The 57,488-nt window shown below is 49.3% G+C and carries 54 protein-coding genes and 2 tRNA genes (1 of these 56 running past the window's edge); 38 read left to right on the plus strand and 18 right to left on the minus strand.

What is annotated here, in order from left to right; translation table 11 throughout:
• Positions 1-111: 111 nt before the first annotated feature.
• Positions 112-2,142 carry a thioredoxin domain-containing protein gene (locus K384_RS05610; RefSeq protein ID WP_038030306.1) on the plus strand — a complete coding sequence of 677 codons (2,031 nt, stop codon included), beginning with the start codon at positions 112-114 and terminating at the stop codon, positions 2,140-2,142.
• 348 nt (positions 2,143-2,490) lie between these two features.
• Here the strand turns inward: K384_RS05610 and K384_RS05615 are convergent, their stop codons facing one another.
• Both K384_RS05615 and K384_RS05620 read right to left on the minus strand, forming a co-directional pair.
• Complete coding sequence (locus tag K384_RS05615; RefSeq protein WP_038030534.1) at positions 2,491-3,522, minus strand: potassium channel family protein; 1,032 nt, start codon at positions 3,520-3,522, stop codon at positions 2,491-2,493.
• A 95-nt stretch (positions 3,523-3,617) separates the two neighbouring features.
• Positions 3,618-5,327 carry an ABC transporter substrate-binding protein gene (locus tag K384_RS05620; protein WP_038030308.1) on the minus strand — a complete coding sequence of 570 codons (1,710 nt, stop codon included), beginning with the start codon at positions 5,325-5,327 and terminating at the stop codon, positions 3,618-3,620.
• 174 nt (positions 5,328-5,501) lie between these two features.
• Here K384_RS05620 and K384_RS05625 point away from each other — a divergent pair, with 174 nt between their 5' ends.
• From K384_RS05625 to K384_RS05670, 10 genes are all read left to right on the plus strand, one after another.
• Positions 5,502-6,296 carry a ParA family protein gene (locus K384_RS05625; RefSeq protein ID WP_038030535.1) on the plus strand — a complete coding sequence of 265 codons (795 nt, stop codon included), beginning with the start codon at positions 5,502-5,504 and terminating at the stop codon, positions 6,294-6,296.
• 9 nt (positions 6,297-6,305) lie between these two features.
• Positions 6,306-7,205 (plus strand): ParB/RepB/Spo0J family partition protein, encoded by a 900-nt coding sequence (locus K384_RS05630; RefSeq protein WP_038030310.1) that lies wholly within the window; start codon positions 6,306-6,308, stop codon positions 7,203-7,205.
• Between the two features lie 5 nt (positions 7,206-7,210).
• Entirely contained in the window at positions 7,211-7,801 is a 591-nt protein-coding gene (locus tag K384_RS05635) for a DUF5683 domain-containing protein (RefSeq protein ID WP_157630072.1), read from the plus strand.
• 27 nt (positions 7,802-7,828) lie between these two features.
• Positions 7,829-8,581, plus strand: coding sequence for a 4-hydroxy-tetrahydrodipicolinate reductase (dapB, locus tag K384_RS05640; protein ID WP_316928913.1), 753 nt, complete (start codon positions 7,829-7,831; stop codon positions 8,579-8,581).
• Positions 8,582-8,617: 36 nt separating this feature from the next.
• Positions 8,618-9,754: a signal peptidase I gene (gene lepB, locus K384_RS05645; RefSeq protein ID WP_051633159.1), complete on the plus strand. Its 1,137-nt coding sequence runs from the start codon at positions 8,618-8,620 to the stop codon at positions 9,752-9,754.
• A gap of 74 nt (positions 9,755-9,828) precedes the next feature.
• Positions 9,829-10,452, plus strand: a complete 624-nt coding sequence (locus K384_RS05650; protein ID WP_051633160.1) for a cytochrome c oxidase subunit 3 — start codon at positions 9,829-9,831, stop codon at positions 10,450-10,452.
• A 74-nt stretch (positions 10,453-10,526) separates the two neighbouring features.
• Entirely contained in the window at positions 10,527-11,282 is a 756-nt protein-coding gene (locus K384_RS05655; RefSeq protein WP_038030312.1) for a cytochrome c oxidase subunit 3, read from the plus strand.
• A gap of 40 nt (positions 11,283-11,322) precedes the next feature.
• The gene (locus K384_RS05660) at positions 11,323-11,613 is read left to right on the plus strand and encodes a cytochrome C oxidase subunit IV family protein (RefSeq protein WP_038030314.1); all 291 of its coding nucleotides are present in this window, start codon (positions 11,323-11,325) and stop codon (positions 11,611-11,613) included.
• A gap of 12 nt (positions 11,614-11,625) precedes the next feature.
• Positions 11,626-12,105 carry a hypothetical protein gene (locus K384_RS05665; RefSeq protein WP_038030315.1) on the plus strand — a complete coding sequence of 160 codons (480 nt, stop codon included), beginning with the start codon at positions 11,626-11,628 and terminating at the stop codon, positions 12,103-12,105.
• A gap of 50 nt (positions 12,106-12,155) precedes the next feature.
• Positions 12,156-12,704 carry a DUF420 domain-containing protein gene (locus K384_RS05670; RefSeq protein WP_038030317.1) on the plus strand — a complete coding sequence of 183 codons (549 nt, stop codon included), beginning with the start codon at positions 12,156-12,158 and terminating at the stop codon, positions 12,702-12,704.
• Between the two features lie 124 nt (positions 12,705-12,828).
• Here K384_RS05670 and K384_RS05675 read toward each other — a convergent pair whose 3' ends face one another.
• Complete coding sequence (locus K384_RS05675) at positions 12,829-13,416, minus strand: hypothetical protein (RefSeq protein ID WP_038030320.1); 588 nt, start codon at positions 13,414-13,416, stop codon at positions 12,829-12,831.
• 88 nt (positions 13,417-13,504) lie between these two features.
• Positions 13,505-14,779 carry an ABC transporter permease gene (locus tag K384_RS05680; protein ID WP_051633161.1) on the minus strand — a complete coding sequence of 425 codons (1,275 nt, stop codon included), beginning with the start codon at positions 14,777-14,779 and terminating at the stop codon, positions 13,505-13,507.
• Positions 14,780-14,979: 200 nt separating this feature from the next.
• Here K384_RS05680 and queA point away from each other — a divergent pair, with 200 nt between their 5' ends.
• The 4 genes from queA to K384_RS05700 all read left to right on the plus strand — a co-directional run bounded on the left by queA (position 14,980) and on the right by K384_RS05700 (position 18,454).
• Positions 14,980-16,032, plus strand: coding sequence for a tRNA preQ1(34) S-adenosylmethionine ribosyltransferase-isomerase QueA (queA, locus tag K384_RS05685; RefSeq protein WP_038030322.1), 1,053 nt, complete (start codon positions 14,980-14,982; stop codon positions 16,030-16,032).
• Positions 16,033-16,038: 6 nt separating this feature from the next.
• Positions 16,039-17,199, plus strand: a complete 1,161-nt coding sequence (locus tag K384_RS05690) for a glycerate kinase (RefSeq protein ID WP_051633162.1) — start codon at positions 16,039-16,041, stop codon at positions 17,197-17,199.
• 48 nt (positions 17,200-17,247) lie between these two features.
• Positions 17,248-17,907 carry a phosphatidylserine decarboxylase family protein gene (locus K384_RS05695; RefSeq protein ID WP_038030324.1) on the plus strand — a complete coding sequence of 220 codons (660 nt, stop codon included), beginning with the start codon at positions 17,248-17,250 and terminating at the stop codon, positions 17,905-17,907.
• A 307-nt stretch (positions 17,908-18,214) separates the two neighbouring features.
• A complete protein-coding gene (locus K384_RS05700) occupies positions 18,215-18,454 on the plus strand; it encodes a CDGSH iron-sulfur domain-containing protein (RefSeq protein ID WP_211245223.1) in 240 nt (79 codons plus the stop codon).
• A 484-nt stretch (positions 18,455-18,938) separates the two neighbouring features.
• Here the strand turns inward: K384_RS05700 and hutI are convergent, their stop codons facing one another.
• Complete coding sequence (gene hutI / locus K384_RS05705; RefSeq protein ID WP_038030327.1) at positions 18,939-20,165, minus strand: imidazolonepropionase; 1,227 nt, start codon at positions 20,163-20,165, stop codon at positions 18,939-18,941.
• Between the two features lie 129 nt (positions 20,166-20,294).
• Here hutI and K384_RS05710 point away from each other — a divergent pair, with 129 nt between their 5' ends.
• The 6 genes from K384_RS05710 to K384_RS05735 all read left to right on the plus strand — a co-directional run bounded on the left by K384_RS05710 (position 20,295) and on the right by K384_RS05735 (position 29,187).
• Complete coding sequence (locus tag K384_RS05710) at positions 20,295-20,909, plus strand: hypothetical protein (RefSeq protein ID WP_038030328.1); 615 nt, start codon at positions 20,295-20,297, stop codon at positions 20,907-20,909.
• Between the two features lie 101 nt (positions 20,910-21,010).
• Positions 21,011-21,826 carry a 4-(cytidine 5'-diphospho)-2-C-methyl-D-erythritol kinase gene (gene ispE, locus K384_RS05715; protein WP_038030329.1) on the plus strand — a complete coding sequence of 272 codons (816 nt, stop codon included), beginning with the start codon at positions 21,011-21,013 and terminating at the stop codon, positions 21,824-21,826.
• Between the two features lie 38 nt (positions 21,827-21,864).
• Positions 21,865-23,952: a carboxy terminal-processing peptidase gene (locus K384_RS05720; RefSeq protein ID WP_211245224.1), complete on the plus strand. Its 2,088-nt coding sequence runs from the start codon at positions 21,865-21,867 to the stop codon at positions 23,950-23,952.
• 130 nt (positions 23,953-24,082) lie between these two features.
• Positions 24,083-26,341, plus strand: a complete 2,259-nt coding sequence (locus K384_RS13305) for a TonB-dependent receptor (RefSeq protein ID WP_051633163.1) — start codon at positions 24,083-24,085, stop codon at positions 26,339-26,341.
• A gap of 120 nt (positions 26,342-26,461) precedes the next feature.
• Complete coding sequence (asnB, locus tag K384_RS05730; protein WP_038030331.1) at positions 26,462-28,360, plus strand: asparagine synthase (glutamine-hydrolyzing); 1,899 nt, start codon at positions 26,462-26,464, stop codon at positions 28,358-28,360.
• Positions 28,333-29,187 (plus strand): geranylgeranylglycerol-phosphate geranylgeranyltransferase, encoded by an 855-nt coding sequence (locus tag K384_RS05735; RefSeq protein ID WP_038030547.1) that lies wholly within the window; start codon positions 28,333-28,335, stop codon positions 29,185-29,187. The genes asnB and K384_RS05735 overlap by 28 nt, the downstream gene beginning before the upstream one ends.
• On the opposite strand, the gene K384_RS05740 is transcribed toward K384_RS05735, so the two are convergent.
• A complete protein-coding gene (locus K384_RS05740) occupies positions 29,173-29,862 on the minus strand; it encodes a hypothetical protein (RefSeq protein ID WP_038030332.1) in 690 nt (229 codons plus the stop codon). The genes K384_RS05735 and K384_RS05740 overlap by 15 nt on opposite strands.
• 315 nt (positions 29,863-30,177) lie before the next feature.
• Between K384_RS05740 and K384_RS05745 the strand changes: the two genes are divergently transcribed.
• Positions 30,178-31,914, plus strand: a complete 1,737-nt coding sequence (locus tag K384_RS05745; RefSeq protein WP_038030333.1) for a phospho-sugar mutase — start codon at positions 30,178-30,180, stop codon at positions 31,912-31,914.
• 118 nt (positions 31,915-32,032) lie between these two features.
• Here the strand turns inward: K384_RS05745 and K384_RS05750 are convergent, their stop codons facing one another.
• The 5 genes from K384_RS05750 to K384_RS05770 form a co-directional block, all read right to left on the minus strand.
• Positions 32,033-33,466 (minus strand): SusD/RagB family nutrient-binding outer membrane lipoprotein, encoded by a 1,434-nt coding sequence (locus tag K384_RS05750; protein ID WP_038030334.1) that lies wholly within the window; start codon positions 33,464-33,466, stop codon positions 32,033-32,035.
• A 78-nt stretch (positions 33,467-33,544) separates the two neighbouring features.
• Complete coding sequence (locus tag K384_RS05755) at positions 33,545-36,775, minus strand: SusC/RagA family TonB-linked outer membrane protein (RefSeq protein WP_038030335.1); 3,231 nt, start codon at positions 36,773-36,775, stop codon at positions 33,545-33,547.
• Positions 36,776-37,023: 248 nt separating this feature from the next.
• Complete coding sequence (locus K384_RS05760) at positions 37,024-37,959, minus strand: helix-turn-helix transcriptional regulator (protein WP_038030336.1); 936 nt, start codon at positions 37,957-37,959, stop codon at positions 37,024-37,026.
• Positions 37,960-38,094: 135 nt separating this feature from the next.
• Positions 38,095-39,258, minus strand: a complete 1,164-nt coding sequence (locus tag K384_RS05765; protein ID WP_051633165.1) for an acyl-CoA dehydrogenase — start codon at positions 39,256-39,258, stop codon at positions 38,095-38,097.
• A gap of 52 nt (positions 39,259-39,310) precedes the next feature.
• Complete coding sequence (locus K384_RS05770; protein WP_038030341.1) at positions 39,311-40,954, minus strand: pyruvate dehydrogenase complex dihydrolipoamide acetyltransferase; 1,644 nt, start codon at positions 40,952-40,954, stop codon at positions 39,311-39,313.
• A 164-nt stretch (positions 40,955-41,118) separates the two neighbouring features.
• Here K384_RS05770 and K384_RS05775 point away from each other — a divergent pair, with 164 nt between their 5' ends.
• Together K384_RS05775 and K384_RS05780 are read left to right on the plus strand one after the other, a co-directional pair.
• Complete coding sequence (locus K384_RS05775; RefSeq protein ID WP_157630073.1) at positions 41,119-42,177, plus strand: type I restriction enzyme HsdR N-terminal domain-containing protein; 1,059 nt, start codon at positions 41,119-41,121, stop codon at positions 42,175-42,177.
• Between the two features lie 35 nt (positions 42,178-42,212).
• Positions 42,213-42,755: an acyl-CoA thioesterase gene (locus K384_RS05780; RefSeq protein ID WP_038030549.1), complete on the plus strand. Its 543-nt coding sequence runs from the start codon at positions 42,213-42,215 to the stop codon at positions 42,753-42,755.
• On the opposite strand, the gene K384_RS05785 is transcribed toward K384_RS05780, so the two are convergent.
• The 3 genes from K384_RS05785 to K384_RS05795 are packed head-to-tail and all read right to left on the minus strand — an operon-like array spanning position 42,735 to position 45,977.
• Entirely contained in the window at positions 42,735-43,961 is a 1,227-nt protein-coding gene (locus K384_RS05785) for an alanine dehydrogenase (RefSeq protein WP_038030345.1), read from the minus strand. The two genes, K384_RS05780 and K384_RS05785, sit on opposite strands and share 21 nt — an antisense overlap.
• Complete coding sequence (gene tsaE / locus K384_RS05790; protein WP_245605284.1) at positions 43,954-44,403, minus strand: tRNA (adenosine(37)-N6)-threonylcarbamoyltransferase complex ATPase subunit type 1 TsaE; 450 nt, start codon at positions 44,401-44,403, stop codon at positions 43,954-43,956. Before tsaE ends, K384_RS05785 begins: the two co-directional genes overlap by 8 nt.
• 47 nt (positions 44,404-44,450) lie before the next feature.
• Entirely contained in the window at positions 44,451-45,977 is a 1,527-nt protein-coding gene (locus K384_RS05795; protein ID WP_038030347.1) for a P-loop NTPase family protein, read from the minus strand.
• A gap of 184 nt (positions 45,978-46,161) precedes the next feature.
• Between K384_RS05795 and K384_RS05800 the strand changes: the two genes are divergently transcribed.
• From K384_RS05800 to K384_RS05815, 4 genes are all read left to right on the plus strand, one after another.
• The gene (locus tag K384_RS05800) at positions 46,162-46,344 is read left to right on the plus strand and encodes a hypothetical protein (protein ID WP_038030349.1); all 183 of its coding nucleotides are present in this window, start codon (positions 46,162-46,164) and stop codon (positions 46,342-46,344) included.
• 66 nt (positions 46,345-46,410) lie between these two features.
• A complete protein-coding gene (rpsT, locus tag K384_RS05805; RefSeq protein WP_038030350.1) occupies positions 46,411-46,665 on the plus strand; it encodes a 30S ribosomal protein S20 in 255 nt (84 codons plus the stop codon).
• A gap of 155 nt (positions 46,666-46,820) precedes the next feature.
• Complete coding sequence (gene radC, locus K384_RS05810; protein WP_071837457.1) at positions 46,821-47,522, plus strand: RadC family protein; 702 nt, start codon at positions 46,821-46,823, stop codon at positions 47,520-47,522.
• A 121-nt stretch (positions 47,523-47,643) separates the two neighbouring features.
• The gene (locus tag K384_RS05815) at positions 47,644-48,054 is read left to right on the plus strand and encodes a CBS domain-containing protein (protein WP_038030554.1); all 411 of its coding nucleotides are present in this window, start codon (positions 47,644-47,646) and stop codon (positions 48,052-48,054) included.
• Here K384_RS05815 and K384_RS13310 read toward each other — a convergent pair.
• Together K384_RS13310 and K384_RS05825 are read right to left on the minus strand one after the other, a co-directional pair.
• A complete protein-coding gene (locus tag K384_RS13310; protein ID WP_051633167.1) occupies positions 48,051-48,773 on the minus strand; it encodes a VOC family protein in 723 nt (240 codons plus the stop codon). The two genes, K384_RS05815 and K384_RS13310, sit on opposite strands and share 4 nt — an antisense overlap.
• Before the next feature lie 111 nt (positions 48,774-48,884).
• Positions 48,885-50,105 (minus strand): MFS transporter, encoded by a 1,221-nt coding sequence (locus K384_RS05825; RefSeq protein WP_038030352.1) that lies wholly within the window; start codon positions 50,103-50,105, stop codon positions 48,885-48,887.
• A gap of 164 nt (positions 50,106-50,269) precedes the next feature.
• On the opposite strand from K384_RS05825, the gene K384_RS05830 reads away from it, so the two are divergent.
• The 6 genes from K384_RS05830 to gmk all read left to right on the plus strand — a co-directional run bounded on the left by K384_RS05830 (position 50,270) and on the right by gmk (position 52,826).
• A complete protein-coding gene (locus K384_RS05830; protein WP_038030353.1) occupies positions 50,270-50,776 on the plus strand; it encodes a hypothetical protein in 507 nt (168 codons plus the stop codon).
• Between the two features lie 85 nt (positions 50,777-50,861).
• Positions 50,862-50,934: transfer RNA gene (locus K384_RS05835), tRNA-Gly, on the plus strand.
• A gap of 13 nt (positions 50,935-50,947) precedes the next feature.
• Positions 50,948-51,034 (plus strand) — tRNA-Leu (locus K384_RS05840).
• 243 nt (positions 51,035-51,277) lie between these two features.
• Entirely contained in the window at positions 51,278-51,856 is a 579-nt protein-coding gene (locus K384_RS05845; protein WP_211245225.1) for a sigma-70 family RNA polymerase sigma factor, read from the plus strand.
• A 4-nt stretch (positions 51,857-51,860) separates the two neighbouring features.
• Positions 51,861-52,154 (plus strand): zf-HC2 domain-containing protein, encoded by a 294-nt coding sequence (locus K384_RS05850; protein ID WP_169737620.1) that lies wholly within the window; start codon positions 51,861-51,863, stop codon positions 52,152-52,154.
• Positions 52,155-52,205: 51 nt separating this feature from the next.
• Positions 52,206-52,826 carry a guanylate kinase gene (gene gmk, locus K384_RS05855; RefSeq protein ID WP_038030358.1) on the plus strand — a complete coding sequence of 207 codons (621 nt, stop codon included), beginning with the start codon at positions 52,206-52,208 and terminating at the stop codon, positions 52,824-52,826.
• Between the two features lie 81 nt (positions 52,827-52,907).
• Here gmk and K384_RS05860 read toward each other — a convergent pair whose 3' ends face one another.
• Positions 52,908-53,558 carry an NAD(P)H-dependent oxidoreductase gene (locus K384_RS05860; RefSeq protein ID WP_038030361.1) on the minus strand — a complete coding sequence of 217 codons (651 nt, stop codon included), beginning with the start codon at positions 53,556-53,558 and terminating at the stop codon, positions 52,908-52,910.
• 89 nt (positions 53,559-53,647) lie between these two features.
• Here K384_RS05860 and K384_RS05865 point away from each other — a divergent pair, with 89 nt between their 5' ends.
• Genes K384_RS05865 through K384_RS05875 form a run of 3 tightly spaced genes read left to right on the plus strand, consistent with a single transcriptional unit; the run spans position 53,648 to position 55,883 of the window.
• On the plus strand, positions 53,648-54,037 hold the full coding sequence (locus tag K384_RS05865; RefSeq protein ID WP_316928914.1) for a winged helix-turn-helix transcriptional regulator: 390 nt from the start codon (positions 53,648-53,650) through the stop codon (positions 54,035-54,037).
• 29 nt (positions 54,038-54,066) lie between these two features.
• Positions 54,067-54,639: a nicotinate (nicotinamide) nucleotide adenylyltransferase gene (gene nadD, locus K384_RS05870; protein ID WP_038030364.1), complete on the plus strand. Its 573-nt coding sequence runs from the start codon at positions 54,067-54,069 to the stop codon at positions 54,637-54,639.
• Between the two features lie 26 nt (positions 54,640-54,665).
• Positions 54,666-55,883 carry a hypothetical protein gene (locus tag K384_RS05875; RefSeq protein ID WP_038030365.1) on the plus strand — a complete coding sequence of 406 codons (1,218 nt, stop codon included), beginning with the start codon at positions 54,666-54,668 and terminating at the stop codon, positions 55,881-55,883.
• Positions 55,884-55,964: 81 nt separating this feature from the next.
• On the opposite strand, the gene K384_RS05880 is transcribed toward K384_RS05875, so the two are convergent.
• Positions 55,965-57,044, minus strand: coding sequence for a saccharopine dehydrogenase family protein (locus K384_RS05880; RefSeq protein WP_038030366.1), 1,080 nt, complete (start codon positions 57,042-57,044; stop codon positions 55,965-55,967).
• Positions 57,045-57,089: 45 nt separating this feature from the next.
• Here K384_RS05880 and K384_RS05885 point away from each other — a divergent pair, with 45 nt between their 5' ends.
• On the plus strand, positions 57,090-57,488 hold the 5' portion of the coding sequence (locus K384_RS05885) for a COG3650 family protein (protein ID WP_038030368.1). 27 nt of this gene lie beyond the right edge of the window; 399 of the gene's 426 nt are visible here — the first part of the coding sequence; it begins with the start codon at positions 57,090-57,092; its stop codon lies off the right edge, out of view.

A 57,488-nucleotide genomic window follows, 5' to 3' on the forward strand; every position in this document is an offset into this window, starting at 1 on the left:
AGAGAGCTCTTCACGCCAAACCACAAGAAGGCAAAAGAAGCAAACGAAAACCAAGACTGATGCACCATTTGGCTTGTCCATACGTTTTTTTAAAAACCATTTTCCATTCTTATGACTTCACACCCTACCCGCACACCCAATGCGCTGATACACGAAAGCAGCCCTTATTTGCGCCAACATGCCTACAACCCCGTGCAATGGATGCCTTGGGGCAAGGAAGCCCTCGAGCTGGCAGAGAAACTGCAAAAACCCATCATACTGAGCATCGGCTACTCTACCTGCCATTGGTGCCATGTGATGGAACGCGAATGCTTCGAAAACGAAGAGATCGCCGACCTGATGAACGCCCATTTTATCAATATCAAAGTGGACAGGGAAGAACGCCCCGACCTCGATGCCATCTACATGGATGCCGTGCAGGCGATGGGCTTGCCCGGCGGCTGGCCGCTCAATGTGTTTCTGCTGCCTGACCGCCGCCCCTTTTATGGCGGCACCTATTTCCCGCCCGAAGCATGGAAGCAGCTGCTGCGCAATGTAGTGAAGGCATTCAAGACCGAACGCCAAGCCTTGGAAGAAGCCGCTGCCAAGCTGAGCAGTGCCCTGCAGCAAAGTCTATCGCAGCGTTTCGGCTTGCGAAACAACGAACAGCTGCCCACCGAAGCAAGCATGCGCACAAGCCTGCACCGCCTCGAAGAAGCCTTCGATAACCTGCACGGCGGCTTTTCCGGCGCACCCAAGTTTCCCACGCCCTGCGTGTATGCATTCATGCTTTATGCCGGCGTGGCACTCAAACAAAATACCTTGCTCGAGCAGGTTGAGCGCAGCCTGCAAGGCATGTACCGGGGCGGTCTCTATGACCACGTGGGCGGTGGTTTTGCCCGTTATTCGGTCGATAGTGCGTGGCATGTGCCCCACTTCGAAAAAATGCTGTACGACAACGCCCAACTGTTGGGCTTGTATGCTCAAAGCTACCGCCACCGGGCTGCCACCTATAAGCAAGAAGTCGTATTCCGCACCTTCGATTTCTTGAACCGCGAACTGCTCAGCCCCGAAGGCGCCTACTACGCCGCCCTGGATGCCGACTCCGAAGGCGAAGAGGGGAAATACTATGTCTGGCACTACGAAGAAGTAAAAGACATTCTGCAGCAAGACTTCGACACCTTCACCACCCTATTTGACCTGCGCCCCGAGGGCAACTGGGAAGAAGGGAAAAACGTGCTGCGGCGCCTGCGCTTGCCCACCGATGAAACAGAAGAGCAGGCCATCCGGCACATGCTCGAACGTTTGTTGCATAAGCGCGCTTTGCGCACGCCACCCGCCCGCGACACCAAAATACTGACGGCATGGAATGCGCTCCTCATCAAGGGGCTGTGCGAAGCATACCACGCTTTTGGCAGGGAAGAATTCAAAACGGCCGCCCTGCGCATCATGCAGTTTATAGAAGAAAGGCTCATGGTGCGGCATACCCTTTACCATAGCTACCAGGAAGGCAAACCCAAGGGCGAAGGCTTGGCCGAAGACTATGCTCACACCATTGCTGCCTACATAGCCCTTTATCAAGTCACCTTCGACGAGCGCCACATACGGCAAGCCCGCCAACTGCTTGAACAAGCGCAATCGCTTTTCCTGAACGACGAAGGGCTCTACAGCATGGCTCCACTCAACAGCAAAGACCTCATTGCCAACAAAAGCAATATATTCGACAGCGTGATGCCCTCTGAAAATGCCGTCATGGCACACAACCTCTTTTATTTGGGGCTGCTGCTCGAAAACAAAGCATGGCAACACCAAGCCCGGGGCATGCTGGCATATGTAGGTCCTATGTTGCAAACAGAAGTGCGTTATCTGGCTCACTGGGGGCACCTGTGGCTGCACCACATCCGCCCTACAGCCGAAGTGGCCATTGTAGGGGCACAAGCGCTGCAAGCACGCGCCCGGCTGGCCAAGCACTATCTGCCCCATGTGGTGTGGATGGGCACCAATCAAGAAAAAGGCACGGACAGCCTGTTGCCCAACCTGAAAGAAAGGGAAGCCATAGACGGGAAAACCACTTTTTATGTGTGTGTAAACAAGAGTTGCCTGCTGCCTGTACACGAGGCCGATGCCGCCTACCGGCAGCTGCAGCAGTTGTTGGAAAGGTAAAACAAGCGAAACCGGGCGCCACTCAAAGCGTTTTGCCTGCTTTGTTCTGTGGGCTTGGTTTCGCTTTTCTTGCTTCTTTTCTGTTTTTGTGCTTTTTGTGCTTTCCGCTCCTCCCCGTCTTTTTGTGCATCTTCTCCCCCTCCCTCTCGAGCACTTTGCCCCGCTCTTTTCGAGCATCCTCCTGTGTCATTCGAGCGTAAGCGAGAAATCTCTTTTGCCTTCTTATGGTTTGGCGTGAAGAGATCTCTCACTCGCTTCGCTCGTTCGAGATGACAAGAGATAAGCTTGGTTTGATGAGATTTCTCACTTCACTGCGTTCCGTTCGATATGACAAACCCGGGCTCGTGTTTACAGTGCAAAATGCTTCTCCTGCATATACAACTCTTCGAATTTGCGCAGGTGTTCGGGCAAGCCCAGCACTATGAATACATCTTCTTTCTGAATGGGACGGTGAGGATCTACGTTGAATATGAACTGCCCGCCTTCGCGCAGCGCCAATACCACAGCACCGCCGGTGGCATTTCGTATGTTTAGTTCTGCCAAAGATTTGCCTATCACGTCGGGGCGCAGCCAGTAGCCGCGCACTTCTTCCAAATCAAGATGAATGTCGCCAATGCCCGAAAGCAAATCCAAGAACTCTATCACATAAGGCTTGGTAATAATTTGCGCCATATGGATGCCCCCGATATAGTCGGGCATGACCACCCGGTTAGCACCGGCACGGTACAGCTTGCGTTCGGAGGTCTCCTCCGATGCCCGTGCCACAATAAAAATACCAGGATTCAGCTCTCTGGCGGTCAAGGTAATAAATACATTTTCTGCATCTTTGGGCAAGGTGGTCACAATGGCAGAGGCCTGCTCGATGCGTGCCTCTTTCAAGGTTTCGTCGAGGGTGGCATCGCCTACAATGTACCCGAAGCGCACATCCTTGGCAAAGACCGGGCGGCTCACTTTGGGGTCATGCTCTATAATCACAAAATCACGCTTGGCTTTCACCAACTCTTCACATACTTTGATGCCATTGCGCCCATAACCGCACACTATCACATGATTTTTCATCTTACGTACATTTCTGCTAATGCCGAAGTTATACAATAGTTTTTGGATTTCACCCTCAAAGAAAAACGAAGTAAGGGTCGATACGGCAAAACCGGCAACCAAAAGGTTAAAAACAATAAAGAAGGAAGTGAATAAACGCCCCTCTTCCGACAGGGGATGCACCTCCGTATAGCCTACCGTAGAAAAAGTAATCACCGTCATGTAGAAGGCTTCCAAGGGGGTATAGCCCTCTATGAGCTGATAAGCAATGGTGCCTACAATAAAGCTCAACAAGATGAGAACAAAAGCAATCAGCAGGCGCTTGAGACCTATTTGAAGCATGTTTGTTGGCAATTCGTAAAAATAAGGCTTGAATATAAACAAGATGCCGGGCGTTTGCAACCCGGCACCTCGTGTGTCATGCAAGTAAAAATCACTTATTCCGTGCCGGCAGTTTCTGCGGCAGCTTGATTCGGGTCCACAAAATCAACCTCTTCCAGGCTGAGTATGTTCATGGGGTTCACCCGCAAGCCGGTCACATTCTTTTGTGACATACGCAAAACATCGTCGTAATAGAGAATGATGACGGGGCATTCTTCCAAAATAAGTTTTTCCATTTCGTGATAAATGGCATAACGCTTGAAATAATCTTCTGCGTTTTCTTTTACATGCATGGCTTCCACATACAGGCTGTCATATGTGGGATTGATGAAATGTGTTTTGTTGGGACCGGCAGGTGACAAATACTTGCTGTAGAACATAGCAAGGTAGTTTTCGGCATCGGGGTAGTCGGCAAGCCACGACCCACGGAACAGGTTCACCTTGCCATTGTCCACACGTTCTTGGTGGGTAGAAAACTGTGCTGTTTCTATTTCCACTTTTACGCCTATCGACTCCCATTGCTTTTGTATGAACTCTGCAATATTGCGGTCGGTAGAATACGTAGAGAGCTTCAATTCGTATTTCTCTAAGCCCTGCCCGTTCGGGTAACCGGCTTGCTTGAGCAGCTCGCGCGCCTTGGCCGGGTCGTAGCGATAACCCTTCACCACCGAAGAGTCAAACGAAGGCATGCCCATAGGCACAATGCCTGCCACACCCGGTTTACCCAAGCCATTGCGCAGCGAATAAACCAGCTCGTCACGGTCGATGGCGTAGGCCAATGCCTGGCGAAACTCTTTTTTGAGGAAGGGGTGTTTGTCCGGGTCCACATAGTTTTCCGGATTCATTTGGAAACCTATGTACTCGGTATTCAGGTAGTCAGCTTTTTCGATATTGAACTTCTGTGCAAACTCGGGTTTTATGTTGCCTTGCCCGTCCAGTATTTCCTTCGCATTTTCGGGCAGGCCGGTGATGAAGTCCAGATTGCCTGCTTGGAATTCACGAAATGCCTGGTTGGGGTCTTCTATGAAGCGCACCTGTACGGCATCGACATAAGGAATGTCTTTGCCCAACTCTTTGGCTTTCCAGTAATTGGGGTTTTTCTCAAATACCAAGCTCTCGCCTTCCTTCCACTCTTTAAACTTGAAAGGACCGGTTCCTACCGGATGGCTGCGGAAATCGTCTTTGTAATACTCTACCGCTTCACGTGGTACTACAAAAGTATAAGGCACCGTCAATAGGTCAATAAAAGGCGGGAAGGGCTCTTTCAAGCGGATTTGCAAGGTGTAGTCATCAAGGGCAACAAAGGCAGAGTCAGAAAGTGTGCCGTTGGGGTTGGTGAGCACCTTGCCCTCAAACACCCAACGCCCGGTGCTGGCAGTGGCCGGCGACATGATTCTTTTGAACGAATACACAAAATCCGATGCTTTCACCTCACGCCCTTTCCCATCGGGGAAGCAAGGGTCGTCGTGAAAGTAAACCCCTTTCTTGATGGTAAAGGTGTAGGTTTTGCCGTCTTCGGAAATACTCCACGTATTGGCCAAAGCCGGCATGGGATGCAAGCTTTCGTCCATTTCAAAGAGGCCGTTGTAGAGCTGCGTGGTTGCCCACACGGTCGCCCGGTTGTTGGCAAAGGCGGGGTCAAGCGACTTTAAACCACCGGTTTGATTATAGCGAAAGACTTTTTTTGGCGCCCCTTCTTTGGCCGGTCCGCCACAGGCAGCCAAGAAAGTAGCCAAAACAATAAATGATAAGATTCTACGTACCATATTTAAGCGTTTTTTAAAGGTTTAATTGTATCTTTAATTTCAACAAAGACGTATGCTTGATAGTAAATCTGCATATTTTATTCGTAAAAAACAACTCATTACAATGAAAATACTATTTTGCTTTTAAATGCAAGAATTTATCAGTACTTTTCGCTTATTAAAACCGGAATTTTTATGGGGAAAGTTATAGCTATTGCCAATCAAAAAGGTGGCGTAGGCAAAACCACCACCGCCATCAACTTGGCTGCCAGCTTGGCGCATCTGGGGTATAAAACACTGGTGATTGATGCCGACCCCCAAGCCAACTCCACTTCGGGACTGGGGCTGAACCCCCGCGAGGTGGAAAACAGCATCTACGAATGTATGGTTGACGGCGTGGATATTCAAAGTGCCACCGTGCCTTCTCAAATGTCTAATTTATACATTGTGCCTTCTCATATCGACTTGGTGGGTGCCGAGGTGGAAATGATCAACCTGCCGGAGCGGGAAGTAAAAATGCGGCAAGCCATCGCCCCCATACGCGACAACTACGATTTCATCTTGATAGACTGCTCCCCTTCGCTGGGGCTTATCACGGTCAATGCCCTTACGGCAGCTGATTCGGTAGTGGTGCCCGTACAGTGTGAATATTTTGCCTTGGAAGGGCTGGGCAAACTGCTCAATACCATCAAAATCATTCAAACACGCCTCAATACCAATTTACAAATAGAGGGCATCTTGCTTACGATGCATGACCTGCGCATTCGCCTGTCCACACAGGTCATCGAAGACGTCAAGCAGCACTTCAAAGAGATGGTCTTCGATACCGTTATTCCACGGAATGTGCGCCTGAGCGAATCGCCCAGTTACGGCCTGCCCGTCATCATGTACGACGCCGGCAGCAAAGGTGCTGAATCATATTTGGCGCTTGCAAAGGAAATATTAAAAAAGAATCAATTACCTTTGAAGGCGAAAAGTCCCAAAGCATAAAAAGTGACGATGAGCAAACGCAAAAAAGGATTAGGAAGAGGGCTGGGTGCGCTGCTTTCCGACAGCGACGCGGTACAGCAACCCACACCTTCGGCAGAAGAAAAACAAGACAGCATACAAGAAATTCCGGTTCAATCCATTGAACCCAACCCTTTTCAACCACGCCAGGATTTTGCCCCCGAAGCCCTGCAAGAGCTGGCAGAGTCCATCAAGGTGCACGGCATCATACAACCCATCACCGTACGACGCTTAGAAGAAGGCAAGTATCAAATCATTTCGGGCGAACGCCGCTGGCAAGCCTCTCAGCTGGCGGGGCTCTCTACCATCCCCGCTTATGTGCGCACAGCCGATGACCAGCAAATGCTGGAGATGGCGCTCATTGAAAACATACAACGCCAAGACCTGAACCCCATAGAGATAGCCTTAAGCTATCAGCGCCTGATTACCGAATGCGGGCTTAAACAAGAAGAGTTGGGCGAGCGGGTCGGCAAGAAGCGTTCCACGGTAACCAACTACTTGCGTTTACTGAAGCTGCCCCCCGACATACAAGCCGGCTTGCGCGATGGCCTGCTGAACATGGGACATGCCCGCGCCCTGGTAGCGCTCGAAGACCCCGCACAGCAAATTTTTATCTATAAAAAAATTGTCACTGAAAAGCTCTCGGTGCGGCAAGTAGAGCAGCTGGTGCAAGCCGTGCAGAAAAAGAAACCAACCGGCGCCAACAAATCTCAAAAAAGCGGCGAGCTGGCGCCTGAGCTCAAGCAGCTGCAGCAACGGCTGTCTTCACACTTTGGCACCAAAATACAAATAAAAACGGGCAAATCGCCCGATAAAGGCGAGATAAAAATACCATTCACCTCCATAGACGAGCTCAACCGCCTGCTCGAAATTCTTAACATAGAGTTGTAATGCCCATGAGTCACCGGATAGTTGCTTTGTGTTTGTTTGCCTGCTGTTGGCAAGCCGGATGGGCACAAAACGACAGCCTGCAAACGGTTCCGCCTTCCCCGGAACCGCAGGCGCGCACGGCAGCCCCCGCGCCCTATATTGAAGACATAGGCAGCAACCCTTTTTCACCTGCCGAAGCAGCCAAACGCTCGGCTGTCTTGCCCGGCTGGGGACAGGTGTATAACAAAAAATACTGGAAGGTGCCGGTCATCTATGCAGCCTTAGGCGCCATTGCCTACGGCATTTACTGGAACAATTCCTACTATCAGTACTACGACAACCTGTATAAGCAGGCCATCCTGAACGGGAACCCCAACCAGCTGGATTTGAACCGCACCCGCTATTTGCGCACCTTTACGCGACGCAACAAAGAGCTGCTTATCCTGGTGGGCATTCTCACCTACGGCCTGAACATTGCCGATGCCATCGTGGATGCCCATTTGGCCGGCTTTGACTTCAGCGACGACATTAGCCTGCGGCTGTCGCCCCACATAGAACCACTACCCCACACCCATGGTATTTGGGCAAAAGGTGTTACCTTTACGTTCCGGTTTTGACCTTGTAAAACAATTTAAACAGAACACATGGCACTGAACATAGCACTGATCGGCTACGGCAAAATGGGCAAAGCCATTGAAAGTATTGCCCGCGAAAGGGGGCATCATATTACGGCCATCATTCGCCGGCAAAACCAAGAAGAACTGCAAACACTCTCGCCACAAAATACAGATGTAGCCATTGAGTTTACCACACCGGAAAGTGCTTTTGACAACATACGGCAGTGTCTGCAGCAGCAAGTGCCGGTGGTCAGTGGTTCTACCGGCTGGCTTGAACATCTGCCCGAAGTAAAACAGCTTATAGAAACTCACCGGACGCCCTTTTTCTATGCGCCCAATTTCAGCATAGGCGTCAACTTGTTTTTTCTTGTCAACCGTCTGACAGCCCGCCTCATGAGCAGCCAGCCACAGTACGAAGTGAGCATGGAAGAAGTGCATCACATTCACAAAAAAGATGCCCCCAGTGGCACCGCCATCCGTCTGGCAGAAGACCTGCTGGCCTACTATCCCCAAAAACAGGGATGGGCGCTTGCCGGTGAAGCCCAAGCCGGGCAACTGCCCATCGAAGCCAAGCGCATCGACGAAGTGCCGGGCACGCACATTGTTCGCTACCGCTCTGCCGACGACCAAATAGAGCTCAAGCATGAAGCCTTTTCACGCCATGGCTTTGCCTATGGTGCGGTACTGGCTGCCGAGTTTTTGGCACAACAAAGTGCCGGTTTCTTTGGTATGGAACAACTACTACAAAGCCAATTGGGCATCTCTTTCCCCTCACTTTAAAACCATTGACACAACCTTTCTCAAACAACTAAGACCATGAAGCTTAAACTGCCTTTTTTGAAAAAATCATCGAAGGAACAGACGAATAAACAACCCAAGTCGAAGCTGCGCGAGTGGATAGACTCGCTGCTTTTTGCCGTCATCGTAGCCACCTTGGTGCGTTGGCTTGTCGTGGAAGCTTACACCATCCCAACGCCTTCCATGGAGCGCAGCTTACTGGTAGGCGACTTCCTGTTTGTAAGCAAACTGAGCTATGGCGCCCGCACCCCCCAAACCCCTCTTCAGCTGCCGCTCACGCACCAAACCATCTGGTTTACCGATATTCCTTCTTATCTGGATTGGATTCAACTGCCCATGTATCGCCTGCCCGGCTTTTCGAAAGTAAAAAAAGGCGATGTGGTGGTATTTAACTTTCCCCCCCAAGAGCCGGGACGCCCCAAGTACCCTACCGACCTGAAAACACACTACATCAAGCGCTGCGTGGCTACCGGTGGCGACACCATAGAAATCAAAGCCGCCAAAGTCTATATCAACGGCGTGGAACAAGCCTATCCCGAAGGCGTGCAGTTCCGCTACGACGTATATACCAACCAAAGCATACGCCCCCGCGTGTTCGAAGAGCTGGGCATACGCTACTCGGCCGACAGCAACACGGACGTCTATGCCACCAACTTCGGCTACCGTATCACCATGACCCCGGCCACTGCCGAAGCCCTGAAGAAACTGCCGATGGTAGAAAAAGTGGAATTGTCTCTTGCCGAAGAAGGCATCGGCAACCTGCGTGTGTTTCCCAATCATCCGCAGTTCAACTGGAACGAAGACTACTTCGGACCGCTCTACGTGCCTAAAAAAGGCGATAAAATAAAAATGACGCCCGAAAATGTGATTCTCTACGGGCACACCATTGCCGAGTATGAAGGGCACGAGCAAGCCGAAGTGAAAAACGATAAATTGTATATCAACGGACAGGCCGTGGAAGAATATACTTTCCGCCAAGATTACCTCTTCATGATGGGCGACAACCGCCACAACTCTCTGGATTCGCGCTTCTGGGGCTTTGTGCCCTATGACCACGTGGTGGGCAAAGCTGTCTTTGTGTGGTTATCGGTAGATCCTTATGCCGATTTTCTGCACAAAATACGCTGGAGCCGCCTGTTTAGCGGTGTCAATTAAAAAAACCTTTCATGAGGTCTCTTTGTTTCAAAAAGAGATTGCTTTAAAAGATTGATTATAAACCAAAAACAGTTATGAAACAGGAAGAAGTGTTGGACGAGTTGTTGCATGTGGAAGAGCCTACCCCCACCTTCAGCATGAACCCGAAGAAGTTCATGTTGTGGCTCTTCATTGTTTCCATAGTCATGATTTTCGCCTCGCTTACCTCTGCCTATATTGTGAAGCAGGCAGACAGCGCCTGGCTCTCTATCGAGTTGCCGTCAATATTATGGTACAGCACGGCCGTGCTGCTGCTCAGTAGTCTTACCGCCCATATGGCCTACCGCGCGGGCAAAAAAGAGCAAACCGGCAAAGCGCGCCTTTACCTGCTGGCAACCCTAACATTGGGCTTGGTTTTTCTGGCTATGCAGTGGTTGGGCTGGGTGGACCTGGTAGAGCGTGGCATCTTCTTTGGCGGTGTGGACCGTGAAGGCAACCCCGCCAACCCGGCCGGCTCTTTTATTTATGTGCTGATGGGCGTTCATGCCGTGCACCTGATTGCCGGCTTGATTTACTGGCTGGCGATGCTCTTGATGAAACGCCAAACCGAAAGCCAAAAAGAAAACTGGCGTCTGCACCTTGAAATGTCCACTATCTTTTGGCATTTCCTGGACGGACTGTGGGTCTATCTGTTTTTATTTTTATTGTTAAATCGCTAATTTAGCCACGTTGAAAAGCTTTGTTTCTTTATATAGCTGAAAGACAAACAGATAAAAACTTAACGCTGAAAATTATGGCATCTACAACTGTAACAGTGAGCAATGCGCAAGACAAAACCAGTCCTTGGTTTGGCGGCAAGTCGCCCATGAATGCCAGCTATGGCAAATTGATGATGTGGTTTTTCTTGCTTTCTGACGCCTTTACCTTCTCGGCTTTCCTGGTAGGCTACGGTATGGTGCGCTTCATGCATCCGGCTTATGACCCGGCCGTGCATGGCGAATTTAAATTCTCTACAGAATATTGGCCTATTCCGGAATATGTGTTCAATGCTTTTCCGGGCTTCCATGGTGTGCATCTGCCTCTGGTATTCGTAGGCTTGATGACCTTCATATTGATTGTAAGTAGTGTAACCATGGTACTGGCTGTGGAGGCGGGGCATCGCCGCGACAAGGAAGCCGTTACTAAATGGATGCTTTGGACCATTATCGGCGGCTTGACCTTCTTGGGTTGCCAGGCATGGGAATGGACCCACTTCATCATGGGTGACCCCCAGTCGCCTTATGGTGCTGCCGGTGGCTTCATTGGTGCCAACCTCATTCAGAACCAATACGGACCTACGCCTTTTGCTGATTTCTTCTTCTTTATCACCGGTTTCCACGGGATGCACGTATTCAGTGGCGTGATTTTGAACCTGCTGGTGTTCCACAATACTGTATATGGTGTGTATGAACGCCGTGGACATTATGAAATGGTGGAAAAAGTAGGGCTCTACTGGCACTTTGTAGATTTGGTTTGGGTATTTGTGTTTACCTTCTTCTATCTTGTGTAATTTCCTGATTTGACATCAATCACTGAAAAAAATAGTAACTATGGCAAATACAGCTTCACACGGCGCCCCGCAAGTAAAAACCCTCATTAAGGTATTCTGGATATTGTTGGGGGTAACAGCCCTCGAGTTCCTGATTGCTTTTACCATGGAACCGGGCACTTTGAAAATCGCTATTTTCATCGGCTTGACCATCGTAAAAGCTTTTTATATAGTGGCTGAGTTCATGCACCTGAAAGGAGAGGTCAAAGCACTGGTATGGTCCATCCTCCTTCCTTTGATTTTTGTGGTGTGGCTCATCATAGCCCTCATTGTAGAAGGTGGTGCTCACTAAGCCTTTGAAGCAATGAAAGTAAAACGCATCACACAAGCGGGTGCCCTCTTGCTTATGCTGGGGGCACCTGTTTTTATTTTTGTTTTCTTCTATTTGTTCGGAGAAAATCATTATGAACTGCCGCACGAAGGGCGTTACGAAATAACACCTGCCCACGATACGACTTACATGGCGGTGCCTGTAAAGTCTTTTTCTTACCTCAATCGCGGCAAAGTGCATATTGTCATGCTCAGCGACAGCCTGCCTCCACAAGAAGCCGGTGAACAGTGGCAACGCCTGCAAGCGTATTTTCAAACCAGTAAAACCGTTGTGCTGCACCGGGCAGCCCCTGACTCCCTGACGCTCGCATGGCTCTGCCCCCACCATAACTACCGGCAAACCCCTTTCGTGCTGATAGACAAACAGGGCTTTGTACGTGGGCATTACGGCAGCGACATGGAAGAGTATGACCGCTTGATTACCGAAACACTGATTGCCGTTAAACTTCCTTAATCAACGATTGGTTTAATAGGAAAAACCGCTCTTTCCTAAAAAAAAACGATATGAATACCTCACTGACCTCTTCACAAGACCGGCTTTACCGCCGTCTCATTGGCGTTGTATCGGTAGCCATCCCCATCGTAGTGGCCATACTGTTTTACTTGCAGCGAACCGACAAAAATATCACTTATGAATCGGTGGACTTCCTGCCCCACCTGAATGCTTTCATCAATAGTGCCACCTTCGTGGCTCTTATTGCCGGCTTCATCGCCATCAAGCGAAAAAACATAGCTTGGCACCGCCTGTGGATGATGACTGCTTTCGTGCTTTCCTCTATTTTTCTGATTTCGTATGTCATCTACCATACATTTGGCACACATACGCCTTATGGCGGCGAAGGATGGATACGCACCGTTTACTTCTTCATCTTAATCACCCATATTGCTCTCTCGGCGGTAGTAGTGCCTTTTGTGCTGTTTGCCCTTTATTTTGCTTATACCAAGCAGTATGCCAAGCACCGCAAGGTGGTCAAGTGGGCTTATCCCATCTGGGCATATGTGGCTGCCTCGGGTGTGGCTGTTTACCTTATGATATCGCCTTACTACAACTAATACCGGTGCTAATTATATAAGCAAAGGCACGGTGCCAAAACGGGATACCGTGCCTTTTTGTCTTAACGGATGCCTGGCTATCTGCCCGCGCAGATGGCAGGTGCGCCATGCTTCCCTCCTGCGGCTACTCTACTTGAAATGTATGCATGATTTGCTCGCCTGTCTCTTGGTAGTCAGCAAAACGATGACGCTCGGTAGTGAGTGTGAGCACATAGGCTTTGCCGTCCACTACTCTGTAGTGCTGTACAAAAGTAAGGTCAAAACGGGGGTTATAGGTGCCGTCAGTGCCCGAGGCTACGCCCTGTGCCCCCTCAAATATCAAACGGTGGTATTTGTTTCCGGTGCCATCTGTTTCGGTGCTGCTCTCAAGTATCTTAGCTTCCGGCATGTAGTTCAGTATTTGCCGCTTTGAGGCTTCGGCATACTGCTCCAAAGACATATCATAGCCCTGCAAGTCCTCAATGGTCAAGTTTATATTTTCACGAAAGCGGTCTTTAGGGGACTCTTGCGGAAAATACAAAAAGAAGCGCACGCCCAACTTGCCGGATTCATCTACTTCAAGGCTGTCCGGATAGTGAATGGTGTAATTCTCCCGGGCAAGTGTTTTCCAGCTTTCGGGGGGCTCATGGGCATTTTTGTTTTTTTGACTGCAGGCCGGCAACATGCAAAGATAAGCCAGCGCTAAGGCGCACCATATTTTTACAGTTTGCATGACATTGTTGTTTGGTGAATAATAATATCACCGGGCACAAAAGCAGTACCAACGGTAAGGGTTCTTCCCGGCTTTTGAAAGTATTTTTTCACCCCCCTGCCCGGATGGCCTTCACGGGGTCCAATCGGGCGGCGGTCCAGGCAGGTATAATACCCGACACCACACCTACCACTGCCGAAATCAAAACACCCCGCAGGATATTGCCTGCCGTCAGCCGAAGCTCTAAAGAGCCCAGAGGGACAAAGCTCACCAGCCAAACCAAAAAGAGCCCTATCAATCCGCCAAAGATGCTCAAAAAGATAGCTTCGAACAGAAATTGGTTGAGAATAAAGAAATTTTTTGCACCCAAAGATTTTTGCACACCAATGATGGGCGTGCGCTCCTTTACCGACACAAACATAATATTGGCTATACCAAAGGCACCTACCAGCATGGCAAAGCTGCCAATAACGCCCCCCGCCACGTTGAGTACACCAAAGATGGCATTCAGCTGATTGGTTAAAAACTCCGGACGGTTGATGGCAAAGTTATCTTCTTCCGTGGGGCGAAGTGCCCGTTTACGACGCATCAGACCGCGTGCTTCTGCTTCGAGACGCACCAAGCCGGCATCCTCTTCCTTGCCTTTGAGCGCAATAACAGGCTCACGCCCATCTTTACCCACTTTATAAATCTTTGCAAAGAAGAAAAAAGGCATGATACAGGTTTTATCGGAACTGGGTGCGCCCAAGAAGTTGGCTCCTTCGCGCTTCATAACCCCAATGACCCGCAGCTTGCGCCCTTTCAAACGGATATCTTTGCCTACTGCCGAACGGTTGGGAAAAAGGGTCTGTGCAATTTCATAGCCTATGATGGCTACATTCAAGCCATTGGCCATTTCATGGGGCAAGAAATAACGGCCTTCTGCCAAATCCACATTGGCTACTTCGGAATAAGAGTAAGAAACGCCCCGCAGGGTTACGTCTTCAATACTCAGGCTGCCGCTTTGCAGCACAGCCCCGCCACGACCGGTAAAAAGAGCCACCGCCGAAGCTTGCTTTGCATAACGTGCCAAAAATTCATATTCTTCATAGGTATTGACCGGCCGGTTCACATACTTCCACCAAGGGTAGTCCGGTCCAAATGCCCACGGCCATTTTTGAATATAAAGCACATCCTTTCCCAAAAAATTCAAGCTCTCCTTGATGCTACGCTCCAGCGAGTCGACCACCGTAAAAACGGTAATGATGGCAAACACGCCGATGGTTACGCCAAACAGCGACAAGGTAGTACGCAACCAGTTGGCGCGCAGCGATTGCACCGCAAAAGAAAAGCTCTCCCAAAATAAAAGAGAGTAAAGTCGTATGATTTTATAGGCTTTTTGCATACCTTATCTTTTATTCTGTTTACTACTTAAACGCCACCGGCAGCAAGAAAAGTACAAAGGAAGGCAAAAATATATGAAGCCGGCACTTGCATTTGACTTTTTCAAAGAACTATATTGCACAAGTCCCTGTTTTTTTACGTGGTTCAAATGATTTTTCTTAAGTTTGCAAGCCTAAAAATTGAGGTATGGCGAAGTCAGAAATGAAATTATCGGCTTATCGTTTTGATTTGCCCAGTGAGTTAATTGCTCTTTACCCTGCTGAAAACCGCGACGACGCTCGTTTGATGGTGGTGCATCGCGATACCGGCAAAATAGAGCACCGCACTTTTCGCGATATTGTAGATTATTTTGAAGAAGGCGACCTCATGGTCGTAAACAATACCAAAGTTTTTCCAGCACGGCTCTATGGCTACAAAGAAAAAACAGGTGCCGACATAGAGGTGTTTTTGCTGCGTGAGCTGAAAAAAGAGTCGCACCTGTGGGATGCTATGGTGGACCCGGCCCGGAAAATACGGGTGGGTAACAAGCTCTTTTTCGGCGATGGCGAGCTGGTGGGCGAAGTCATAGACAACACCACCAACCGCGGGCGCACCATCCGTTTCCTTTGGGACGGTGAAGAAGAAGAGTTTTATGCTACGGTGAAACGCTTGGGCAATCCGCCTTTGCCCGAACCTATTTACAGCCGTCGCAAAGCAGAGCCTATCGACGAAGAGCGTTTTCAAACCATCTTTGCAGAAGTAGAAGGTGCCATTGCACCACCGGCTGCCGGCTTGCACTTCACCAAGCAAGTGGTGAAGCGGTTGGCCATTAAAGGCGTCGATATCAAGCCCATCACCATGCATATCAGCTTGGGCAGCTTCCGCGATGTGGAAGTGGAAGACCTCACCAAACACCGCACCGACTCCGAGCAATACGCCATTCCGGAAGAAACAGCAGAGGCGGTCAACCAAGCATTGGAAGCCAAACGCCGGGTGTGTGCGGTAGATATCAGCACCTTGCGCACGCTGGAAACCTCCGTGTCGGCAAGCAACCGTCTGAAGGCAAGCGAAGGATGGACAGATAAGTTCATCTTCCCCCGCTATGATTTCAAAATAGCCAATGCCTTGTTGGTCAACTTTGAGCTGCCCGAAGCCACCGCCCTGATGAGTGCTTGTGCTTTCGGCGGCTATGACCTCATCATGGAAGCTTATCAGGAAGCCATCAAAGAAGGGTATCGCTTCTTTATTTATGGCGATGCCATGTTGATATTGTAAGCAGGCATGCGCTGGCTTATTGCTTGTGATAAATTCAAAGAAGCATTATCTGCACAAGAAGTATGCGAGCAGATAGCACTGGGGCTGCAACAGGCCGACACGCTATCTGCTTTTTCTATTGACTGCTGCCCACTTAGCGACGGGGGCGATGGCTTTCTTCAGGTCATGCATAAAGCCGTAGGCGGCGAATGGCAGCGCAGTGCCTGCCACGATGCCCTGCTGCAACCTCATGAAGCCATGTGGCTTTGGTTACCCAACGAGCAAACAGCCTTCATAGAGGTAGCCGCTGCTGCCGGTCTGGCAGCTATTCCTGCCGGCAGGCGCAATCCCCACCAAAGCAGCAGTTATGGCGTGGGTGAGTTGATACGGGCGGCTGTCAAGCAAGGGGCGCGCCACATTTATGTCGGCATTGGCGGCAGTGCCTCGCATGACCTGGGCTTGGGCTTGGCTGCCGCTCTGGGGGTGCGTTTTTTCAATGCTCAACAAAAAACATTTATTCCTACTGCCCACACCCTGCAACAAATTGAACGTGTAGAAGTGCCCGGCGTACTCATTCCACCCCACTGCCGGATAGAAGCCATCTGTGACGTGCAAAATCCCTTGGTGGGCAACGAGGGGGCTGCTTTCACCTACGCTTTACAAAAAGGATTCAGACAAGAAGAACTGTCGCAACTCGAAGCACACACGCAACAAGCCGTCAACTGCCTGGCAAGCGCATGTCCTCAAGCCCGGACTATTGCACAACAAACCGGCAGTGGTGCGGGCGGCGGCATTGCTTTTGGCTTGGCTGTCTTTTTGGGCGCTCCCCTCACGGCAGGCGTTGCATGGATAGCCGAAAAAGTGGGCTTTGCCCGGCGCTTGCAACAAGCAGACATCGTCATAACAGGCGAGGGCAAACTGGACAACCAAAGCCGCTTTGGGAAAGTCACCCATTTTGTAGGGCATGAAGCGCAAAAACAAGGCAAATTGTGCGCGGTTTTCTGTGGAAGCTGTGAGCTTTCAATATCAGGAAATCACCCCTACGACTATGTGTGCAGCATATTGCCTGCGCCCATGTCTTTGGAAGAAGCCCTCGCACAAACGGCCGATCACCTGCATGCTGCCGCTTTTCAGTTTGGCAAGCTTATGACAAACGGCAAGCTTCGAAGCTTGCTTTTGAAGAAATAGTGCTATTTTTGCATATTTAAGGACTGTTTAAAAATCAAAATCAACACCATGACAATACATAAAGAAGGACGCCGTCTGCTGCTTATTCTGCTCCTGATACTTGCTGCCCTGAATGTGAGCTTATGGCTGGGTGGCGTTACTGACTGGCTCCGGTGGGGCGTTCTTGTGGTAAGTGTGGTTTTCTACTTGCTCATTCTTCAGTTTTTCCGTCATCCCAAGCGCCACACCCCTGCGGGAGAAGGGCTGGTAATAGCCCCTGCCGATGGCAAGGTGGTGGTTATAGAAGAAACCGAAGAGCCGGAATACATCAAAGGCAAATGTCGCCAGGTTTCCATATTCATGTCGCCCTTCAATGTGCATGTCAACCGCAGCCCCGTAGAAGGCTCCGTAAAATATTACCGCTACCACGAGGGCAAATATCTCGTGGCTTGGCATCCTAAGTCGAGCACCGAAAACGAACGTACGACCCTGGTACTGGAAACTCCGCAAAAACAATTGGTTTTGGTGCGTCAAATAGCCGGTGCCTTAGCCAAGCGCATCAAGTGTTATGTGCAGGAAGGCGACCATTTGCATGCCGGTCAGGAATTTGGCTTCATCAAGTTTGGCAGCCGTGTGGATGTATTCCTGCCCCTCGATGCCGAAGTGTTGGTCAACATAGGCGATAAAACCAAAGGGGGTGAACAGGTAATTGCCCGTTTGAAATCATAATACCAGGTGCGGAAGTATATCGCCACTTTTTGGTGTGGCATAAATGCCGCACTCAAAAAGCAGACAACACTCAAGACGACGCCTGACACAGCCTGAACAACAGCTGCCGGCTGCCTAAATGGCAGCCATCGAGCCCCACGAAAGATCTATGTGTCTTGCATATATTATTTCAGATTTAGACTTATTATAAATTTTACAGATTAAGCGGCTTTTGTGAACCATAGCGAAAAAACAATAGTTGTTTTAACACGAAACCAAGCAGTATATTCTTCACTATTTTGCAATTAAACTTAAAAACGTGATGCCTATGGAACCCTTGGAAATACCACAGAAAGCCCCGTATGCTGTAGAAGTAGAAGCCGGCAAAAAATATTTTTGGTGTGCCTGTGGCAAAAGTCAAAAACAACCTTTCTGCGACGGCAGTCATAAAGGCACGGAATTTGCACCTAAAATGGTTACCTTCGAAGAAAGCAAGACCGTTTACTTCTGTGGTTGTAAGCACACGCAAAACCCGCCCTTTTGTGACGGTTCGCACAAAAGCTTATAGCCCTCTTGTCCCAACCTAACATTTTCTTTCTTTGCTTGTAAAAATGGGCTGCCTCAAAAAAGGCAGCCATTTTTTTGTTTAAAAAAAGAATATGGAACAGAGTCAAAAAATGTAGAATCCGGTCGCCCCTTGTCATTTCAAGCGCAAGTGGGAAATCTCTTTTTGCTGTTTGTGGTTTGATTGAGATCGCTCACTCGCTTCGCTCGTTCGAGATGACAAATCGCTTTTTCCTCTTCCAAGGCATCTCTTTTCTAACATTCGTCTCTTGTCATTTCGAGCGCAGCGAGAAATCTCTTCTTTTGAAAAAAAGGCATGGTTTGACGAGATGTCTCACTTCGTTCGACATGACAAAAGATAAATTTGGTTGAATGAGCTTGAGATTTCTCTCACCTCACTGCGTTCGGTTCGAAATGACAAGCTGCGCCACGCTCAAAGGTACCGGGGACCCTACCGGACACCAAGCGCGTTGTCTAAGAAAAGCCGCTCACACCAAGCGTTCGGCGCGTGCCCACACGCCCCAAGGTTTCATACGCCCTTGTGCATACCATACTTCCCGGTGGTCGTTGGTCGGAAAGGCTGCCAAATCGCACCAAAAGCCCTTCTGCAAGCACCCTACCTCCTGCTCCAACCCCAAAGCATAAGCAGCCCGGTAAGTAAGCCCCGCCCACAATTCGGCAGCACTTAGCTTTTCATAGATACCCAAGAGAGCCGCTTGCACCAGCAAATCCCCCATGGGCGCAGAGCCCGGGTTCCAGTCGGAAGCAATGGCCACCACACAACCGGCATCCAACAAACGGCGCGTGGGCGCAAAGCGGATGCCCAAACCCAAAGAAGCTCCGGGCAAGACCACGGCAGCAGTATCTGAGGCAGCCAAGGCAGCAATATCTTCTTCTGCCGATGCTTCGAGGTGGTCGGCGCTTTGAGCTTTTAACTCAACAGCCAAGCGTGCCCCTCCCGCTGTAAACTGGTCGGCGTGCACCGTGAGGGCAAAACCTTCGGCTGCTGCCTGCAGCAGATAAAAGCGTGCCTCTTCTACCGAAAAAGCGATGTCTTCCACGAAAATATCGACACGCCCGCTTAAGCCTTCTTCTTTCACTACAGGCAACACCTCTTCAAGCAAAAATTGCAGATAGGCTTTTTGGTCTTGGAATTCCGGCGGGCAGGTATGCGCCCCCAAGAAAGTGGGCACTATATGGGCAGGCGTCCGGCGCTGCACCGCCTTGATTGCCCGCAGCATTTTCAGCTCGCCTTCTTTGTCTAAGGCATAGCCACTTTTTATTTCACAGGTCGTAATGCCTATGCTGTTCAAGAAACGAAGGCGCTCTTCGATGCCCTCCATGAGCACCTGCCCGGAAGCAGCCCGCGTAAAACGCACCGAACTAAGGATGCCCCCGCCTGCCCGGGCTATCTCTTCATAGGTTTTGCCTGCCATGCGCATGCAGTAATCCATAGCCCGGCTGCCCGCAAAACAAATGTGTGTATGGGCATCGACCAAGCCGGGCACGGCCACAGCCGGTTCTTCTATAAACTCTACCCGTGCAGCAGGATATTCCCGCAATAAGGTATCGAAAGCATCGACCCGCACAATCCGCCCGTTGTCTGTCAATATGCCGGCATTCTCCCAAACTGGGCAATGCTCATCTTTGACAGGACCACGCAAGGGCATATTTTCCATGGTAAGCAATTGCTCAAAAGGACCTATTATTTTCATACGTTTGACTTCGTTGGTGTATGGTTCACTGCAAAACAAAAAAAGAGCTTTTCAAAAGAAGATGAAACTTTTTCCCGGCAAAATCGAAAAAAAAGTATATTCGTAAAAGAAAACAGAAGCATGTACTCCATGAAACACAACTTACGCGCTACACTCATCATGTCCCTTTTCCTTGGCACTTGCCTGTGGCTGACAGAAGGCTGTCAATCTTCAAAAGAAAAAAAAGAAAACGACAGCGACAGTACCGTAGTGGCAGCCCTCGACAGCCTCCCTGCCGTGACGCTTACCCCTGCCGAAGGGGATGCATACACCATTGAAACCGATGTTTTCAGTCTGCCCTTTCCCGCACAACCCCATCACCAAATAGACACTTTACAACTGGGCGATGGCATCCAAGCCCAAAGCCATGCCTATCTTTTAGACCTTGGTTCGCAAGTGTTTGCGCTCATCTATATTGACTATCCCGGCAAGCCACACCCCCAACAAATCATTAAGGAAGCCAAGACAGGCATTCTGAGCAGCTTTTACGACGAACCGCTCATCCGTAAAGACAGCGCCTTCGAGTGGCAAGGCTATCCGGCTGTGGATCTGACAGCCGGCAGCCCCAAAGACGGCCTGTTCTTGCACTACCGCCTGTTGGCAGTAGGTCCCCGCCTGTATCAGATAGCCATCTCCAATACCGATGATTTTCTTGATGAAGAATATGTGCAAGACTTTTTCAATGGCTTTCAGCTGAAGAAGTAAAAAACTTGCCTTTATATAAGTGCGGGAAGCATAGGCGGCTTCCCGCTTTTTTTATAGATTGCCTGTCAAAGGTGCTGTGTTTTGATTTAAAATCTGTTTTTATGGCAATTGCATTTCCCAAAGCAAAAATCAATATTGGTCTGTACATTACAGGAAAGCGGCAGGACGGTTACCATGACTTGTGCTCTTGCTTTTATCCTGTTCCCTTCTACGATGTGCTGGAAATACTGCCATCCGATGACTATGCCCTCCATGTTTCGGGATTGGACATAGCAGGCACAACCGAAGACAACCTCTGCACCAAGGCTTTCAGGCTCATGCAGGAAAAACACGGCATTGGTGCGGTCAACATCTACCTGCATAAACACATTCCCATGGGGGCCGGCTTGGGGGGCGGCTCTTCCGATGCAGCTGCTACGCTTCAACTGCTGAACGAACTGTTTGACCTGCAGCTACCATCCCAAACGCTTAAAGACTATGCCGCTTCCCTGGGCAGCGACTGTGCCTTTTTTATAGACGCGCAACCGGCGCTATGCACCGGGCGCGGCGAAATATGCCGCCCCCTTCCACTCAGTCTTCACGGCTACCATCTGGTCGTCGTGTACCCCAATGTGCACATAAGTACGGCAGAAGCATACCGCCACATGCGCCCTGCTCCCGTGGGCTATGACCTGGCGCACTTTCTGACCACCCATGAGCCCGAAGCATGGAGTACCGTGGTCTTCAATCAGTTCGAAGAGTACGTATTGGCCCAATACCCGGACTTGGCTTTATTGAAAAAGCAACTATATGAATCCGGCGCCTGTTATGCCTCTATGAGCGGCTCAGGTTCGGCTTTTTATGGTATATTTAAACAACCCTTGGCAAATCATCCATGGCAGTACCCTACCTGGCAGTTTGCTATTCAAAACGACTAAGTGGTATACTGACAATCCTTTCAACTCGTTTTAAACCTATGAAACATAAGATTTGGTACATTATGAAGAGAGTACTTATTGCCTTAATCCCTTTGAGCCTTCTTTTTTTGGCTTTTAAGTATCATCAAAAACAGGGGGACGTGCCACGGCTACCCGAAAGTGCCTGGGCACGATTTCAAGACACGCTGCCGGTCATTCGTCCGGAAGAAGTACACCAGAAGCGTGCCCGTGTGGTAAGTGAAATGGTTTCGCGCTATCATTATCGCCAAACCCCGCTGAACGACTCCGTATCCTCCGCCATCTTCGATATGTATTTGAAAGAGCTGGATGAAAACAAGCTCTATTTCTTGGCTTCCGATATTGAAGACTTCGAGCAATACCGCTATGCTTTGGACAACCAACTGCTTGCCGGGGACCTGAGCGTAGGCTTTTATATTTTCAATGTGTACTTGCGCCGCAATGCCGAACGCGTGCAACGCAACATAGACATCATCCGCCGGGGCTTCGACTTCACCAAAGACGAAGTATATGACCGGGACCGCAGCCAAGCTGCCTGGGCAAAATCCATGGACGAGCTGGACGAAGTGTGGCGCAAGGCGCTCAAAGACCAATTCCTGACCTCCAAGCTGGCAGGCGAAGCCGACAGTACCATTCAAAACCGGCTCATCAAACGCTACGAACGCCTGCAGAAATCCATCATGCAAATCAATGCGGAAGACATCCTCAGCAGCTACCTGAATGCGTTGGCACACACTTACGACCCACATACCGCCTACCTTTCGCCCATCGATGCCGACAACTTCCGTAACAGCATGCGGCGCTCGCTCGAAGGCATCGGGGCAGTGCTTTCTACCGAAAACGATTATGTCATCATTCGGGAAGTGCGCCCCGGTGGTCCTGCCTACAAAAGCGGCAAGCTGCACCCCAACGACAAAATCATAGCAGTAGCCCAAGGAGACGAAGGCGAATTTGTGGACGTGGTCGGATGGCGCCTCGACGAAGTAGTGCAACTCATTCGCGGACCCAAGGGCACCGTCGTGCGCCTGTTGATTCTGCCTGCCAAAGACGGCGCCAATGCCAAACCCATGGAAGTGCGCATGGTGCGCGAAAAAATCACTTTCGAAGAACAATCGGCGCAGAAAAAAGTCATTGTCTATACAGACAGCAAAGGGAAAAAACACAAAGTAGGCGTTATACAAGTGCCCGCTTTCTATATCAATATTGAAGAATATCAACAGGGCAAAGCCGATTACAAAAGCACCACCAATGATGTACGCCGCCTGATTGGGGAACTACAAGCCGAAGGCATTGAAGGTTTGGTCATAGACCTTCGTTATAATGGCGGCGGCTCCTTGAAAGAGGCCATAGACCTCACCAGCCTGTTTATTCCACGTGGTCCGGTGGTGCAGGTAAAAGACGTGGACGGCAACGTGCGTGTAAGCCAAACCGAAGACGTGAGCCAGGTATATGACGGCAAGCTCATTGTTTTGGTGAATCGCCTGAGTGCTTCCGCTTCCGAAATATTCTCCGGCGCCATTCAGGACTATCGCCGCGGACTTGTGATTGGCGAAACCACTTTCGGAAAAGGCACCGTGCAAAGTGTCATTGATTTGGCGCGCTATATAGGCGAGCAAAACCAAGGGCAGCTCAACATTACCTTGGCCAAGTTTTACCGCATCTCGGGTGAAAGCACCCAGCTCAAAGGCGTGACGCCCGACATTACGCTGCCCAGCTTCTACCCGGAAGACGAAGTGGGCGAAGCCTCCTACCCCACAGCTCTTCCGTGGGATAAAATAGCACCCGCTGCCTATAAGAAAACCGGACAGCTGAGTGACAAAAAAATAGAACAGCTGAAAAAGCTTTATCACGAACTTTCAAAAAACAAGGAATATATGCGAAAGCTGCTCGACGACATTCAAAAGGCACGGGAACGCTACAAGCGTACCACGGTGAGTCTCAACGAAGACAAGCGCAAAGCAGAGATGGAAGCTGCCCGTGAAGAAGAAGAAGCAGCAAACGAAGAGCAAACCCAAAACAATGCACAAGAAAAGCCTAAAGTACTCAACTTCGATGAGGAAAAAGATGCCTATTTGAAATTGGCTACCGAAATGCTGCTCAACTGGTAAGCAACCGCCGTAAATAAGTTAAAAAAACACGGGAACATCCCCTCGCACACGGGGGGATGTTTTTTTGTTTCACAAAATATTTTTAGACTTGCCTAAAAATTTAAAAAGTCAAAACAAAACAAATATTAAGATGAAACACAAGCTACAATTATTCATACTATCCCTCCTTGTTTTAATGCCCGGCGTCATGGTGGCACAAACCGGTACATGGCAAGGCGTGGTTATAGAAGCCGGGACCCAGGCGCCCGTTGCCTTTGCCCAGATATTTCTTCCTTCAACAAAAACAAGCATCATAGCCGATGAGCAGGGGCGATTTGCCATCACTATCGATAGCCTCACTTTTCCCCTGCAAGTAGTGTGTATGCACGTGGGCTATCATCCTGCCGAGCTCAAGCTGCTTTCGTTCGACGACCTGCCCCGGCATATAATCTTGCAACCGCTAAGCCTTGAAGAAGTGGTGGTCAGCGGTAGCCGCTTTCAAGAAAGCATCCACGAAAGCGCCATAAAAATTGAAACCATTCAGGCCCGCCAATTCGAAGCGGTCCAGGCTTCGTCGCTTTTGGACGGACTCTCCTTTCAGTCAGGTGTGCGCACTGAAATTGACTGCCAAACGTGCAATTACAGCCAAGTGCGCATCAATGGGCTGGGCGGCGCTTACAGTCAAATACTATGGAATAGCCGCCCCATCTTTAGCAATCTTTTAGGGCTTTACGGCTTGGAGCAGTTGCCTGCAAGCATGATTGAGCGCGTGGAAGTAGTGCGAGGCGGCGGTTCGGTTACCTACGGTGCCAATGCCATTGCCGGCACGCTCAACATCATCACACGGCGCCCTACGGGAAATGACTATGAAATAAGCACTTACCGTAGTTGGATAGGCAACCAAGCTGCCGATGACCGCCTGCAGGCATCTGTAAGTCACTCGGCAAAAAAAAGCGGCTGGCTGCTTGCTTCTTCCATGCGCCGCCGCGAAGCCTTCGATGCCAATGGGGACGGCTTTTCTGAGATTCCTCAAATCCGGCAGCAAAGCCATCTGCTTAGCGGCTACATAGACCCGGGCAGCCGGCACGAGTTCAATATTCACCTGATGGCACTACAGGAAGAAAGGCACGGAGGCGACCGGCTGCACCTGCCCCCTCACGAACGCCAACAAAGCGAATGGCGCAACGCCTTCACCCTTGCCGGTGCTGTCGATTGGAACTTTGAACTCTCGCCCCGGCATCAAATGCAGGCATTTGTTGCTTGGCAACAAACCGGCCGCCAACATTACACCGGTTATTACGGCAGCGAAGGCTATGGCAATACGGACAACCTAAGCTATCAAAGCGGGTGGCAACACCTTTGGCTCAGCCCCTCGCTGCGCTGGCGCATCACCAACGGCATAGAGTGGCAAGGGGAAAAGGTATTGGACCAAATCCCTTCTTGCAACTACCTCATCAATCAGCATGCCCGCTTGTGGGGCTGGTTCACCGAAATACAGTGGCAACACAAAGAACGGTGGAAGATACAGGCGGGACAACGTATCAGCTATCACAATCTGGCAAAACAGTGGTACTGGACGCCTCGGGCATCTGTGCGCTTTCAGGCAGACAAGCACCATATATTGCGCGCCACCTATTCGCAAGGATTCCGCCCGCCGCAAGCTTTCGATGCCGACATGCACATTGCTTTTGCAGGAGGCGGCATTGCCCGTATTCAAATAGACCCCGGCTTGCAAAGCGAGCATGCCCGCAGTGCCATGCTTAGCATCGATGCGGACTACCCGCATACACATTATATCGCAGGATTTAGCTTGTCAGGATTTTACACGCATTTACGCAAGCCTTTCACTCTTGAAGAACTTGGCACTACCTCTACCCAAGAGCTTATTTTGTTGCGTAGCAACGGCAGCGATGCCTTGGTTTACGGTTTATCGATAGAAGCACGTGCCAACCTGCGCGAGCAGTGGGAGCTGCGGGCCGCCTATACCATACAGCGCAGCTATTACGCCCAAGCCGTTGCCTGGTCTGCCGAACACGAGCCTGTGAAGGAGTTTTTGCGCACGCCCAATCATTATGGTTACTGGCTTGTCGAATATGTGGGCATTGCCCCCTGGAAAGTGTCTTTCGCCGGTACCTACACCGGACCTATGTGGATACCTCACTTCGCAGGTGCCGAAGGTGTTACCGAAGATAAACTGACACGTAGCCCCGCTTTCTTCGACACAGGTTTTCAAATAGGTTATGAGTGGCATTTCGACGACCTGCCCCGCCTCTCGCTTTCTGCCGGTGTGCAAAACATATTCAATGCTTATCAGCGCGATTTTGACAAAGGCGCGCAGCGCGATTCCAATTATATTTACGGACCGGGGCGCCCCCGCACCTTTCAGCTGAGCCTGCGTTTGCGTCCGTGAGCCCCTCTCTTGGTCTGTCCGGCCGGCAGCTTGAAAGTATCTGCCGGCTTTTTTGACTGAAAATTTGCTGCGATTGTGTAATTTGGGACTATCTTTGACAAACCCCTAAGCTGCTTTTTTATGTGTGGAATCACCGGCGTGTATGCCTTCAATGAAATTGGACGTATTTCACTCATTCACCTGCAACAAGCCACGCACAGCCTTGCCCACCGCGGACCGGACGCACAGGACTCTTTTATAGATTACTTCGTGGGCTTGGGACACTGCCGCCTGTCCATCATTGACCTTTCGGCAGCTGCCAACCAACCCATGAGCGATGAAAGCGGGCGCTATGTCATCGTATTCAACGGCGAAATTTATAATTACCGCCCTTTGCGTGAGCATCTGATGGAAATGGGCTATTCGTTTCGCACACAATCTGACACCGAAGTGCTATTGCATGCCTACCGGCACTGGGGAAAAGACTGCCTGCATCAACTGCAAGGTTTTTTTGCCTTCGCTATCTACGACAAGCAAGAAAAAAGCTTATTTATAGCCCGCGACCGTTTCGGCATCAAGCCTTTGTATTGGTATTTAGATGAAGACCGCTTTTTGTTTGCTTCCGAGCTGCGCAGCATTTTGCATTATGGCATAGAAAAGAAAATCAATGCCGCCGCTTTGTTGGCATACCTTCAGCTGAACTACGTGCCTGCCCCCTTCTGCATGCTGGAAGGTGTGCAGCAATTAGAACCCGGCCACTTTATTTTCTTGCGGGCCGGAAAAATGGAGAAGCAAGCCTATTACCGGCTTGAGGCGGCAGTGCCTGCCACACCTCCCCCGGACTATAAAACAGCACAGAAAACACTGCGCACACTTTTGGAAAAAGCCGTTGCCAAACGACTCATTGCCGATGTACCCGTAGGTACTTTTCTAAGTGGCGGCATCGACTCTTCCATTGTCAGCATTCTGGCTGCCTTGCAAGGGCAGAAAATACAAGCTTTTTCGGTGAGTTTCCCCGAGAACCGCTTCTACGACGAGCTGCCCTATGCTGAAGCGGTTGCCCGTCGCTATCATATCGAGCACCGCGTATTCGAGCTGCGCGAATACGATATGCTGCATCACATTGACCCCATCTTGGAGCACTTCGACGAGCCCTTTGCCGACTCTTCGGCTATAGCTGTTTATATGATTAGCCTGCATGCACGAAAGGAAGTGAAAGCCATCTTGTCGGGCGATGGCGCCGATGAAGTATTCGGGGGATATCAAAAGCATTTGGCGGAATATTATGCGCGCCGCCGGGCATCATGGGCATGGCTTCTGGCATTGCCTTATGCCATAAGCCGCCACCTGCCCCAGCATAGAAACGGCTTTCTGCCCAATAAAATACGTCAGTTCAATCGTTTTATGGAAGGGCTGCGCCTGCCGCCCCAAGAACGCTACTGGCGCTGGGCGAGCATCACCCCTTATCGGCAAGCCTTGCAGCTTTTGCAAGATTCATTCAAAGAAACCCAAGCTATAGAAGCATTCGAACAGTTGCGCCAATCCTGCACACAACACATTGACGGCAACGATTTAAATGAAGTATTGCAGGCTGATTTGCGTCTGGTGCTTCCGAACGATATGTTGAAAAAAGTGGACAGCATGTCTATGGCGCATGCTTTGGAAGTGCGTGTGCCCTTCTTGGATCACGAGCTGGTTGAGTTTGCTTTTTCACTGCCGGGCAGTTATAAAGTAGCACGTGGCATGCGCAAACGCCTTTTGCAGGATGCTTTCCGGGAGCTGCTGCCCGAAGCACTTTACCGCCGTCCCAAAAAAGGCTTCGAAGTGCCCATTGCCGCTTGGCTGCGTGGTCCTCTGCGCCATCGTGTGGAGAACGACTGGCTGGCCGACGACTTCGTGGAAGCACAAGGTGTCTTCAAGCCGGATGCTGTCAGGCAGCTAAAGAAACAGTTGTTTTCCAAGAATCCGGGCGATGCTCATGCGCGTGTGTGGGCATTAATATCATTTCAGGTATGGTGGAAAAAAGTATTTCAAAATTAAATGCCGGCCTGCGCTTGCTGCGCGCGCCCAACTTGCTCATGATTGTGCTGGTATTGACCTTCAGTAAGCGTTTTCTTTACGAAAGCAGCTGGTCAGCCCTTGCCGATCTGTCGTTTTGGTTGTTTGTGGGGAGTGTTGTGTGCACTGCTGCGGCAGGTTATATCATCAATGATTATTACGACGTAAAAATAGATGCCATCAACCGCCCCAAGCGTGTGGTGGTGGGGCGACGTATCAGCCGCCGGCAAACGCTACTGCTTTACACACTGTTTAATTTTGCGGGATTGCTGCTTGCCCTCTCTTTGTCGTTTTTTCTTGCGGCAGCAGTACTGGGCGTGCAATTGTTGCTTTGGCTCTATTCCGGCATTCTGAAACGTATTGCCTTTTGGGGCAATATACTGGTGGCGGCCTTGTCGGCACTGCCCCTGTTGTTGCTGGCTTTGCTTGAAAGCAGTGCGCCCCCTGCCGTGCTGCTTTATGCCGCCTTTGCCTTCTTCATGACCCTCATCCGGGAAATAGTCAAAGACTTGGAGGACTTGCAAGGCGACCGCACCCACGGTTGTCGCACCCTGGCCATTGAGTGGGGCTTGCCCAAGACCCGGAAACTGATTTATTTGCTGCTGCTGCTTATGGGGCTGCTGCTAATAGGCAGCTTCCGGATACTGCCTGCCCCGGCTGCAGCATACCTATTGGGCACTACCTCTTCGGCGGCTGCTTACTTTTTCTGGAAACTGTCCCATGCAGACACGCAAAAAGACTTTCACTTCCTGAGCCAATACCTCAAAGGCATGATGCTGCTGGGCATAAGTAGTTTATGGTTTCTGTAAGGTCCATTGCTCGTAAAAACGCCATGCCAAAGCAGCATAAGCATAGCGAATGGTATGGTAACGCCCATAAGGGAAAGCTTTGACCTTCATCCAAGACCGTATTTCCTCTTCGCTTGCCTCAATGCCGTAGTTATAAAGTGCTGCCAGGAAGGGGATGCGTTTTTCCGGCGGCATTTGACTCAATGCGGGGAAACGTGCATAAGCCACGCATAAAAAAGCTTTCAGATACAACAACTGTCCTTCTATCTGCGTCAAGCACTGCAAGCGTTGGCGCCGCTGCTGCTCCGGTGTGGTCTCTGTGAAGGCTAAGGGGCAGTCGCAACCATAACGTCGCGCCAGTTGCTCCACCGTTTCCGCAAAAGAAGGTTTCATTTGGAACAAGCCCACGGAAAAGTTGGCATAGCCGGCACCGTAACGGACGTATAGCTGCCGTAAAACGTACATTTCTACCTCATCGCGCAATAAAGAATAGCGCAGTAATTCCGGATAAACTACAGCCCAAGCTTCTGCCACCGATGTGTCACCCAGAAGGTGCCGCGCCAGGGGCGTGTAATCTTGCAACTGCTGCCATGCCGTGCGGTGTGCTTCTGCGAAATAGACCTCTACCGGCGGTTGCGCACCCGCAGACAGATATCCCCAGCATACCAACACAAACAAACGGACAAACCTTTTCATTCTTACGGAGCGGATGTTTTTCTTGTAAAGGCAAGAAAGAAAAAATAAACGAAACAAAATGAACAAAGGCAACCAACATATCCAGAAAGCGTTTAACGATATTTGCAAGCGGCATCGTAAAAAGAAGTTTATGCCCGGACAAGCCACAAACAAAGGCAGCAAAGCAAGTCTTCTGCTGCTTGTTCGAGCAAGCTTGCAAAAAGAGCGGCAAAATTAAGCCGTGGCACTATTTATGCGCGACATTTCGCAGCCTGTGCATCTTTTTGCCCGGGCTTGCTTATTTTTGTGGTTATTTACACCTTAAAACCGTATTCTATGACTACCAATACAACGCTATCGCCGGAAGTAGAAGCACGAATAAAGCAATGGACACAAGCGCCCTTTGATGAAGATACGCGCCGGGAAGTGCTCCGCATGCTTGAAGAAGGCAATGTTCAAGCCCTCTACGATGCTTTTTACACAGACCTGGAATTTGGCACCGGTGGCTTGCGTGGCATCATGGGCGTGGGCACCAACCGCATGAACCGTTACACCGTAGGCTTGGCTACCCATGGGTTGGCGCTCTATTTGAAAGAGCAATTCCCCGGTGAGCAGCTGCGCGTAGCCATAGCACACGACAGCCGGCACCAAAGCGACTATTTTGCCCAAGTCACTGCCAGCGTATTTTCAGCACATGGTATTGAAGTTTTTTTATTTGACAACCTGCGCCCTACCCCACTGCTTTCGTTTGCCATACGGGAGCTGAAATGCCACAGCGGAGTGGTCATCACGGCTTCTCACAACCCTCCTGCCTATAACGGCTACAAAGCCTACTGGAAAGACGGTGCACAGTTGGTGGCACCCCATGACCAAGCCGTCATACAAAAAGTAAAGCAGGCGCGTATGGAAGAGGTACCACTCAGTGCCCGCCCCGAATTGATTCATACCATCGGTCCGGAGCTGGAAGAGCGTTACATGGAAAAAGTTTGTGCCCTGTCTATTCAAAGAGCATGCGTGGAAAAACACAGCGACATGCCTATTGTTTATACTCCCTTGCATGGGACGGGCATCACCCTGATTCCTCAACTGATGAAACGCTGGGGTTTTCATAATTTGCATGTTGTGGAAGCGCAAGCCCAAGCCGACGGTAGCTTCCCTACGGTGAAGTATCCCAACCCGGAAGAAGCAGAAGCCCTCAAAATGGCTATAGATTTGGGCAAGAAAGTAAAAGCAGCCCTCATATTGGCAAATGACCCCGACGCCGACCGGCTGGGCATTGCCGTTCCAGATGCATCAGGTGAGTTTGTGCTGCTCAATGGTAACCAAACAGCCTGCCTGTTGCTTTATTATCTTGCCAAACACCGCAAACAAAGCAACTTGCCCTACTATATCGTCAAAACCATCGTGAGCACTCCTCTCATGGAAAAAATAGCCGAAGCGCACGGCATCCGTTGCTACGACACCCTCACCGGCTTTAAAAACATAGCGGCTATCATGCGAGAGAAAGAGGGGCAAGAAGCCTTTCTGATGGCTGCCGAAGAAAGCTATGGCTATTTGATAGAAGACTTCGTCAGAGACAAAGACGGCATTTCTGCTTGTGCCATGATGGCCGAGGTGACTGCCTGGGCAAAAGAGCACTACGGCGGTTTACTGAATCTGCTCATGCACATCTACCTCGAATACGGGCTTTATTACGAAGGGCTCCTGTCAATCACCAAGGAAGGATTGGAAGGCAAGGAAGCCATTGCCCGCATGATGCGTCATTTCCGGCAACATCCACCTCTCCGGTTTGGCGGCAGCCGTGTGGTAGAGATACGGGATTATGAAAGCGGCGTGCGGCGTCTTTTGATTTCACAAACGGAAGAGCCCCTTTCCATCCCCTCTTCCAATGTTTTGCAGTTTGTAACGGAAGACGGGGCGCTCATCTCGGTGCGCCCTTCGGGTACAGAGCCTAAAATCAAGTTTTATTTTAGCGTGTCGGCACCGCTGCCGCAAGCCGCTGCCTACGCAGAGACCTTGCAAAGCCTCAAGGACAAAGTGGCTCAAATACAACAAGAATTACCGGTAGAGTAAACAACAATAAGAGTAAAAACACAAGGCGCCGGATACCGGCGCCTTCTTTGTTTACATAGAAAAAAGGCGGACCGCCGAAGCAGTCCACCTTTGAGGGGTTTGAGGTTAAGTAGTCAGTTTAGTTGGCGTTCACCGGCGTAGGAGTAAACAAGTGGTCTATGCTCTGTTCAGGAACGTTCGGGTTAGTGTTTACCTCTACTTGCGGATAAAGGAAGCGCTGAGGAATGGTAGGTGCAGCAGGAGTCTTCACCGGTACATTGGGAGCCAAGTCTTTCACGGCACTACCGCCAATGACGGTGTTGTCATTCAGCCAGCGGCGAAGGTCATTAAAGCCCTCAATCTGTCCTACCATGGCTATGTATTTTTCCTCCATGATAGCCTTCATGGCATCTGCATCAGTGGCAGGAGCTAACGGGGCATAAGTACCCCCGCCCACGTAGGCGTCAATGTTTGCACGGTAGTCGTTCAAATAAGTAATTGCTTGTGCACGGGTGCCGGTACGCATTTCAGCCTCTGCCAAAATCAATTGGTTTTCAGCATAAGTAACCAGAGGGAAAGAAGCATCAGCTGCAAAAGCGGCGTCATCAGCTGTGTTAAGCTCAGCGCTTGCTAAACCAGCAGAAACATCGAAGTAGTAGTCTCTGCGTTCAGGATCATCAATTCCATTATTGATACGCTCAGTCATCAACCACACTACAAAAGAGCCGGCATCCGGATTATTGTCGCCATCATAGTCATAGCCACCGCTTGTTGAAGTTCCGGCAGTCATATAACCCGAGCGCTGGTTCACCACAAATTCATAGTAAGGATTCATGTTGCCATCTTGGGTGGTTCCATGAGGCATCATCATGTCACCGGCAGGTGATGAAATGCCGTTCAAAGCTGCCGACTTGGCATTGGCATAATCCTTAAGATGCATATAGTATCTTGCCTTCAAGGTATTAGCAGCAGCTATCCACTTACTTTTATCACCGGCAAAAAACAAGTCTTGGGCAGCAGGAATTGCAGAAGACGCATCTCCAAGTGTAGCGATTGCTTCATCAAGCAATGCTATGACTCCCTGATATATAGACGCTTGTGGGTCATATTTGGGAGTCGGAAAATCATCGCTTGCTGCTTCTGAAAAAGGAGCATCTCCCCACAGAGCAGCTACTGAGCCCATAATATGCGCTTCTATGATTTTCGATACGGCAACAATTCCGGTTTTCCCTTCCTCTTCTGCCTTAGCCCGCATTACCTTGGCTTGTTTGAGCACTTGGCGATAAGCAATATCCCAGTTGCTATCAAACTCAGAAGCTACCACATTGTACACCTCATAAGCCGTAAACTGACGATCAGATCCGGTGAAGTAGCCGGCCCAAATGCCCGACAAACGTGCAGATTGGCTTTCATGGAAGAAGGCATCGTTCATCAGTACCGTAACCATCAGCTCTTCTGCAGCTGATATGTCGGTCGGTACGTTCGGGTTTTTATCAAACCCTTCTACCAGGTTGCGGCAAGCTGTCGTTGCAAACAACAACAAGGCTGTACCTAATAATAATATTTTTCTCATAGTTCAATGCTATTTTAATATTGGTTTTTGATTAATAGGGGTGGGAGGTTTCCCTCCCACTATAATCAACCATGGGGCTTAGTAAGTAATTCTTAAAGAGAATACCCAAGAGCGGGTAGTGGGGTTCTGGAAGTAATGCAAGCCACGTCCATTCGAAGGACCGGTCAAGTTGGTGTCAGGGTCAAAACCACGAATCTCTTTGGTCCACAACAGCAGGTTACGTCCGGTAATGGCAAACTCCACAGAACCAAGCTTGGTCAGATTACGGAATCCTTCTGAATCCAAGCGATAGCTTAAAGTTACCTCACGCAGACGCGTATGGGTGGCATCATAGATAAACTGCTCAGAAGGACCGGTAAAACCACTACCCAAACCAGAAGTATACCAGTCTGCATCCAATACTACAGGACCGCCTCCGAAATCTTTCACTTCACCACGAATAGTAGTGCCGGCAGGAACAGTTGTTCCGAAATAGGTAGTAGCTTCCTGAGTCAAGGTAGTTTCCTTAGCAGTATAATCCCAAGTACCAAAGAAGGTCAAAGCACCTTCGGTACCGGCCCAGAAGTCACCACCTTGCCAGTGTTCAAACAACACATACAAAGAGAGTCCTTTATAACCAAAGCGAGTAGCAGCCGAGCCTCTCCAATCGGGGTTAGGATCACCCACTACTCCTTCGGTAGCTGCCTGGGTCGGGAAGCCGTTGGCATCCAATACAAGGTTGCCTTGTGCGTCACGCTCCCATTTAGAGCCCCAAATAACTCCCAAAGGATACCCTTCAACTGCCGAAGAGGAAGCATCTACAAAACCGGCCAACGATATGCGTTGAGCACCGCCCAAAGACAGCACCTTGTTGCGATAGCGGGTCCAGTTACCTTCAATGGTCCAGTTAAAGCCATCGGGGTTACGGATAATGTCAAAGCCCCAATCCAGCTCTATACCTTTGTTTTCAATAGCAGCCACATTGGCATACTCAGTAGAATAACCACTGGAAGGTGGCAAGTCAATGAATGCCAACAGGTCATCTGTGCGGTTCGAGAAATAGGTAGCACTCAAACGGAAGCGATCATCTACAAATCGCAGGTCAGTACCTATTTCAAATTCAGTTTTCTTTTCAGGCTTCAAGTTGGGATTAGGACGCTGGCTTCCCAATTCAAGACCACCACCATAATTGGAAGCAACCAATGATTCGCCCCATGAGCTGGAAACATCGCCAGTAGTAAATACCCCATAGATATTGTACGGGCTCGGCTGTACCCCTACTTGTCCGTAAGAAGCACGCAATTTACCAAAGCTCAGGAAAGTAAGGTTGTCAAATGCGGGCAATTGAGTGAATTGCCATGCCAAGCTTGCAGAGGGATATACAAACACAGGATTGGCATCAGGACCAAAGGTAGAAGCCGCTTCTGCACGACCGGTTAAGTTCAAGAATACCATGTCCTTGAATGCCATGTCCAAAGAAGCATAACCCGCATTGGTACGAATCTCAGAATATGAATCAAAAGGATCCACATTTTCAGCAGTAAAGTTGCTCAGATCCGGAGGGAATGAAGGTGTAATAAAGCTCACACCACTGCCTCCGATACTTTCAAAACGGCGATGGTTGAAGTTGAAACCACCTAATACAGAACCATTGATATCTTCATTCAACTCAAAGGTATAGCGACCAATCACATCCAAGTTGAACTGAGACTCAGAAATATTTTCTTTTGTCAATGCACCATTTTGATAGGTTGCATCAAATTGAGGGAACTGAGTCAAACGACGGTCGGTATAATAGTCGATACCCGCACGGGTAATGATCTCAAACTTTTCTACAGGTTTATAGATAAGTTCACCTGAGGTAATGAAACGGTTCACCACATTCTCGTTCAACATCTCATTGATAGTAAAACCGGGGTTGTTGTAACGAGGTGTAGTGTTGGCGCCTATGGGGTTGCGATACGAGCGATGACGGCGGATACCTGCTGCCCCGGGGCCTGAGTAATACAAACCGATATAATCAGTATTATCAAAGTCGGCAGGAGTACGCAACAAGCCTAAAAGCAAACCGGAAATGTTACTTCCTTGCTGGATACGATTAGAAGAGGTGCGAGTGAAGCTGGTGCGAGTATTAAACTTCACACGAGGACTCAACTCAGAATTCGTGTTGAAGCGGAAGGTGGTACGGCGATAGTCTGAGTTGTTACGGATAACACCCTTTTGGTTCAAATCAGATACACTGGCGTAAAAAGTAGTAGCACCACTTCCGCCGCTGATGCTCAGGTTGTTTTCAAAATAAGAACCTTTCTGTAAGATTTGATCTTTGTTGCTCTCCAGGTAAGTGCGGCGAGAATTCTTCTGTATGATGGGGTAATATGTATTTCCTGTAATGTCCCCTACAAAGTAAGCACCACTTGTATCAAACACATCATCGCCACCGGGACGATCAGCTATCTTATCACCCCACGACAAGAAGTAGCCATTTATGTAGCTACCGAAACCTTGTCCGAATTTGTCTTGCAAGGGATACCATACATTCACTTCATCCATCGAATAGGTAGCACCATAGGTGATGGTCGGCTTGTTGCTTTTAGAACCACGCTTGGTACGAATCACAATCACACCATTGGCAGCACGGGTACCCCACAAAGCAGCAGCTGCTGCACCTTTCAATACTTCTACTGACTCAATGTCGTTGGGGTTCAGGTCATTCAGACGAGATTGCTGGGTCACACCATCTGTGCCGGAACCGATAGTAGAGTTGTATATAGGTACCCCGTCTAATACGATTAGAGGCTGAAGGTTACCGGTAATAGAGCTTTGACCACGGATCTGAATGTATCCACCGGCACCGGGGTCACCGGAGTTACGCTGAATAAGTACACCGGAAGCCTTACCGGCAAGACCGGTCAATACAGACGTTTCACCGGACTGCTTAATAGCCTCTGCTTTCACAGGTGAAGAGGCGTACCCGATCTTATCCCGGGAATCTTCAAAGCCCAGGGCGGTAATCACTACTTCGCCCACACTCATCGGCTTCAAAGATACCGACACGGAGGTCTGGTTACCTACAGCAATCTCTGCCTCTTGGTAACCTACAAAAGAAACTACCAATGTAGCGCCTTCGGGCACCACCAAGGTAAAGCTTCCGTTTTCGTCGGTGACTGTACCAACGGAAGGATTACCCTTCACGAATACCGTTGCTCCGGGCAGGGGTTGTCCCTGGTCATCCTTGACAGTACCGGAGATTGTTCTGTCTTGTGCGAAGGCAACAGCGCCCCACAGCATCAAGACCAAGAACAATAACTTGGAGTACATTTTTTGGACCATATTTTGTTATGTTTTGGTTGATGATGCCCAAATATATCAATTCGCTTTTTAAAAAAAAAAGAACCACGCCACATTTTTTCATATCCTCTGCGGCTTCAAAAAGAAAAAAACTCATTGTCAACCACTTATTCTCCGGCTTACAATAAGACAAAATCAAGATTTTATTAAATAAAAGCAAGACAGTCTCTCAAGCAAAACAGCCCACCTGCCGGCGGGCTGCCTATTGCTGTCAGGAAGTATTTCTTTGGTTATACGTTCATGAGGGAAGTACGCTTGCGCATCTTTCCTGCCGAGATACCAAACATCATTTTGAATCGACGGCAGAAGTAAGCCGTATCTTTGTAGCCCACTTCACGCCCTATTTCCCGGATACTTTTTTTGGTTGTGCGCAGCAGCTCTACTGCCTTTTCCATGCGCTGGTATTCGATGTAGTCTTGCGGGTTGATGCCCATCATGGCTTTGAAGTACTGCCCCACATAGTCTTCCGATATATTGGCTACACTTGCCAGTACTTTGTTCGACAAGTCCCCTGACAGATAGTTTTTAATGTAGTTCAGGATATCGATCAGGCGGGGGTCTTTGAAGTAGTTCATGTTGGTAGCCAACTTCTCCATGAACAAATTATTGGCAACAATATAACGCAAGATGCCAATCACCAGCTCCTCCGTTTTGTTTTTCAGCATACGCTCCTTGCCTATGCTCTGCTCAAATTCCTCCCGCATGATGTCTTCTACCTGCCGTTGCAGGCCGGCTTCCCGGGAGATGATAAACGGCGGTATATCCAAGTTGGCAAAGAAGCTGACGGCGTCAAAGATGCGTGCCGAGAAGGTGATATAACTGAAGCTGTCTTCGAGACGGGGATACAGCGCTCCGTCTTGAACAGACAAGAAAAACTCATCGCGACGGGCTAAATAGTCTTCATACGTCAGCTCTTCGGCGCCTTCTCCTTTGCCATATGCGATATATGCCTGCTTGCCGGCAGGAATGAAAAGGATATCACCCTCCTGTGCTTCAATCAGTTCCTCGCCTATGCGCAGCGATATATCGCCCTTATGCAGCAAAAAGAGGGCATTGTCCACATCACAAAAATTTTTGATGACAAAGGGACGCTGTATTTGCACATAGCGTGCCCGGAGAAATTTAATATCCAAAGCTTCAATGACCTTTTGAAAGTCGGCGTTCATGGCTGCATTTCTTGTTTTTATCCTAAAACTTCTTAATAAGCAAACATAGCAAAAAAGATGCAAAAGAAAAAGGCAAAGTAGATATTTTTTATACTACCTTGCCTTTTGTGTTAAAAAATCAAGCAATCACTTTCACTATTTCAAGATATTGCGTGCAATCACTATTTTCTGTATTTCGGAAGTACCTTCGTAAATTTGTGTAATTTTGGCATCACGCATCAAACGTTCTACGTGGTACTCTTTCACGTAGCCATAGCCACCATGGATTTGCACGGCTTCGGTGGTTACCCACATAGCCACTTCCGAGGCATACAATTTGGCGGTGGCGGCAGCCAGGGCATAATCTTCGCCAATGTCCTTCAAGTAAGCGGCTTTATATACCAGCAGGCGTGCTGCTTCTATCTTGGCATACATTTCTGCCAGCTTGAACTGAATAGCCTGCAGCTCGCAAATGGGGCGGCCAAAAGCTTTGCGCTCTTTTGAATACTGCAGAGCCAGCTCATAAGCACCGGCGGCAATACCCAGTGCTTGGGCAGCGATGCCTATACGCCCGCCATTCAGGGTTTGCATGGCAAACTTAAAGCCAAAACCATCTTCTCCTATGCGGTTTTCTTTGGGCACCTTCACATCGGCAAACATCAAAGAATGGGTATCGGAACCACGAATTCCCATCTTGTCTTCTTTTTTACCGATGGTGAAGCCCTCCATTCCTTTCTCCACGATAAGGGCATTGATGCCGCGGTGCCCTTTTTCCGGATGGGTTTGGGCTATTACAATGTAGGTAGAGGCAGAGCTGCCGTTGGTAATCCAGTTTTTGGTACCATTCAGCAGATAATAGTCACCCTTATCTTCGGCGGTGGTGCGCTGCGAAGTGGCATCCGAGCCGGCTTCCGGTTCGGAAAGACAAAAAGCCCCAATTTTTTCACCTTTTGCCAAAGGCACCAGATACTTCTGCTTTTGCTCTTCGGTTCCGTATTTTTCCAACCCCCAGCATACGAGCGAGTTATTTACCGACATACACACCGAAGCCGAAGCATCGATTTTGGATATCTCTTCCATAGCCAAGACATAAGAGATGGTGTCCATGCCACCCCCGCCATATTTGGGGTCCACCATCATGCCCATAAAGCCCAACTCGCCCATTTTCTTGATTTGCTCGGCGGGAAAGATTTGGTGTGTATCACGCTCGATGACGCCGGGCAGCAGCTCACGCTGCGCAAACTCGCGTGCTGCACGTTGCACTTCCAAGTGCTCTTCCGACAAACGGAAGCTGGGTCCTTCGGTCATTACCTGTGTCATGATTTTTTATTTTAAAGTTTCTGTATGTAAACGAAGCGTTTGAAACAAATGTTTATACCAGCATGCGCAGAGGCTCTTCCAGATTGGCTTTCAAGGTTTGCAGGAAAGCGGCTCCCACTGCGCCATCCACCACACGGTGGTCGCACGAAAGTGTTACTTTCATGATATGTGCTATTTTTATTTCGCCATCCAACACAATCGGCTGCTGCTGAATGCTGCCCACTGCCAAGATGCAGGCATTGGGCGGGTTGATGATAGCGGTAAACTCTTCAATACCGAACATACCTAAATTGGAAACGCTAAACGTAGAGCCTTCCCAGTCGGCAGGCTGAAGCTTGCGGCTTTTGGCTTTTTCTGCTAATTCTTTGGTTTCTTGGGCTATCTGCGACAGGGATTTTTGGTTGGCATAACGAATGACGGGGACCACCAGCCCTTCGGGCACCGCTACAGCCACACCTATGTGTGCATGTTTGTGGTAACGTATTTTGTCGCCCAACCAGGCGGCATTCACCTCCGGATGCTTCATCAAAGCCATGGCGGTTGCTTTCACCACCAAATCATTGAACGATATTTTCACCGGCGACATTTCGTTCATCTGCTTACGCGCTGCCATGGCTTTGTCCATGTTGATGGACACGGTAAGATAAAAATGAGGCGCCGTGAACTTGCTTTCCGACAGGCGGCGTGCAATGGTTTTGCGCATCTGGCTGACCGGCACTTCTTCGTATTCGCTCTCCGGCATAGACGGTGCTTGAGCAGCAGCCTGACTCACTACCTCACGGGCAGGCTCTTGCGCCGGTGCTTGCGCTTGGTAAGCTTCTATGTCACGCTTTACGATGCGTCCTCCTTCGCCGGTACCCTTCACTTTGCTGAGGTCAATGCCCAGTTCTTCTGCCATACGGCGCGCCAAAGGTGAAGCTTTGATGCGCCCGTTTGCACCGGTAGTGACAGTTTCTTTTTCAGAAACGGCTGCTTGTTTTTCAACGGTAGCAGCTGCCTTCTCTTCTTTTTTGGCAGGTGCAGTATCTTGTTTGTTGTTCAAAGCACTCACAATTTCCTCCACACTCACCGGCAGTTCGTCTTCTGCCAAAATATAGAGAATATCATTCACCCGGACTGCCTCCCCTTCTTTGGCTCCTATATAAATAAGTTTTCCGCCCTCGTAGGCTTCCAGCTCCATGACGGCTTTGTCTGTTTCCACCTCTGCCAAAATATCACCGGGTTGCACATTGTCGCCCACTTGCTTGTGCCATGCCACAATGACCCCTTCGGTCATGGTGTCGCTCATCTTGGGCATGCGCTCCACTTTAATAGGCAGGCTGTCTATATCTATATTGCTTTTTCCGTTGCTTTCATTGGTTTTGGCCGGAGTATTACCGGCTGTTTCGTTTGTGTTCGTTTGTCCGGTAGCACCGGCTTTCTTTGCCCCGTCATTGAGCAGATGCTCATAAGACTCGCCGGGCTCGCCCACAATGTAAAGTATGGCATCTACAGGAACGGTATCGCCTTCCTTGGCGCCTATATATAGGATGGTTCCGGATTCATAGGCTTCCAATTCCATCACGGCTTTATCGGTCTCCACTTCTGCCAAAATATCACCGGGCTGAATGGTATCACCTACTTTTTTATGCCACGCTACAATGACACCTTCGGTCATGGTGTCGCTCATCTTGGGCATTCGTATTACTTCTGCCATAGCTTCGATAGGTTATGGTATATCTTGTTGTTTTCTAAAATTACCGTCAAAGTTAAATTTAATCTTACTTTCTTCAAAAAAGAGTTGCTTGAAAACAGCCATTGCTTTTTTGTAATATTGTAGCAAGGTAATTGTTTTTTGAAAACTACATTTCTTGCTTTTCGATGAATGAGCGTAAATTAAGAGAAATCGGACAACGGCGCCGCCTGTTTTATCATCATGGACACAGCATAGAATACCCCCTGCTTCAACAGACCTTTCCTGCTAATCCGGAAGAAGAGGTGCGCCTCAATGCTTATTTGCATTTGGTGGTGGAGCGGCATTATCCACCCACCTGCATTGCTTTTGAGCATCCGGTTAAAATGGGCTCTTCCTACAAACGCATCGATATTGCCGTTTTTGAGGATGAGCAACAGCGGAAGCCTTTTTTGTGGGTAGAATGCAAGCGCGCCGATGCCGGTGAATCGGTCATGCAGGAGGCAATAAAGCAGGCATTCTCATATGACAACCAATTGCCGGCGCCTTATTTGTGGGTGACCAACGGAAAAAAGAACTACGTATATCACTGCGAATGGAACGGCAAAGGACGGCAACGCTATGCCATTCCCGAAGTACCGCCTTTTGGTGGTGCCCGCCGCCGGGCTTTGCTCCTTCAGCGCTTCAAGCATACGCTACGGCAGTTCTGGCAAACCTATTTAGCCCCACAACTCCAAAAAGAGTGGTTAAGCAAGTGGTTGCTCATCAGTCTGCTGCTGATTGTTTTGGGGCTTATTTTCAGCTGGCTCAATGCCCGCACGCTCACGCCTTTTGTGGTACGTAAGACACAGTGGCTGCGCCATATTACCTTTCAGCATTTGTATTGGGCTACTGCTGTCGGTAGCTCTTTGGCGGCGCTGACTATCCTGTTCAATTTCATCATTCCGAGGAAATTATCCTCCGGCATCAGACAAAAACCGGTGCTGGCTCTTTTTGCCTTGGCCATCATTACCGTGCCGGCGGTGTTTATTCCTAACTTGCTGTTCGGTGGAAGCCTCGAGTGTTTTCGTTGTGCCGAATGTGCCCGCACATGGGACTGCTGGTGGATGTACGCACACTTTAAGCTATACAAGCCTTCCGAGTGGTTTTGGGAATATTTTACGCCCTATTTGGTGAGTGTGCCGCTGCAAGCACTCGTCATACTGCTCACCTCATGGGCATTCAAAGCCTTTCAGAAATTAAGTTGATTCCTCACAGATTGACCCTAAAAGAAAAAGAAGCTATGTTTCATTTCGATCCCGGTAAACACTACCCCAAACTGATGGAGTCACCGGCTATCATACGTTTTCAGGACTGTGACCCACTCAAGCACCTCAACAACGCCAAGTATTTTGATTATTACTTTAATGCACGGGAAGACCAAATCGTGCATTTCTACGGCATGACCTCATCGGATTTCTACAGACGCCACCATGCTACCTGGGTCATTTACAACCACAACATATCTTATGTGCGATCGGCGTGGGTGGGCGAAACCGTGCATATCTTTTCACACATTATTTATTATGATGCCGACACCATCGTGACGGAGTTTTTCATGACCGACTACGAGAAGAAAGAAATCAAGAACCTGCTGTGGACTACGTCGAAATACATAGACACACAAACGGGCAAACGCACACCACACCATGAAGAGGTGCTTCGTTTTCTGGAAAAAGTGCATGACCCGGTCGAGGGTTTCCCGCAGCTTACGCACCATGAGCGTGTCAAGCAGCTCAAAGCGTGGCTGCTTGAACAAGGCGCATCACAAGCCGGCAAGCAATAGACTGATGTCGCTGTATTGCATACCTAATTTTTTGGCTACGCCGGCATTGGTGAGTTTGCCACGGAAGGCATAAGCTCCTTTCATGAACCAAGGGTTGCGTTGCATCATCTTTTCCACGCCTCCGCTTTCGCCTATTTCCAAAATCCAAGGGGTGAAAATGTTACTTAGGGCAATGCTGGAGGTGTGGGCTACACGCGACGCTATGTTGGGCACACAATAGTGGATTACATCATATTTTTTAAAGACGGGCTTGCGATGGGTACGCAGCTCCGAGGTCTCGAAAACGCCCCCTTGGTCTATGCTTACGTCTATAATCACCGAATTGGGTTTCATGGCACGCACCATGTCTTCGGTTACGATGCAGGGGGTGCGCCCTTCTTGTGCACGTACCGCCCCAATGGCTACATCGGCTTCGCTCAGGGCTTCGCGCAGCAGCAGGGTGTTCAGGGTAGAGGTATAGACGTGCTGCCCCAAGGCATATTTCAGGCGGCGCAGCTTGTAAATATTGTTATCAAAGATTTTCACTTCTGCCCCCAAGCCCAAAGCCGTACGGGCGGCATATTCGGCTACGGTGCCCGCCCCGATGATGACTACTTTTGTCGGCGGCACGCCTGTGATGCCTCCCAAGATGATGCCCCGCCCCTCGTTGATGGTATTGAGGTATTCGGCGGCAATCAGCAGCACGGTGCTGCCGGCAATTTCACTCATGGCGCGCACTACCGGCATATTACCGGTTTTATCTTCTATGAACTCAAAAGCAAAGCAGGTAAGGCGCTTTTGGTTCACCGCCTGTATGTATTCGGCAGTGAGCTTAGCCATGGGCAGCGCCGATACCAAAGTATGGTGCGGCTTCATGAGCTCCAGCTCCTCGAAGGTAGGCGGCTCCACCTTCAAAACAAAGTTGGCTTCAAATACTTTTTCGCGGCTATATTCAATTTGTGCTCCGGCTTCGGAATATTCACGGTCAGAGAAATGGGCGGCATCGCCGGCACCGGCTTCCACTATCACTTCATGCCCGTTGGCAACGAGCACGGCTACGGCATCCGGGGTAATAGGCACCCTGTTTTCGAAAGTAGCCAACTCTTTGGGTATGCCTATCACCAAGTGGTTTTCTTTGTTTTTCAAAAGAGCCGGCTGCTCTTGGGGATACAACAAAGACTCTCTTGCCAATTCTTCAAAACCGCTGGCTCCCGATTGCTTACTCATAACGTTCTATTTCAAAAATGCGTTCTTCATTGTCCCGGCGGTGAATATAAATAGACAAGCGCGGCACGGGCAAATAAGGCTCTATGCGGCTTGCCCACTCTATCCAGCACCGGGCACCGGAATAGAAATATTCTTCAGCACCTATGTCAAGGGCTTCTTCTGCTGTCTCTAAGCGGTAAAAGTCGAAATGATAAACAGGGGTTCCATCAGGCAAGGTGTACTCATTCACCAGGCTGAAAGTAGGACTTTGGATAGCCTCGCGAACCCCCAAATGCTTCCCTGCGGCTTGCAAAAAGGTGGTTTTTCCTGCCCCCAGGTCGCCTTCAAGTGCCCATATGGCAATGCCTTCGGAAGCACGCAACACCTGCTCCACCACTTCCGGCAGTTCGTTCAAAGATGTACAACTAATTTGAATGGCCATGCGCACGAATTCAATTAGCACAAATTTAAAAAAAAGAGCAGAACCACAAGAACTTCTCAAGAATGCGTTTAGAAAAAGTCGCCGTCTTCATCTTCTTCATCGTCAGGGGCTACTCCGCCCAGCATGCCATTCAAGATGTCTTGAAACTGATGGGCTGCATTCAATTGCTTGCGGCTAATTTGAGAGTATTCGGCCAAACCATGCAGCAAAAACTCCATCATGAGTAATTGTTCTTCGCCGGTGAGGGTCTTATGAAAAAGCCGTACGGCTTCCTGTAAACCACTTACCGACTGCAGCTTTTTTCGATACTTTTCTTCGCTGTCTTCGGCACTCAGTTCAAGGTCGTTTTTTGCGAACCACTCAAGCACCGCCCCATAAGGGTTGGGCATCTTTTCTTTTTTTATCTGCTCCGGTTCAGGGAACAGCTCTTTGAAAAGGCTGCGGATGGCACGCCCCACCAAATGACGCGCCACGCTGTCGGCGCCTTCTTGCTCGCCCTCATACACCAGTTCTATTTTACCGGTAATGGCCGGAATGATATTCCACAGGTCGGCAACACGCGCCGTGGTATGGCTTTGCTTACATAATAAGCAACGCCGCTCGGCCGAGCTCACCAGGTGCTCATAGGCCGAAATGGTCAAGCGCGCCGACACCCCGCTCTTGGCATCTACATATTCGCTGTGGCGTGCTTCAAAAGCCACCTGCTCTACCAGGTCACGCAACAGCTCCGGCACCTTCACCTTTTCTTGCTGCTCTTTGCTCAAGCGTACTTCCTGCGCTGTGATTTTCTTGGCTATATCGCGGCTTTTTGGGTAGTGTGTCAATATTTGGCTATCGATGCGGTCCTTCAAAGGGGTAATGATACTGCCACGGTTGGTGTAGTCTTCGGGGTTGGCTGTAAAGACAAACTGAATATCCAAAGGCAGGCGCATTTTGAATCCCCGAATTTGAATGTCGCCCTCCTGCAAGATGTTAAACAAAGCTACTTGAATGCGCGCTTGCAAGTCGGGCAGCTCGTTCATTACAAAGATGCAGCGATGCGAACGGGGCACCAAGCCGAAATGAATCACCCGCTCGTCGGCATAAGACAGTTTCAAGACGGCCGCCTTGATGGGGTCTATATCGCCAATTAAATCTGCCACAGACACATCGGGGGTAGCCAGCTTTTCGGTATAGCGTGCTTCGCGCGGCAACCAATCGATGGGCGTATTGTCGCCTAAGTTGCGCACCTGCTCGCGTGCGTAAAAGGAAAGTGGCTGCAAGGGATCATCGTTGATTTCGCTGCCGGCTATCACGGGAATCACTTCGTCGAGCAGCCCCACCATCAAGCGGGCAATACGCGTTTTGGCTTGCCCCCGCAACCCCAACAAATTGATATGATGTTTGGCTAAAATAGCCCTTTCGATATCGGGAATAACGGTTTCGTCGTAGCCCCAAATGCCATGAAACACAGGGCGCCCTTCCATACGTGCCCGTATGAGATTGCGCCTCAACTCATCTTTGATGCTTTCGGAACGGTAACCGCTGGCTTTCAACTCGCCCAAGGTGCGTATTTGCAGTTTTTCGGAAGTGCTCAGCTTGTAATATTCACACATAGGGTTATGTTTTTTCATGAAGATACTAAATTTGCAGCTTGGAAAAAAAGACATAAAGCAAACTAAACAGAAAGTAAAAAGGTTTTTGATAGAAGCCGGTGGCCTGGTGCGATTCTTGAGGTAGATGTAAGAAAGCCCCAAGCCCTGCGGTTTGAATGCTTGGTTAAACCTAACCTCAATACTTATGGAAGTAGTGCAAAAAGAACAGCTCATGGAAAAGCGGATGCGTTTGTTGGAATTACTACGCACCCGCCATTTATCGCCGGAAACCGAACAGCTGGTGCGGCAGGACTTGCGAGAGGTAGAGCGCAAACTTCTCCAACTACAGGAAAGCGAAGCCCTGAAAGACACAAAACTTCAGGGGTGAAGTTTGTAAAATCGAAATGAGTCTTATATATTTGCGTCCCTAAGTGATTAACCGAAAACAAGAGCAATGGCAAATCTGAAGTCAGCAAAAAAGAGAATGCGTCAAGCTGAGAAGCGTCGCTTGCACAATCGTTACTATAAAAAAACGACCAAAACGTTCATGAAGCGACTCTTCGCAACGACTGACAAGACCGAAGCGCAAGAGCTGTTGAAGAAAGTAAGCTCTATGTTGGACAAACTTGCAAAGCGCAACATCATCCACAAAAACAAAGCTGCGCGTCATAAGTCGCAATTGTACAAGCACGTCAATAGCTTGGCGTAAGCAACGGCACAGTAAGACATTTTTATTGATAGCCGGGCGAGTGATTCTGTCACTCGCTTTTTTATTTTTTCATTTTCTATCTCTCTGATTTTTAGGCAAAGCGGCATTTTTTGCTTATCTTCCTTTCTCCACTACGCCCCAAAAAGAGAACACCTATGGAAGAGAAGCAAGCCCCTTATTTGCGCATCCAAGACCTGGCCGCTGATGATCGCCCCCGTGAAAAGATGCTTCAAAAAGGCAAGAATGCCTTAAGCGACGCCGAACTGCTGGCCATACTCATCGGTTCGGGCACACGCCAAAAAAGTGCTTTGGATTTGGCACGTGAGCTATTGCAAAAAAATGGCAACAGCCTGCAGCGTCTGGCAAGAAATGACCTGCACGACCTGATGAAAACCAAGGGCATAGGTAAAGCCAAAGCCATTACGATTGCAGCAGCCCTGGAGCTGTCGCGGCGCCTCAAAGCTACCCACCAAGCAACCCAAGCCATCACTTCCTCGAACGATGCCTTCACCGCCTTTTATCCTTATCTGGCGCACCTCAGCCATGAAGAGTTTTGGATACTGCTGCTGAACCGTGCCAACAAACCCATTTGCCCGCCCTTGCAAATCAGCAAAGGGGGATTAAGCGGCACCATCACCGATATACGTTTGATTTTCAAGCATGCCATAGAACACCTGGCCAACAGTTTGATTATAGCACACAATCATCCGGCAGGCACACCCTATCCCAGTGAAAGCGACAAACAAATTACCCGGCGCATAGCAGAAGCCGGCTCCCTTTTTAATATTCAGCTGTTGGACCACCTCATTTTATTTGAAGAAGACTTCTTTAGCTTTCGAGAAGCAGGACTGCTATAAAATATTTATACAATTTTACACACAAAAACAAACGATTCTTTTGACCAAAGAAAGAAAAAGTGTATCTTTTTATACACAAACAACAAGTTTGTATTTTTTCATTCACCAAATTCTTAAACCTATGCTGCGACGCAAACCCGTCACCGATTACATGACCCCCCTTAGCCGGCTTATCGTTTTTCATCCCGGGCAAAACATTTTGGAAGCCATCAGCCTGTTGATTAAACACAAGATCTCCGGCGGCCCGGTGGTCAATCAATACAATGAACTCGTGGGCATGCTCTCTGAAAAAGACTGCTTGCGTGTATTGATCGACAGCCTTTACAATGACCTGCCCCCGGGCAAGGTAGAAGACTACATGAGCAAAAAAGTAGAGGTGGTTACCTCCGACAAAAGCATTTTACAAGTGGCCGAAATGTTCTTAAACACCCATTTCAAGCGCTTTCCCGTGGTCGATCACGACGGCAACCTTCTGGGGCAAATCAGCCGTGCCGATGTATTGCGCGCCACCAACGACATCCCCATGCATTAGTCAGCTTCTATTTTCAGGCTATAAGGATAGCCCATAGAAGGGAAATGGCGGGCAGTAAATACTTTTTGGGCAGATGCGTGCTGCACAAGCACTTGCATGGGAAATATGCAGGCGGGGCGTCGGGTAGGAAACCACGCCCTCCCTTTTTTTACCAAAATGAACAAGCCGTGCGGATCGCCCATGGCAGCAAAATTTTGACTGCCGCTCTCGGTGTAGTAAAGCGGCAATTGAAGTTTATCCTGCATATCCTGCACAGCAGCAGGCACGTCGTCGAGCACCCAGCCTATTTCCGATACCGACAAGATATGTGCTGCATGAAAAGGCTCTGTGCGCGCCGTTTCTTTCAAATCATGGCGGGCAATAAATTCCACAATGTTGCCTGCCGGGTCAAAGAAATAAAAAGAATGTGCATTCCAATTTTTAAAATCATGCACCACGATGCCATGCCATTCAATCGGCACAATGCCTTTATGCTGTACCCATTGCAGTGCTTCATCGATTTTGTTCTCTGCAATATTAAAGGCAAAATGATAGAAAGGTTTTCCTTGCGAAGCCTTTGAGAAGGTAAGCAACGTACCTTCAAGCGCAATGGTAAAGCTTTGTGAATCAATCCCTCGCTGCTGTGAAGGTCGCCCGGCAGGCAATTCCAGTCTGTTTATATAGAAATGATACAAATCTGCCAAACAGTGCGTTTCTATGTCAAGCGCTCTTATTTTCATAGTTTCAAACGGTTGTACATACAAAAACCTCCCTGCCTTGTCTGTTCCACCAAAAAGATAATCAAATTCAAGGACTTATTTCCTCTCAAGCACCTTCCTTCCACAAACCGCTCACAGCCTTGCGGGCAAACGCAGGCGTAAAACCAAAGCCGAAGCCAAAGTAAGCGCCCCTACTACCAAAAAAGCCACCTCTATGCTCCATTCGTCGGCAAGCCACCCCGAAAGCAGGGCGCCGCCGACATAGCCCAAGTCACGCCACAAGCGATAAATGCCCAAATAACGGGCACGGGCATAAGGCGACACCACCCCGGCAATGGTTGCCAAAAAAGTAGGATACACCATAGCCGTGCCCACACCAAGCGCTATCAGAGCACCAACTATCAAAAACGAAAAGGAAGGCAGCATTACCAAGCCCGCTATGGCTATGCCTTGCAAAGCCATGCCACCCCATAAAAGCGGCCGCTTCGGTAGGCGGTCCGCCAGCGGACCGGTAAACAGTTGTCCAATGCCCCACACCGCCGGATAAATCCCCGCCAACAGACCTATATCACCCAAGCCGTCATATTGCTTGGCCAACCAAACAGGCAACAGCCCCCACAATACCCCGTCATTCAAATTATTCACAAAGCCCCCCTGCACCACCGCACCTATGATGCGTCTGCGTGTCGTTTCTTTCCACGCCGGCGACAAATGTGAAGTAACCTTTTCTTCCAAATGCATAAAAATGGTGGTATCCCGCACCAGCCCCCATGACAGCAACAACCCCAAGCCGGCAAGCCCCAGCGTCAGCCAGAAGGCAGCCTCCCACTGATATTGCTCTGCCAGGCGTGCAGCCCCCCATGAAGCAAGCCCTACCGCCATATAACCGGCAAACTCATTTAAGCCCATAGCCAAACCTCGTTGCCTGTGCCCGGCAAGGTCTATTTTCATAATCACGGTACTTGTCCATGCAATGCCTTGGCTCATGCCTAAAAAGAGATTGGCAATCAAAATCAGGTGCCATGAGGTGGCATACATCAACAACCACGGCACGGGCAATGCCAATGCCCACCCCAGCAGCAAAAGGGGCTTCCGCCCATAGCGATTGGCATTTTTGCCCATCCAATAGTTGGTAAGGGCTTTAGCCAAACCAAAGGCAGCAACAAACAGCAACAGCACTGCGTATGAGTGTATGCCCATTTGCTCCTGCGCCATCAAAGGCAATACGGCGCGCTCCACCCCCAGCACAGCCCCCACCAGCATATTTACAAATACCAGCAAGCTGAATTGACGATAATTCTGCCTCAACCCTAACTGTAATCCGCCTTTCTTTTGTGGTGTATTGATCTGCATACCTTAAAGAATAAACTGCCCAAAGAACTATTTTATGAAACAATTTTCATACAAAAAAATTCAAGCCACGTGTGATGCAAACGACAATTTCTTAGTAGCTTTGAGTAGTAAGTAAAATACGGTTGCTCATTGCACTTTATGTAGGACTTAAAAAAACACGCCTTATGAAACGCTTTGCATTCACGCTTTTCTTGTTGCTTGCTTTGACTATGGCAAGCCATGCACAACGCTACAAAGACCCTGTTTTGCGCCAATGCGCCGGTATGGTACAAGACGACAGCAGCCGGGCAATACTCAACCGCCTGGGCACCGATTTTAACATCAGCGAGTGGGCGCATACGCTTTACCGCAAGTGTGAAGCCACCCTTGACAAGAAAAACCCCAAGTATTTGCTCGACATTGCACGCGCCGAGCAGACGGCACGCGACCTGCTGTATCTGTCGAGCCAGTGCGAGGGCAACAAGGCATGGCGTCGCATCCGCCCCGACCTGGAACAAATCGTAGCGGTATATGAAGAAGTGGAAGTGCAAGAACATGTGGAAGAATCGCAAGCCGGCGGCTTTGAAGGCTTGTTTGAAGAAGAAGAAAGCGAACAGGTCAGCTTCAGTTTAAACAAAGTACGGAAGCTGAAAAACAAATATCTGTCTGTCAGCAAGAAAGCCAAGCCATAGCAAAAAAAATTAACAAATTATTTGGCGGGTATTTCAGAAAACACTACTTTTGTATCGCTTTTCAGCCACGAAGGCGATACAAGAAGCGAAAGTAGCTCAGTTGGTAGAGCGCAACCTTGCCAAGGTTGAGGTCGCGGGTTCGAATCCCGTCTTTCGCTCTTTTTTCATTTAGCCGGGGTGGTGGAATTGGTAGACACGCAAGACTTAAAATCTTGTGAGCCCTAAAGGCTCGTGCGGGTTCGAGTCCCGCCCCTGGTACTTCACTTATCCTCCTTTGTTAAAAGCGTGCCAAAAAGCACGCTTTTTTTCTTTTTTGCCCCCTATAGTGCAGTAGCTGTGTTTTTGTCAGCTCCTGCCCTGTCTGCTTTTTACGACAAAAAGGCAGACCATGCATAACATTTTGCCTATATGCACGTTTTTTGCAAACAAAAATCAATAAAGAAATTTTCTTATCTTAAAAATGAAGGATATATTTCTATGATAACCCAGCCAACCAAAAATATGCCGTACACCAGAGAAGAAAAATACAGAATCTTCAACGAAGAGCTTCTGCCACATGCAGATGCCATGTATAACTCTGCTCTTCGTCTTACCTTAGACGAAGACGACGCCAAGGACCTGGTACAAGAAACCTATCTGAAAGCATTCCGCTTTTTAGACTCATTCCAGCAAGGAACCAATGCCAAAGCGTGGTTGTTCAGAATATTAAAAAACAGCTTCATCAATAACTTTCGCAAGAAAAGTAAAGAACCTGCGAAAGTAGATTATCAAGAAGTAGAGTCATTCTATAATTCCGATGAAGCCGATAACAGCCGGTTGTCTGTAACTACGGACTTGCGTAGCGAAACCGTACAGGACAAAATAGGCGACGAGGTGGCTACGGCCCTCAACAGCCTGCCGGTAGATTTCCGGATAGTGATTATTTTGTGCGATATTGAGGGCTTTACTTACGAAGAAATGTCCAAAATATTGGACATCCCTATCGGTACCGTACGCTCGAGGTTGCACCGCGCACGCAACCTGTTAAAAGAAAAGTTGCGCGACTATGCCAAGAAGATGGGATATTTAAAAAATGCATAAAACCATGTCGAAGGAAACGAGTAACGAAACCACCAAGATGCCCATGACCGGAGAAAAGAAGATATGTGACAACTTCAGCTGGGAGGGCATCTATCTTTATCTGGACGGCCAGGTAAGTGAAGAGCAAAAGCGCCAAATAGACGAACACATGCGCAAATGCCTTTTTTGCAACGATTGCAAAGAGCTGGAAGAAACCATCCGTTCCATTTTAAAAATCAAAGTGAGTGCCCAGTGCCCCTGCGAGCTATTGGAAGCCATCAAACAAAAGATAGAAGAAGAAAGCGGTCAAGGTTCATAAAGACAGCCTATTTTTCTATTTTTGCACTCTCACCGAACGATAAGCACAGGCATGTCAAGCGACAAACAAGGTAAAATCATCATTTTTTCAGCCCCCTCGGGTGCAGGCAAAACCACCATCGTCAAGCATTTATTAGCCAAGTTTCCTGACAAATTGGCATTTTCTATTTCTGCCTGTACCCGCCCCCGCCGGGGACGCACCGAAGAGCATGGCAAAGATTATTACTTCTTCACCCCGGAAGAGTTCCGCGAAAAAATCAAAAACAACGAATTTGTAGAGTGGGAAGAAGTGTATCCCGGGGCTTATTACGGCACTTTGAAGTCCGAAATACAGCGCATCTGGAATGAAGGCAAGCACGTTGTCTGCGACGTGGACGTAAAAGGGGGACTCAAACTAAAAAACTATTACGGCGACCATGCGCTGGCTGTTTTCGTGAAAGTACCCAGCTTGGATATCCTGCGGCAACGCCTGATGCAGCGCCAAACCGAAACCGACGCCAGCATAGAAACCCGCATGGCTAAAGCCTCCTATGAAATGTCCTTCGAACCGGAGTTCGACGTGGTACTGGTCAACGACAATCTGGAAAAAACCTTTGAAGAAGCCGAGCGGCTGGTACTGCATTTCATTGAAACCGGCAAAATATTGCACCCCACCGAAAAGCAGGCAGAATAAGTAGAAGCATAAAAGCACACAAACACCGAAGGGCAGCCCTTGAGCTGCCCTTGGCTTTATTTTGATTACTCCAAACACTATCTATGCTTCCACAGACTCGCCTTTTATCTCTACAAAAAGCTCCTCTTTGGGACGACGCACTTTTTTCATGTTTACAAGCCAATCATTTTCAGCATCGCGGTACCCCAAAGGCAAAAGCAACACACTGCGCAAGCCTTGCTCTCTGAGCCCAAGCAAATCGTCGAGCTCATCGGGCGAGAAGCCTTCCATAGGCGTGCAGTCGATTCCCTGCTCTGCTGCCGCCACCATGGCAATCCCCATGGCTATGTATGCCTGCTTGGCAGCATGATGTGCATGCCACTCTTCGGGCAATTGCGAATATATGCCCCACAATTTTTCGCGGTAGGCATCCATGGTGTCGGGGGGCAGGTTTCTTTCTTTCAAAATAAACTGAAAAGTCTCATCAATCTTTTCTTCGGTGTATTTGTCCCAGGCAGCAAATACCAAAAGATGCGAGCAATCTACGATTTGACTTTGTCCCCACGCAATGGGCTGTATTTTTTTCAACAGCTCGCGGTCGTCAATCACCAGCACCTTATAGGGCTGCAAACCCGAAGAAGAAGGTGACAAACGAATGGCTTCCAAAATATAGTCCAGCTTTTCTTGCGGAATGCGCTTGCCATTCATCTTTTTGGTAGCATAACGCCACTGTAATGCCTCTAAAACAGTCATTTTTTTTAGTTTTAAGTGAAAGAACAATGCAAAACTACTACCTTTGCTATAAAAAAAGAAGCAGGTAACAACAAAATATCGATATACAAATGTATAGCAACAAAGACAAAGCAAAGGAAATGAAGGACTTAGGGTGTTTCTCGGAAGTAAAGCAATGCCCCACACGTTATGTACTGGCGGTGAACGACACGCTGAATGTCATTAGCGGCAAGTGGAAACTATCCATTATTGCTTCGCTCATTCATGGCAAGAAACGCTTCAAGGAATTGGAAAGAAGCATAGAAGGCATCACCCCGCGCATGCTGTCGAAAGAACTGAAAGAGCTGGAGATAAACGGGGTAGTCAAGCGTTTGGTGCATAATACACGCCCGGTGTTGATTGAGTATGAACTCACGGAATCGGGCTACCGCCTGACCGATGTCATTGATGCCATGATACAGTGGGGCTTGGCTCACCGGCAGGCCTACATGTCGGAGTAAAACCGTAGCTTTGCGCTCAAAAAAGAACAATGAAAGTAGGTTTGTTTTTTGGTTCTTTCAACCCCATTCACATAGGGCATTTGATTTTGGCAAATGTGGCGGTAGAAAGTACCGATTTGGATAAAATATGTTTTGTGGTATCACCACAAAACCCTTTTAAAAAGCGCAGTAGCCTGTTGCATGAATTTGACCGCTTGGATATGGTGCGGGCGGCCATCCATGACAACCCACGTTTTGAAGTGAGTGACATAGAGTTTCACCTCCCCCGCCCCAGCTATACCATAGACACGCTGACCTACCTTCAAGACAAGTATCCTCAGCGCCGTTTTGCCCTGCTCATGGGCGAAGACAACCTGACACACTTCCACAAATGGAAAAACTACGAGCAAATCCTCGAATATTATGAGTTGTATGTTTACCCCCGCCCCCATGCCGGCGAGCACGCTTTCCGTAATCACCCCAAAATACACCATATAGAAGCCCCCTTGTTAGATATTTCGGCTACTTACATTCGCCGTTGCATACAAGAAGGGCGCTCTATTCGTTACATGGTTACCGAGCCTGTAGCAGAGTTGATTTACAGCCGGAAGTATTATCATTGATACAGCTTCACCGAAATCAAAGCTATATGAAACACCTGCGCCTCCTTCTGCCTTGTCTTTTCAGTATTGCGGGCAGTCTTTATGCTCAATCGGACAGCCTGCTCACCACCAAAGTGGACAGCTTGCAACAGCTGTTGTTCCGTACGCAATCTACCTACCGGGACAGTTTACAGCTGCTCCGGCAGCAATACATGGAATTATCGCAGCACGTGCAATGGCAGGGGCAAATGATTCGTGAGCTAAGGGAGCGCCGCCGCGCCAGTGCCCGCACACAGCATGAACGCCATGTGCAAAGCATTCGCCAAACGGTTTTGTTTTGTGAGCAAAGCAGCCGCAGCCTGCAAGCCATTCAGAACTCCATTGCAGGCAGCTACTATTTCAACACCATCGGTAGCCTGCACAACCCTACCAACCAAGAGCTGGGTTTCAGTTTAAAAGAAGCGACCATCCGCTTGGCACAAGAAAAAATATTTTCGCGCGTCAAACGCTTCAAGAAAGGGGCGCGTCTCGTTGCCCTGATGCAGCATATCTTCGACTCGCCTTTGTCGCAAGCCGTCAGCGAGGTGATTCCCACCATTCATTATTTTCAGTCCATCACACAACTGATTTACAAGGCCGCCTTCGAAGAAGAAGACATAGCAATGAGCGACCTGAAGGCCTTTGAAGAAGAGCTGCAAAAGTATCTTCGTCACTACGAAGCCTTGTCGGAAGCCAACCGGGAATTTCAGCAAAACCTTTCGAGCCTGCGTGTGCGCAGCCAAGCCCTGCATCAACTGCTGCTTGACTTTGTACGCCAGCAAAGCAGCAGCCTGCACCCCGGCAAGCGGACTGAAATAGCCCGGCTACCCTTACAAGACCTCATCAACCATTATTATCAATACAGCCATGTCGATAGCCTCATCCGTAACATAGAAGCCTCTTATACGGAAGAAGGCATCATTCAATACGAGCCATTGGTAAGTGATGCGCGCCTGATGTATCCTGTAATAGGCATTCAAAAGGTGCATCAAATTGACCAAGAACTGGAAGCGCTCTATCGCGAATATCTGTCCTTGCTGGACGGCTATCATCAACGTATAGAAGAGATTCTTCGCAACAGCAGGCAGTTGTCTCAACAACCGGAAGCCATCGACAAGAAAATTCAGGAACTGCAAGAGCAGTATGGGCGATTGCGCGCCGAGATTGTGCGCAGTGTCAATATAGAGCAAGTACATCATTACATGCACCGCATTCCTCTTTACTGACTTGAATAAAAACGGCAAAGTAGCAGAAAAGCGGCACCGCCGGTGCCGCTTTTCTGTTTTCTTTCACCCCAAAAGGCTTAATCAAGAAAGTGGCACGGCGCCAAGGTCTGTCCGTTCCACTCCTTCAAATTCAAGAATAAAGTCTTTACCGAATGCCTTGGAAGGCGTATAGAACCCCTTCATCTGGTGCGGTTCCAACAGGCGGCGGGCAATTTCCACGGCTGTCAGGGAAGTCAGGCGGTAACCTTCGGGGGTGATGAGTCGCGCTTCTCGTCGTTGACCTTCTTTGTTTTCCACACGCCCCCAAAGATAGCTTTTACCTTCTTTCAGCAGCTTGTCGTCCGGTCCGGTATAACGCTTTTCAGCCTGCTTTTTCAAATAGTTTTTTACAATGGACAACTTCAGCAGCCAACGCCAGCGATATGCTTGGCGCATTTGCTCCATCATTGGCTTGGGCAGCGCCATAAATACCTGAATGTTGGGAATGCCCGTGCTGTAATAAGCCGTTGACACATCGCCCCACGGGATGCAGGCGGCCGTGGACATCTCGCCGTCGCCAAAGTCCATCGTCATCACTTCATGAGCTGCGGGCACTTCCACTATTTTACCGTCACGGCGTATGGCGCCCCCCTTGCCCAGGTTTTCGACCATGGTAAGAGCCGTACCGCGGGACATGCGCGATACACCTTTGAACGCCAAGGTGAGTGTATGGGCATCGGGCAGCAGGCTTTTTAAATGAGCTGCCAGGCAATCGGACGGCACCACGTCGAAGCCGCTGCCGGGCAACAACACGATACCGCGCGATGCGGCACGCCCTGACTGCGCTGCCAAGTACTCAAAAACCTCTATTTCGCCCGTAATGTCCACGTAGTGGGTTTGGGTGGTCAGGCAGGCTTCCAGCACCGGGCGGACGGTATGAATAAAAGGACCTGCACACTGCAAAATTACTTTCACCTCTTTCAGGGCATCGCGCAAGGCAAGTCCGTCATCCAGAGAAAAAACACGGTATTCCAAGTCGTACTGCCGGGCAAGGGCTTCTGTCTTGTCGCGATTGCGCCCGGCAATCACGGGGCGTAAGCCTCGGCGTACAGCTTCGGCCACTATCAGCTTGCCGGTAAAGCCATAAGCGCCATAAATCAGTAAAGGGCTTGATTGGGTCATGGTATTTTCTTTTTTTGAAAAAGATACGTAAAAAATATAAAAACAATGTTCAGATACCTCCTCATACATTCTTTGTTATTTTACTGCTTGGTTGGGCTATGCTTTAGTTGCCGCACGAAACCCCATGCAGGCACCACACAAAAAGAACGGCGGCAAGCAGCGCTTCCGCTTCCTGCCGTGGCACGTGGCAACGAGCCTTTTTGGCTGCTGCAAATACCGGACAGCACGACCGTCTTATGGGAACGTCCCGGCAGGGGCATAGATACCTTTCGCATATTCGACCGCGCATGGCAAAACAAACAATGGAAAATACAAGCCCGGAATGCAGCACATCACCTTGAGGTTGTCTTTAGCCCCCGGCAATGTAGCGACGGCATGTCTGACCGTCTCTACCCTTTTTCAGTGGAAGTGCTTATTTTTGACAGCAAAAATACCCATACGCCG

This window comes from Thermonema rossianum DSM 10300 (assembly GCF_000426825.1).
Classification (GTDB): domain Bacteria; phylum Bacteroidota; class Bacteroidia; order Cytophagales; family Thermonemataceae; genus Thermonema; species Thermonema rossianum.

Coding starts and splice junctions, on each gene's coding strand:
- K384_RS05795 (WP_038030347.1), bottom strand. CDS start 45,977: ATGTGTGAATATTACAAGCTGAGCACTTCCGAAAAACTGCAAATACGC.
- K384_RS05860 (WP_038030361.1), bottom strand. CDS start 53,558: ATGACTGTTTTAGAGGCATTACAGTGGCGTTATGCTACCAAAAAGATG.
- K384_RS05750 (WP_038030334.1), bottom strand. CDS start 33,466: ATGAGAAAAATATTATTATTAGGTACAGCCTTGTTGTTGTTTGCAACG.
- K384_RS05775 (WP_157630073.1), top strand. CDS start 41,119: ATGAATGAGCGTAAATTAAGAGAAATCGGACAACGGCGCCGCCTGTTT.
- lepB (WP_051633159.1), top strand. CDS start 8,618: ATGAAGCTTAAACTGCCTTTTTTGAAAAAATCATCGAAGGAACAGACG.
- K384_RS13305 (WP_051633163.1), top strand. CDS start 24,083: ATGAAACACAAGCTACAATTATTCATACTATCCCTCCTTGTTTTAATG.
- K384_RS05760 (WP_038030336.1), bottom strand. CDS start 37,959: ATGAACGCCGACTTTCAAAAGGTCATTGAAGCTTTGGATATTAAATTT.
- queA (WP_038030322.1), top strand. CDS start 14,980: ATGAAATTATCGGCTTATCGTTTTGATTTGCCCAGTGAGTTAATTGCT.
- rpsT (WP_038030350.1), top strand. CDS start 46,411: ATGGCAAATCTGAAGTCAGCAAAAAAGAGAATGCGTCAAGCTGAGAAG.
- K384_RS05815 (WP_038030554.1), top strand. CDS start 47,644: ATGCTGCGACGCAAACCCGTCACCGATTACATGACCCCCCTTAGCCGG.
- K384_RS05665 (WP_038030315.1), top strand. CDS start 11,626: ATGAAAGTAAAACGCATCACACAAGCGGGTGCCCTCTTGCTTATGCTG.
- K384_RS05825 (WP_038030352.1), bottom strand. CDS start 50,105: ATGCAGATCAATACACCACAAAAGAAAGGCGGATTACAGTTAGGGTTG.
- asnB (WP_038030331.1), top strand. CDS start 26,462: ATGTGTGGAATCACCGGCGTGTATGCCTTCAATGAAATTGGACGTATT.
- K384_RS05680 (WP_051633161.1), bottom strand. CDS start 14,779: ATGCAAAAAGCCTATAAAATCATACGACTTTACTCTCTTTTATTTTGG.
- K384_RS05625 (WP_038030535.1), top strand. CDS start 5,502: ATGGGGAAAGTTATAGCTATTGCCAATCAAAAAGGTGGCGTAGGCAAA.
- K384_RS05875 (WP_038030365.1), top strand. CDS start 54,666: ATGAAACACCTGCGCCTCCTTCTGCCTTGTCTTTTCAGTATTGCGGGC.
- K384_RS05830 (WP_038030353.1), top strand. CDS start 50,270: ATGAAACGCTTTGCATTCACGCTTTTCTTGTTGCTTGCTTTGACTATG.
- nadD (WP_038030364.1), top strand. CDS start 54,067: ATGAAAGTAGGTTTGTTTTTTGGTTCTTTCAACCCCATTCACATAGGG.
- K384_RS05710 (WP_038030328.1), top strand. CDS start 20,295: ATGAAACACAACTTACGCGCTACACTCATCATGTCCCTTTTCCTTGGC.
- radC (WP_071837457.1), top strand. CDS start 46,821: ATGGAAGAGAAGCAAGCCCCTTATTTGCGCATCCAAGACCTGGCCGCT.
- K384_RS05765 (WP_051633165.1), bottom strand. CDS start 39,258: ATGACACAGGTAATGACCGAAGGACCCAGCTTCCGTTTGTCGGAAGAG.
- K384_RS05675 (WP_038030320.1), bottom strand. CDS start 13,416: ATGCAAACTGTAAAAATATGGTGCGCCTTAGCGCTGGCTTATCTTTGC.
- K384_RS05655 (WP_038030312.1), top strand. CDS start 10,527: ATGGCATCTACAACTGTAACAGTGAGCAATGCGCAAGACAAAACCAGT.
- K384_RS05650 (WP_051633160.1), top strand. CDS start 9,829: ATGAAACAGGAAGAAGTGTTGGACGAGTTGTTGCATGTGGAAGAGCCT.
- K384_RS05630 (WP_038030310.1), top strand. CDS start 6,306: ATGAGCAAACGCAAAAAAGGATTAGGAAGAGGGCTGGGTGCGCTGCTT.
- K384_RS05770 (WP_038030341.1), bottom strand. CDS start 40,954: ATGGCAGAAGTAATACGAATGCCCAAGATGAGCGACACCATGACCGAA.
- K384_RS05755 (WP_038030335.1), bottom strand. CDS start 36,775: ATGGTCCAAAAAATGTACTCCAAGTTATTGTTCTTGGTCTTGATGCTG.
- K384_RS05800 (WP_038030349.1), top strand. CDS start 46,162: ATGGAAGTAGTGCAAAAAGAACAGCTCATGGAAAAGCGGATGCGTTTG.
- K384_RS05785 (WP_038030345.1), bottom strand. CDS start 43,961: ATGAGTAAGCAATCGGGAGCCAGCGGTTTTGAAGAATTGGCAAGAGAG.
- K384_RS05865 (WP_316928914.1), top strand. CDS start 53,648: ATGTATAGCAACAAAGACAAAGCAAAGGAAATGAAGGACTTAGGGTGT.
- gmk (WP_038030358.1), top strand. CDS start 52,206: ATGTCAAGCGACAAACAAGGTAAAATCATCATTTTTTCAGCCCCCTCG.
- K384_RS05845 (WP_211245225.1), top strand. CDS start 51,278: ATGCCGTACACCAGAGAAGAAAAATACAGAATCTTCAACGAAGAGCTT.
- K384_RS05745 (WP_038030333.1), top strand. CDS start 30,178: ATGACTACCAATACAACGCTATCGCCGGAAGTAGAAGCACGAATAAAG.
- K384_RS05740 (WP_038030332.1), bottom strand. CDS start 29,862: ATGAAAAGGTTTGTCCGTTTGTTTGTGTTGGTATGCTGGGGATATCTG.
- K384_RS05850 (WP_169737620.1), top strand. CDS start 51,861: ATGTCGAAGGAAACGAGTAACGAAACCACCAAGATGCCCATGACCGGA.
- K384_RS05695 (WP_038030324.1), top strand. CDS start 17,248: ATGACAATACATAAAGAAGGACGCCGTCTGCTGCTTATTCTGCTCCTG.
- K384_RS05610 (WP_038030306.1), top strand. CDS start 112: ATGACTTCACACCCTACCCGCACACCCAATGCGCTGATACACGAAAGC.
- K384_RS05780 (WP_038030549.1), top strand. CDS start 42,213: ATGTTTCATTTCGATCCCGGTAAACACTACCCCAAACTGATGGAGTCA.
- K384_RS13310 (WP_051633167.1), bottom strand. CDS start 48,773: ATGAAAATAAGAGCGCTTGACATAGAAACGCACTGTTTGGCAGATTTG.
- K384_RS05720 (WP_211245224.1), top strand. CDS start 21,865: ATGAAACATAAGATTTGGTACATTATGAAGAGAGTACTTATTGCCTTA.
- ispE (WP_038030329.1), top strand. CDS start 21,011: ATGGCAATTGCATTTCCCAAAGCAAAAATCAATATTGGTCTGTACATT.
- K384_RS05735 (WP_038030547.1), top strand. CDS start 28,333: ATGGTGGAAAAAAGTATTTCAAAATTAAATGCCGGCCTGCGCTTGCTG.
- K384_RS05620 (WP_038030308.1), bottom strand. CDS start 5,327: ATGGTACGTAGAATCTTATCATTTATTGTTTTGGCTACTTTCTTGGCT.
- K384_RS05670 (WP_038030317.1), top strand. CDS start 12,156: ATGAATACCTCACTGACCTCTTCACAAGACCGGCTTTACCGCCGTCTC.
- K384_RS05635 (WP_157630072.1), top strand. CDS start 7,211: ATGAGTCACCGGATAGTTGCTTTGTGTTTGTTTGCCTGCTGTTGGCAA.
- hutI (WP_038030327.1), bottom strand. CDS start 20,165: ATGAAAATAATAGGTCCTTTTGAGCAATTGCTTACCATGGAAAATATG.
- dapB (WP_316928913.1), top strand. CDS start 7,829: ATGGCACTGAACATAGCACTGATCGGCTACGGCAAAATGGGCAAAGCC.
- K384_RS05700 (WP_211245223.1), top strand. CDS start 18,215: ATGGAACCCTTGGAAATACCACAGAAAGCCCCGTATGCTGTAGAAGTA.
- K384_RS05880 (WP_038030366.1), bottom strand. CDS start 57,044: ATGACCCAATCAAGCCCTTTACTGATTTATGGCGCTTATGGCTTTACC.
- K384_RS05660 (WP_038030314.1), top strand. CDS start 11,323: ATGGCAAATACAGCTTCACACGGCGCCCCGCAAGTAAAAACCCTCATT.
- K384_RS05615 (WP_038030534.1), bottom strand. CDS start 3,522: ATGCTTCAAATAGGTCTCAAGCGCCTGCTGATTGCTTTTGTTCTCATC.
- K384_RS05690 (WP_051633162.1), top strand. CDS start 16,039: ATGCGCTGGCTTATTGCTTGTGATAAATTCAAAGAAGCATTATCTGCA.